General features: G+C 69.8%; 53 protein-coding genes and 1 pseudogene (2 of these 54 running past the window's edge). 23 read left to right on the top strand and 31 right to left on the bottom strand.

Going from position 1 to position 55293, the window contains the following annotated elements; translation table 11 throughout:
- The 3 genes from GC203_RS11355 to GC203_RS11345 all read right to left on the bottom strand — a co-directional run.
- Nucleotides 1-638, bottom strand: the 5' portion of a protein-coding gene (locus tag GC203_RS11355; RefSeq protein ID WP_293454333.1) for an N-acyl homoserine lactonase family protein. Its footprint begins 124 nt before the window's first position; the window shows 638 of its 762 coding nt (coding positions 1-638); its start codon is at nucleotides 636-638; its stop codon lies beyond the left edge, outside the window.
- A gap of 36 nt (nucleotides 639-674) precedes the next feature.
- Complete coding sequence (locus tag GC203_RS11350; RefSeq protein WP_366501715.1) at nucleotides 675-1841, bottom strand: MFS transporter; 1167 nt, start codon at nucleotides 1839-1841, stop codon at nucleotides 675-677.
- A 71-nt stretch (nucleotides 1842-1912) separates the two neighbouring features.
- Nucleotides 1913-2566 (bottom strand): class I SAM-dependent methyltransferase, encoded by a 654-nt coding sequence (locus GC203_RS11345; protein ID WP_293454332.1) that lies wholly within the window; start codon nucleotides 2564-2566, stop codon nucleotides 1913-1915.
- Between the two features lie 446 nt (nucleotides 2567-3012).
- On the opposite strand from GC203_RS11345, the gene GC203_RS11340 reads away from it, so the two are divergent.
- From GC203_RS11340 to GC203_RS11325, 4 genes are read left to right on the top strand one after another with little or no spacing between them, the layout of a single operon-like run.
- Nucleotides 3013-3189, top strand: a complete 177-nt coding sequence (locus tag GC203_RS11340; protein WP_293454834.1) for a hypothetical protein — start codon at nucleotides 3013-3015, stop codon at nucleotides 3187-3189.
- A gap of 39 nt (nucleotides 3190-3228) precedes the next feature.
- Nucleotides 3229-4506, top strand: coding sequence for an aminotransferase class III-fold pyridoxal phosphate-dependent enzyme (locus GC203_RS11335; protein ID WP_293454330.1), 1278 nt, complete (start codon nucleotides 3229-3231; stop codon nucleotides 4504-4506).
- Nucleotides 4506-5939, top strand: coding sequence for an amidase family protein (locus tag GC203_RS11330; protein WP_293454329.1), 1434 nt, complete (start codon nucleotides 4506-4508; stop codon nucleotides 5937-5939). The genes GC203_RS11335 and GC203_RS11330 overlap by 1 nt, the downstream gene beginning before the upstream one ends.
- Nucleotides 5939-6301 carry a DUF423 domain-containing protein gene (locus GC203_RS11325; protein WP_293454327.1) on the top strand — a complete coding sequence of 121 codons (363 nt, stop codon included), beginning with the start codon at nucleotides 5939-5941 and terminating at the stop codon, nucleotides 6299-6301. Before GC203_RS11330 ends, GC203_RS11325 begins: the two co-directional genes overlap by 1 nt.
- Here the strand turns inward: GC203_RS11325 and GC203_RS11320 are convergent.
- The gene (locus tag GC203_RS11320; RefSeq protein WP_293454325.1) at nucleotides 6298-7521 is read right to left on the bottom strand and encodes a multidrug effflux MFS transporter; all 1224 of its coding nucleotides are present in this window, start codon (nucleotides 7519-7521) and stop codon (nucleotides 6298-6300) included. The two genes, GC203_RS11325 and GC203_RS11320, sit on opposite strands and share 4 nt — an antisense overlap.
- A gap of 75 nt (nucleotides 7522-7596) precedes the next feature.
- Between GC203_RS11320 and GC203_RS11315 the strand changes: the two genes are divergently transcribed.
- On the top strand, nucleotides 7597-8610 hold the full coding sequence (locus GC203_RS11315; protein ID WP_293454324.1) for an alpha/beta hydrolase: 1014 nt from the start codon (nucleotides 7597-7599) through the stop codon (nucleotides 8608-8610).
- 8 nt (nucleotides 8611-8618) lie between these two features.
- Nucleotides 8619-9611 carry a prolyl aminopeptidase gene (pip, locus tag GC203_RS11310; RefSeq protein WP_293454322.1) on the top strand — a complete coding sequence of 331 codons (993 nt, stop codon included), beginning with the start codon at nucleotides 8619-8621 and terminating at the stop codon, nucleotides 9609-9611.
- On the opposite strand, the gene rodA is transcribed toward pip, so the two are convergent.
- The 8 genes from rodA to modA all read right to left on the bottom strand — a co-directional run bounded on the left by rodA (nucleotide 9608) and on the right by modA (nucleotide 17923).
- Nucleotides 9608-10762: a rod shape-determining protein RodA gene (rodA, locus tag GC203_RS11305; RefSeq protein ID WP_293454321.1), complete on the bottom strand. Its 1155-nt coding sequence runs from the start codon at nucleotides 10760-10762 to the stop codon at nucleotides 9608-9610. The genes pip and rodA overlap by 4 nt on opposite strands.
- A complete protein-coding gene (gene mrdA / locus GC203_RS11300) occupies nucleotides 10759-12720 on the bottom strand; it encodes a penicillin-binding protein 2 (RefSeq protein ID WP_293454319.1) in 1962 nt (653 codons plus the stop codon). The genes rodA and mrdA overlap by 4 nt, the downstream gene beginning before the upstream one ends.
- 7 nt (nucleotides 12721-12727) lie before the next feature.
- Nucleotides 12728-13243 (bottom strand): hypothetical protein, encoded by a 516-nt coding sequence (locus tag GC203_RS11295; RefSeq protein WP_293454318.1) that lies wholly within the window; start codon nucleotides 13241-13243, stop codon nucleotides 12728-12730.
- Entirely contained in the window at nucleotides 13240-14406 is a 1167-nt protein-coding gene (gene mreC, locus GC203_RS11290) for a rod shape-determining protein MreC (RefSeq protein WP_293454317.1), read from the bottom strand. Before mreC ends, GC203_RS11295 begins: the two co-directional genes overlap by 4 nt.
- 43 nt (nucleotides 14407-14449) lie before the next feature.
- A complete protein-coding gene (locus GC203_RS11285; RefSeq protein WP_012522835.1) occupies nucleotides 14450-15493 on the bottom strand; it encodes a rod shape-determining protein in 1044 nt (347 codons plus the stop codon).
- Nucleotides 15494-15720: 227 nt separating this feature from the next.
- Entirely contained in the window at nucleotides 15721-16509 is a 789-nt protein-coding gene (modC, locus tag GC203_RS11280) for a molybdenum ABC transporter ATP-binding protein (protein WP_293454316.1), read from the bottom strand.
- The gene (gene modB, locus GC203_RS11275; protein ID WP_293454314.1) at nucleotides 16506-17180 is read right to left on the bottom strand and encodes a molybdate ABC transporter permease subunit; all 675 of its coding nucleotides are present in this window, start codon (nucleotides 17178-17180) and stop codon (nucleotides 16506-16508) included. The genes modC and modB overlap by 4 nt, the downstream gene beginning before the upstream one ends.
- Nucleotides 17177-17923, bottom strand: a complete 747-nt coding sequence (gene modA / locus GC203_RS11270; RefSeq protein WP_293454312.1) for a molybdate ABC transporter substrate-binding protein — start codon at nucleotides 17921-17923, stop codon at nucleotides 17177-17179. The genes modB and modA overlap by 4 nt, the downstream gene beginning before the upstream one ends.
- A 39-nt stretch (nucleotides 17924-17962) precedes the next feature.
- On the opposite strand from modA, the gene GC203_RS11265 reads away from it, so the two are divergent.
- From GC203_RS11265 to GC203_RS11255, 3 genes are all read left to right on the top strand, one after another.
- On the top strand, nucleotides 17963-18739 hold the full coding sequence (locus GC203_RS11265; RefSeq protein ID WP_293454310.1) for a TOBE domain-containing protein: 777 nt from the start codon (nucleotides 17963-17965) through the stop codon (nucleotides 18737-18739).
- A gap of 10 nt (nucleotides 18740-18749) precedes the next feature.
- Complete coding sequence (locus GC203_RS11260) at nucleotides 18750-19229, top strand: molybdopterin-dependent oxidoreductase (RefSeq protein ID WP_293454309.1); 480 nt, start codon at nucleotides 18750-18752, stop codon at nucleotides 19227-19229.
- A 187-nt stretch (nucleotides 19230-19416) separates the two neighbouring features.
- Nucleotides 19417-19629 carry an alkylphosphonate utilization protein gene (locus GC203_RS11255; protein ID WP_293454831.1) on the top strand — a complete coding sequence of 71 codons (213 nt, stop codon included), beginning with the start codon at nucleotides 19417-19419 and terminating at the stop codon, nucleotides 19627-19629.
- A gap of 12 nt (nucleotides 19630-19641) precedes the next feature.
- Here the strand turns inward: GC203_RS11255 and GC203_RS11250 are convergent, their stop codons facing one another.
- The 4 genes from GC203_RS11250 to GC203_RS11235 form a co-directional block, all read right to left on the bottom strand.
- Nucleotides 19642-20505 (bottom strand): DMT family transporter, encoded by an 864-nt coding sequence (locus GC203_RS11250; protein ID WP_366501708.1) that lies wholly within the window; start codon nucleotides 20503-20505, stop codon nucleotides 19642-19644.
- A 61-nt stretch (nucleotides 20506-20566) separates the two neighbouring features.
- On the bottom strand, nucleotides 20567-22153 hold the full coding sequence (locus tag GC203_RS11245; RefSeq protein ID WP_293454306.1) for a 2-isopropylmalate synthase: 1587 nt from the start codon (nucleotides 22151-22153) through the stop codon (nucleotides 20567-20569).
- A gap of 207 nt (nucleotides 22154-22360) precedes the next feature.
- Nucleotides 22361-22978 (bottom strand): glutathione S-transferase family protein, encoded by a 618-nt coding sequence (locus GC203_RS11240; protein WP_293454305.1) that lies wholly within the window; start codon nucleotides 22976-22978, stop codon nucleotides 22361-22363.
- Nucleotides 22975-23682 (bottom strand): TVP38/TMEM64 family protein, encoded by a 708-nt coding sequence (locus GC203_RS11235; RefSeq protein WP_293454303.1) that lies wholly within the window; start codon nucleotides 23680-23682, stop codon nucleotides 22975-22977. Before GC203_RS11235 ends, GC203_RS11240 begins: the two co-directional genes overlap by 4 nt.
- A gap of 147 nt (nucleotides 23683-23829) precedes the next feature.
- Here GC203_RS11235 and GC203_RS11230 point away from each other — a divergent pair, with 147 nt between their 5' ends.
- Both GC203_RS11230 and GC203_RS11225 read left to right on the top strand, forming a co-directional pair.
- Entirely contained in the window at nucleotides 23830-24960 is a 1131-nt protein-coding gene (locus GC203_RS11230) for a calcium-binding protein (RefSeq protein WP_293454301.1), read from the top strand.
- A 110-nt stretch (nucleotides 24961-25070) separates the two neighbouring features.
- The gene (locus GC203_RS11225; protein WP_293454299.1) at nucleotides 25071-26273 is read left to right on the top strand and encodes a pyridoxal phosphate-dependent aminotransferase; all 1203 of its coding nucleotides are present in this window, start codon (nucleotides 25071-25073) and stop codon (nucleotides 26271-26273) included.
- A gap of 4 nt (nucleotides 26274-26277) precedes the next feature.
- On the opposite strand, the gene GC203_RS11220 is transcribed toward GC203_RS11225, so the two are convergent.
- Together GC203_RS11220 and GC203_RS11215 are read right to left on the bottom strand one after the other, a co-directional pair.
- Nucleotides 26278-27618, bottom strand: a complete 1341-nt coding sequence (locus GC203_RS11220) for a M28 family peptidase (RefSeq protein WP_293454298.1) — start codon at nucleotides 27616-27618, stop codon at nucleotides 26278-26280.
- Between the two features lie 80 nt (nucleotides 27619-27698).
- A complete protein-coding gene (locus tag GC203_RS11215) occupies nucleotides 27699-27935 on the bottom strand; it encodes a DUF2171 domain-containing protein (RefSeq protein ID WP_293454296.1) in 237 nt (78 codons plus the stop codon).
- Between the two features lie 58 nt (nucleotides 27936-27993).
- On the opposite strand from GC203_RS11215, the gene GC203_RS11210 reads away from it, so the two are divergent.
- On the top strand, nucleotides 27994-28170 hold the full coding sequence (locus GC203_RS11210; RefSeq protein WP_293454294.1) for a DUF4169 family protein: 177 nt from the start codon (nucleotides 27994-27996) through the stop codon (nucleotides 28168-28170).
- A 6-nt stretch (nucleotides 28171-28176) separates the two neighbouring features.
- Here GC203_RS11210 and GC203_RS11205 read toward each other — a convergent pair whose 3' ends face one another.
- Nucleotides 28177-28941 (bottom strand): Coq4 family protein, encoded by a 765-nt coding sequence (locus tag GC203_RS11205; RefSeq protein ID WP_293454293.1) that lies wholly within the window; start codon nucleotides 28939-28941, stop codon nucleotides 28177-28179.
- Nucleotides 28942-29046: 105 nt separating this feature from the next.
- Between GC203_RS11205 and GC203_RS11200 the strand changes: the two genes are divergently transcribed.
- The 5 genes from GC203_RS11200 to GC203_RS11180 all read left to right on the top strand — a co-directional run bounded on the left by GC203_RS11200 (nucleotide 29047) and on the right by GC203_RS11180 (nucleotide 34239).
- Nucleotides 29047-29274 (top strand): ribbon-helix-helix domain-containing protein, encoded by a 228-nt coding sequence (locus GC203_RS11200; protein ID WP_293454292.1) that lies wholly within the window; start codon nucleotides 29047-29049, stop codon nucleotides 29272-29274.
- A 31-nt stretch (nucleotides 29275-29305) separates the two neighbouring features.
- Nucleotides 29306-31633 (top strand): UvrD-helicase domain-containing protein, encoded by a 2328-nt coding sequence (locus GC203_RS11195; protein WP_293454290.1) that lies wholly within the window; start codon nucleotides 29306-29308, stop codon nucleotides 31631-31633.
- 223 nt (nucleotides 31634-31856) lie between these two features.
- Nucleotides 31857-32825 carry a magnesium and cobalt transport protein CorA gene (locus GC203_RS11190; protein WP_293454289.1) on the top strand — a complete coding sequence of 323 codons (969 nt, stop codon included), beginning with the start codon at nucleotides 31857-31859 and terminating at the stop codon, nucleotides 32823-32825.
- Between the two features lie 48 nt (nucleotides 32826-32873).
- On the top strand, nucleotides 32874-33329 hold the full coding sequence (locus tag GC203_RS11185; RefSeq protein WP_293454288.1) for a hypothetical protein: 456 nt from the start codon (nucleotides 32874-32876) through the stop codon (nucleotides 33327-33329).
- 43 nt (nucleotides 33330-33372) lie between these two features.
- Entirely contained in the window at nucleotides 33373-34239 is an 867-nt protein-coding gene (locus GC203_RS11180; protein WP_293454286.1) for a 50S ribosomal protein L11 methyltransferase, read from the top strand.
- Here the strand turns inward: GC203_RS11180 and GC203_RS11175 are convergent.
- Nucleotides 34236-34580, bottom strand: a complete 345-nt coding sequence (locus GC203_RS11175; RefSeq protein ID WP_293454283.1) for a GIY-YIG nuclease family protein — start codon at nucleotides 34578-34580, stop codon at nucleotides 34236-34238. The two genes, GC203_RS11180 and GC203_RS11175, sit on opposite strands and share 4 nt — an antisense overlap.
- A gap of 105 nt (nucleotides 34581-34685) precedes the next feature.
- Here GC203_RS11175 and GC203_RS11170 point away from each other — a divergent pair, with 105 nt between their 5' ends.
- Genes GC203_RS11170 through GC203_RS11160 form a run of 3 tightly spaced genes read left to right on the top strand, consistent with a single transcriptional unit; the run spans nucleotide 34686 to nucleotide 37842 of the window.
- Entirely contained in the window at nucleotides 34686-36503 is a 1818-nt protein-coding gene (locus GC203_RS11170; protein WP_293454281.1) for an aminopeptidase P family protein, read from the top strand.
- Nucleotides 36500-37345, top strand: coding sequence for a class I SAM-dependent methyltransferase (locus GC203_RS11165; RefSeq protein ID WP_293454280.1), 846 nt, complete (start codon nucleotides 36500-36502; stop codon nucleotides 37343-37345). Before GC203_RS11170 ends, GC203_RS11165 begins: the two co-directional genes overlap by 4 nt.
- 5 nt (nucleotides 37346-37350) lie before the next feature.
- A complete protein-coding gene (locus GC203_RS11160) occupies nucleotides 37351-37842 on the top strand; it encodes a DUF4440 domain-containing protein (protein WP_293454278.1) in 492 nt (163 codons plus the stop codon).
- On the opposite strand, the gene GC203_RS11155 is transcribed toward GC203_RS11160, so the two are convergent.
- Entirely contained in the window at nucleotides 37839-38918 is a 1080-nt protein-coding gene (locus GC203_RS11155; RefSeq protein WP_293454276.1) for a potassium channel protein, read from the bottom strand. The genes GC203_RS11160 and GC203_RS11155 overlap by 4 nt on opposite strands.
- Nucleotides 38919-39162: 244 nt before the next feature.
- Between GC203_RS11155 and GC203_RS11150 the strand changes: the two genes are divergently transcribed.
- Nucleotides 39163-40278, top strand: coding sequence for a hypothetical protein (locus tag GC203_RS11150; RefSeq protein WP_293454274.1), 1116 nt, complete (start codon nucleotides 39163-39165; stop codon nucleotides 40276-40278).
- 80 nt (nucleotides 40279-40358) lie between these two features.
- Nucleotides 40359-41924: a hypothetical protein gene (locus GC203_RS11145; protein WP_293454272.1), complete on the top strand. Its 1566-nt coding sequence runs from the start codon at nucleotides 40359-40361 to the stop codon at nucleotides 41922-41924.
- A 167-nt stretch (nucleotides 41925-42091) separates the two neighbouring features.
- On the opposite strand, the gene GC203_RS11140 is transcribed toward GC203_RS11145, so the two are convergent.
- The 3 genes from GC203_RS11140 to GC203_RS11130 all read right to left on the bottom strand — a co-directional run bounded on the left by GC203_RS11140 (nucleotide 42092) and on the right by GC203_RS11130 (nucleotide 46504).
- Nucleotides 42092-43462 (bottom strand): deoxyribodipyrimidine photo-lyase, encoded by a 1371-nt coding sequence (locus tag GC203_RS11140; protein ID WP_293454271.1) that lies wholly within the window; start codon nucleotides 43460-43462, stop codon nucleotides 42092-42094.
- Nucleotides 43459-45552 carry an NAD-dependent DNA ligase LigA gene (gene ligA / locus GC203_RS11135; RefSeq protein ID WP_293454269.1) on the bottom strand — a complete coding sequence of 698 codons (2094 nt, stop codon included), beginning with the start codon at nucleotides 45550-45552 and terminating at the stop codon, nucleotides 43459-43461. The genes GC203_RS11140 and ligA overlap by 4 nt, the downstream gene beginning before the upstream one ends.
- A gap of 64 nt (nucleotides 45553-45616) precedes the next feature.
- Nucleotides 45617-46504, bottom strand: coding sequence for a calcium-binding protein (locus GC203_RS11130; RefSeq protein ID WP_293454268.1), 888 nt, complete (start codon nucleotides 46502-46504; stop codon nucleotides 45617-45619).
- A gap of 181 nt (nucleotides 46505-46685) precedes the next feature.
- Between GC203_RS11130 and GC203_RS11125 the strand changes: the two genes are divergently transcribed.
- Nucleotides 46686-48575 (top strand): winged helix-turn-helix domain-containing protein, encoded by a 1890-nt coding sequence (locus GC203_RS11125; protein WP_293454266.1) that lies wholly within the window; start codon nucleotides 46686-46688, stop codon nucleotides 48573-48575.
- On the opposite strand, the gene GC203_RS11120 is transcribed toward GC203_RS11125, so the two are convergent.
- The 7 genes and pseudogenes from GC203_RS11120 to ftsZ all read right to left on the bottom strand — a co-directional run.
- On the bottom strand, nucleotides 48553-48948 hold the full coding sequence (locus tag GC203_RS11120; RefSeq protein ID WP_293454264.1) for a VOC family protein: 396 nt from the start codon (nucleotides 48946-48948) through the stop codon (nucleotides 48553-48555). The two genes, GC203_RS11125 and GC203_RS11120, sit on opposite strands and share 23 nt — an antisense overlap.
- A gap of 74 nt (nucleotides 48949-49022) precedes the next feature.
- Complete coding sequence (gene recN, locus GC203_RS11115) at nucleotides 49023-50720, bottom strand: DNA repair protein RecN (protein WP_293454262.1); 1698 nt, start codon at nucleotides 50718-50720, stop codon at nucleotides 49023-49025.
- 228 nt (nucleotides 50721-50948) lie between these two features.
- Nucleotides 50949-51752 (bottom strand): annotated as a pseudogene (locus GC203_RS11110) (outer membrane protein assembly factor BamD); the annotation flags it as partial.
- 87 nt (nucleotides 51753-51839) lie between these two features.
- Nucleotides 51840-52451, bottom strand: coding sequence for an MSMEG_1061 family FMN-dependent PPOX-type flavoprotein (locus GC203_RS11105; protein ID WP_293454260.1), 612 nt, complete (start codon nucleotides 52449-52451; stop codon nucleotides 51840-51842).
- A gap of 51 nt (nucleotides 52452-52502) precedes the next feature.
- Entirely contained in the window at nucleotides 52503-53366 is an 864-nt protein-coding gene (gene lpxC / locus GC203_RS11100; protein ID WP_293454259.1) for a UDP-3-O-acyl-N-acetylglucosamine deacetylase, read from the bottom strand.
- A 235-nt stretch (nucleotides 53367-53601) separates the two neighbouring features.
- Nucleotides 53602-53820: a hypothetical protein gene (locus GC203_RS11095; protein ID WP_293454257.1), complete on the bottom strand. Its 219-nt coding sequence runs from the start codon at nucleotides 53818-53820 to the stop codon at nucleotides 53602-53604.
- A gap of 81 nt (nucleotides 53821-53901) precedes the next feature.
- On the bottom strand, nucleotides 53902-55293 hold the 3' portion of the coding sequence (gene ftsZ / locus GC203_RS11090; RefSeq protein WP_293454256.1) for a cell division protein FtsZ. The gene runs 114 nt beyond the window's last position; 1392 of the gene's 1506 nt are visible here — the last part of the coding sequence; its start codon lies off the right edge, out of view — the gene reads right to left on this strand; it ends in the stop codon at nucleotides 53902-53904.

Genomic DNA, 55293 nt, shown 5'->3' with positions numbered 1-55293 from the left:
TGGTCGGAATAGGCTGGAAAGTCGCGCGTCTCGACGACCTGGCAGTTGTAGCAGGCGTCCCCAACCAGGATGTGGTCGCCCTGGTCGCTCCGCACGCGCAGCGACTGGTGACCGGGCGTGTGGCCGAAGCTGGGGATGCAGGTGACCGAGCCGTCGCCGAAGAGGTCGTGTTCGCCATCGACCAGTGTGACGGCGTGGCCGAGGTCATAGTAGCGCCGGGGCAGGAAGTAGCGCGACGCCACCTCGTCGTCGAAACCCGCCTCCCACTCGCGCTTCTGGACCACCAGCCTGGCGTTCGGGATCTGATGCAGGCCCCCGGAATGGTCGAAATGGAGGTGCGAGAGCACGACGTAGCGGACCCGCGCCGGATCGATGTCCAGGCGCTGCAACTGCGCCTCGACGGTCTCCTCCTCGCCGAAGGTGATGTCGAGGTCCTGGCTGCGCAGCGCCTGAAGGTAGGGGTCGCCAGGCGTGTGCAGGCTGGTGGAGAAGCCGCAGTCGAACAGCGCCACGCCATCGGGATGCTCGATCACGTAGAACGGCACGGGCACCGAGACGCGCCCGCCGCCGGCCATGCCCAGGCCTTCAGCCGGGCTGTGGAACTGGCCGCAGACGCAGCCGAACAAGCGCAAGCCCATGGTCGCCTCCCGTTTTCACGGATCGTAGGCGTCCGTTCAGGCCGGGTCGAGCCTGCGCACTCCATAAAGCCGCAGGGCTCCGATCAGTCCCGCCACGCACATGGCGCTCATCAGGAAATAGCCCTGGGCGCCGAACCGATCGAACAGGGGGCCTGACGCCATGGTGGCCAGGCCGCTCAGCACGCCGCCGGAGAGCGCCGAATTGATCGCCTGGGCCGCCGAGGCGTTGCGCGGCGTGGACAGCCGCTCGACGAGCTGGAGCGAGGCCAGGAAGGTCGCCGCATAGCTCAGCACGTGCAGGGTCTGCAGCGGGAAGACCAGCCAGAGCGGCGGCGCAAAGGCCAGCGCCGTCCACCGGATCACCGCGGCCACGCCGCCCAGCACGAGCAGGTTCCGCGGACCGACCCGCCGTCGCCACGGCTCGAAGAACCACATGAACGCCACCTCGGCGCCGACGCCCACGCCCCAGAGCACGCCGGTCAGGCTTTCGGGGATCCCCTGCTGCTTCCAGGCCAGGGTCGAGAAGCCATAGTAGAACGCGTGCGCCGACTGGATGAGGCCGGCGGCCAGGGTGGCGGTCATGAAGCCCGGATCCCGGAGCAGTTCGCCCAGCCCGGCGAAGCGATCCTGCGCCCTCACCGCCGCGCCGTCCTCGTGGACCGGATCGGCCGGCAGCAACCAGCGCGCCGCGAGTCCGGCGAGCGCGGCGGCCGCGGTGATCCAGACGAGCACCAGCTCGGGCGATCCCCAGGTCAGGACCGCGCCCATCACGATGTTGGCCACGATGAAGGCCGCCGAGCCGATGCCGCGCGGCCAGCCGTAGTTGAACCCGTCACGCCGGGCGCGGCTCAGCACGATGACGTCGGTCAGCGGCGAAAGCGTCGAGAACGCCGACGAGGCGGCGAACCAAACCACGGCCCACCCTGCGAAGCCCAACGGCAGCGCCATCAGGGCGTAGGCGACCGCGACGCCCAGGCCCATGACGATCAGCGGCGTGCGCCGCAAACGGAAGCTGTCGGCCCAGATCGCCAGCATGGGCGCGCTCAGCGCCCGCGCCAGCATGGGCAGCGAAAGGATCAGCCCGATCTGGGCGCCGGACAGGCCGTGGTGATGGAACCACACGGGCATATAGGGCGAGCTCGCGCCCGTCCCGATGAAGATCGCCGAATAGTAGAGGCCGAGCCGGACCGGGAGCGACAACACGCCCGGCCTATACTGCGCGCCGCTCGCCTTGTCGTGGTCGAGCTTCCATCAGGCCGCCGCTGACAGGCGGCCTATTTCGTCGCCACCAACACCACCCATTCGCCGCGCTTGAGACCGAGCAGGTCCAGCGCTCGTTCCTGCAGCGCGATCTGGCCGGCGGAGACGCGGGGCGCCGCCCGGCCGTTCGCCTGGGCCACCTTGGTCGATTGGTCCAGGACGTACTCGGCGGCCGAGCGGCTGCCCGGCGAACTGAAGACGTCGACCTTCTTGAACCCGGCCTTCCGGCCCATCTTTTCGAGCACGTCGCCCGGGAAGAGGAAGAGGTGGCGGGGCGGCTCGAGGCCACGCCAATCGGGGCCGAAGAGCTTGTGCCCCAGGGCGTCGACGTTCGGCGTGATCATCACCAGCCGTCCGCCCGGCGCCAGAATGCGCCGGCATTCGTCGAACACCCCCTGGGGATCCAGCAGATGCTCGATCACGTTGCTGAGCACGACGGCGTCGAAGTGGTCGTCGGGGTATTTCTGCGACGCGAGGTCGCCGACGCGAGCGTCGACGCCCGGATAGCGGCGCGCCGTCGCCACGGCGTCGGCGTCGAAGTCGATGCCGTGGGCGTCCCATCCCTCGCGCGCCATCCACGCCACGTACGCGCCGGTTCCACAGCCGACGTCGAGCAGCCGGCCGGGCGGCATGTCGCTCAGATAGCGGTTGTCCGTGAGGAACGACATGCGCCGCCAGAAGAGAACGGCGCCGAGCAGGCGTTTCGCGAGCTTCTGCTTGGCCCCGGAGGCCTGGGGGACGATCGGCGGAAGCTCTTCGTCCTCCGCGACGTGCGTCCAGTATCCGTCGTAGAGCTTGCCGATCTCGTCGGGTCAAGGCCTGGGGTCGAGCCAGGCCAGCCCGCACTTGGCGCATCGGCGGGTCGACCATACCCCCGGCGCGCCGAACTCGTGGTCACGGAGACCGGTGTGGACGACCTCTCCGGTCGCGCCGCAATTGTCGCAACGCAGATGAGGGTCGCAAACGACGCCTTCGTTGACGATCGCCCGGGGTTCTTGAGCCAGCATGAGCCATCCGCCCAACCGTAAATGACGGTCAACCATCCTACAGGCGTATGACAGAACACAAGGCGTCGTGCGCTCAGGACGACGATTCCCCTGTCTTGCGGGCCACGATGGGGCAGAAAAGCGCGAAAGCAGCGCTTTCCCATTGCGGTCGGCCGCCGCGGCCGCCTCGCCAGACCATCGCCGCCATCGACGCGGGTAAATACTCCCCTTCGCTCAAGGCGGCGTTCCGCATCGCGCGCGTCTTCGGCGCCAGCGTCGAGGACGTCTTCCAGTGGCGGGATTGAACGGCCTATGGTGCGCCGACGCCGCAGGAGGACCCCGAGATGAGCCGTCCCAACAGTCGCGACCGCGAACTGCGCGAGCGCGCCGCCGCCGTGATCCCCGGCGGCATGTACGGCCACCAGTCGGTCGGCCTGCTGCCCGACGACTATCCGCAGTTCTTCTCGCGCGGTGAAGGCGCGCATATCTGGGACGCCGACGGCAACCGCTACCTCGACCTGATGTGCGCCTACGGGCCGAACCTGTTCGGCTACGCCCATCCCGAGATCGACGCCGCCTTCGTCCGCCAGCTCGGCCAGGGCGATACGATGACCGGCCCCACCGGGCTGATGGTGGAGCTGGCCGAGGCGCTGGTGGGCATGGTGAGCCATGCAGACTGGGCGATCTTCTGCAAGAACGGCACCGACGCCACGACCATGGCGCTCACCACCGCCCGAGCCCACACCAGGCGGCGCAAGGTCATCCGGGCCAAGGGCGCCTACCACGGCGCGGCCCCATGGTGCGTGACCCGGCCCACCGGCGTGATCGACAGCGACCGCGCCAACCAGATCTTCTGCGACTACAACGATGTCGCCAGCCTCGAGGCGGCGGTGGCCGAAGCCGGCGACGACCTGGCGGCCATCTTCGCCGCGCCGTTCAAGCACGACGCCTTCGTCGACCAGGCCGAGCCCGACGCCGCCTACGCCCGCCGCGCGCGCGAACTGTGCGACGCCACAGGCGCGCTCCTGGTGGTGGACGAGGTGCGGGCCGGCTTCCGTCTCTCGCGCGACTGCTCGTGGAGCCGCATCGGCGTCGAGCCCGACCTGTCGAGCTGGGGCAAGTGCCTGGCCAACGGCCATCCGCTGTCAGTGATGCTGGGCTCGGACAAGGCCCGCAAGGCCGCGTCCTCGATCTTCGTGACCGGCTCGTTCTGGTTCCAGGCCGCGACCATGGCGGCGGCGCTGGAGACGTTGAGGCTGATCCGCGAGACCGACTACCTGGAGCGCATCACCGCCCTGGGCGAGCGCCTGCGCGCGGGCTTGGCCGAGCGCGCCGCGGCGGCCGGCTTCGGCCTGCGCCAGACGGGCCCCGCGGTCATGCCGCTGTTCCTGTTCGACGACGACCCCGACCTGCGCAAGGGCTTCTGCTTCGCCTCGGAGATGCTGTCGCGCGGCGTCTACGCCCACCCCTGGCACAACATGTTCTTCTGCGCGGCCATGACCGAGGCCGACGTGGACGGCGCGCTCGATGCCGCCGAGGGCGCCTTCTCCGCCCTGAAGCGCCAGGTGCGCGACCTCGAGCCCGTCGAGAAGCTGGCCTTCCTCACCGCCGGAGCCCGTTGATGCCCAAGATGACGACCTTTTCCGAGTACGACGGGCTGGGCCTGGCCGAGCTGGTCCGCAAGCGCGCCGTGACGCCGGGCGAGCTGGTCGAGGCCGCCATCGACCGGATCGAGGACCACAATCCCACCCTGAACGCGGTGGTCTACAAAGGCTACGAAGACGCCCGCCGCTGGGCCACCGAAGCGCTGCCGGACGGACCCTTCAAGGGGGTGCCGTTCCTGATCAAGGACCTGGGCATGCCGGTGGCCGGCTGGCCTCGAAGCCACGGCAGCAAGTTCGCCCGAGGCGTGGTCGACACCGAGGACGGCGGTCTGACCGCCCGCTTCCGCGCCGCCGGCGTGATCCCGCTCGGCAAGACCAACACGCCGGAGTACGGCATCACCGGGACGACCGAGAGCGCGGCCTTAGGTCCTTGCCGCAACCCCTGGAACCCCAATCACATCTCGGGCGGATCGTCGGGCGGCGCGGCCTCGGCCGTGGCGGCCGGCATCGTGCCGCTGGCGCACGCCTCGGACGGCTTGGGCTCGATCCGCATCCCGGCGGCCTGCTGCGGGCTGGTGGGCCTGAAGGTCACGCGCGACCGCAACCCGAACATGCCGGACGGCTTCGACTATGCGCTGGGCAACGTGGTCGACCACGTGGTCAGCCGCACGGTGCGCGACTCCGCCGCCATGCTGGACGCCACGGGCTATCCCGAGCCCGGCTCGCCCTACCCGGCCCCGCCGAAGGAGCGGCCCTATCTCGAAGAGGTGCAGCGCAGTCCCGGCAAGCTGCGGATCGCCTGGTCGTCCGAGACCCCTTCGGGTCGGCCGATCGACCCCGAGATCCAGGACGCGCTGGAGCGCACCGCCGCCTTGCTGAAGGGACTGGGCCACGAGGTGATCGAGAAAGGGCTGGGCATCGACTACCGCGCGCTGTTCGCCTCGCGCGGTCCGGCGGCGGCGGCCAACTTCGCCGCGGGCATGGCCCGGCTGATCGAGCAGGTGGGCCACGAGCCGGAACCCGACGAACTGGAGCCCCTCACCTGGGCGTCGCTCAAGGCCGGCCGGCGGCAGACCGGAGCCGACGTCATGCGCTCGCTCCAGGAGACGCGCATGCTGAACCGGCAGACGCTGGCCTTCTTCGAGGATGTCGACGTCTATCTGACGCCCGTGCTCGGCACGCCCGTCCCCGAGATCGGCTTCATCGATCCGGTCAATCTGGAGCCCAAGGAGGTGAACCGGCGCCAGGCCCGCGTCTTCCCGTTCACCCCGCCGTTCAACTTCTCGGGCCAGCCGTCCATGTCGCTGCCTCTGGAAATGGACTCCAACGGCCTGCCGATCGGGATGATGTTCACCGGCCGCTACGCCGACGAGGCCACCCTGTTCCGGCTGGCCGCCCAGCTCGAAAAGGAAGCGCCGTGGAAGGATCGCCGCCCGAGGGTGTGGGGCTGATGCGTCTCTGGATGATTCTCGCCGCCCTCGGCGGCCTCGCCTCGGTGGGCTTCGGCGCGTTCGGCGCCCACGGCGTCTCCGACCCGAAGCTGCAGGGCTGGCTGCGCACCGGCGCCGAGTACGGGCTCGCCCATTGCCTGGCGGTGTTCGCCTGCGCGCTCGTCTGGCAGATGGGCGGCGCGCGGGCGGCGATCGCCGCCCCGCTGTTCCTCGCAGGCGTGGCGGTCTTCTCGAGCTCGCTCTACGCCATGGGATTGGGCGGGCCGCGCTGGCTGGGCGCCGTCACCCCGATCGGCGGCCTCGCCTTCATGGCCGGGTGGCTGGTCCTGGCCTGGGCCGCGACGGCGGTGCGGCAGTCCTAGGCCTTCTTCGGCAAGGCCAGGCCGTGCAGGCAGGCGGCTGAGCCGGCGAGCGCGATGAACATCACCGCCGCCATGGGCCTGGGCGTGCCGTCGTGCAGCACGCCCGCCAGCATCGACGCCAGGGCGCCGGCCCCGAACGACATCATGCCCATCAGCGCCGAGATGGCGCCCGCCCGCAACGGGTCGACGCTCAGGGCGCCGGCCATGGTGTTGCCCTGGATGAACCCGTAGCTGGAGAGCAGCAGGAAGAGCAGCGGCAGCACGATCCACGGCCCATCGAGCCCGACGAACACGGCCAGCGCCATGACGGCGCCGATCGCCAGCGCCACCAGGCTGGATCGGGCCAGCACCTGGTCGGGCGTGCGGCGGCGCAGGACGAAGCGGTTGACCTGGTTGCCGCCGATGATGCCCACGGCGTTGAGGCCGAAGAGCCAGGGGAACAGCGCCACCGAGACGCCGTAGGTGCCCATCAGCAGTCCAGGCGACGAGGAGAGATAGGTGAACAGCGTGGCCCCGTTCAGCGCCCCGGCAAGCGCGTAGCCCACCAGGCGCCGCGCCCGGAGCACCGCGACATAGGACTGGAACGCGTTCTCCTGGCGGGCCTGGGTCGCCGTGGCCTCGGAGCGGGATTCGCGGAGCCGCAGGATCGCCGCCACGCCGATCGCCACGCCGAAAGCCGTCATGAACCAGAAGTTCAGCCGCCAGCCGCCGAAGGCCAGGAGCGCGGCGCCCAGCAGCGGAGCCAGGATCGGCGCCAGGCCCATGATCAGCATCATCAGGCTCAGCACCCGCGCCGTCTCGGTATGGTCGAACCGGTCCCGGACAACCGCGCGCGAGACCACCCCGCCGGCGCAGGCGCCGAGGGCCTGGATGAACCGCCCGGCCAACAGCTGTCCCGCCGAAGCCGCCAGGGCGCAGCCCGCCGAGGCGACGATGAAGATGGCGACGCCGGCCAGGATCGGCAGGCGCCGTCCGATGCGATCGGACCAGGGGCCGTAGATCACCTGCCCCACGGCCATGCCGGCCAGGAACGCCGAGACCGTGGCCTGGGTCTCGCCGGGGTCGGCGTGCAGCGAGCGCCCGATCGCCGGCAGGCTGGACAGGTACATGTCGATGGCCAGCGGGCCCATCGCCGTCAGCGACCCCAGAAGGACCACCAGGCCCCATGGCGTCTGCGACGGTTGGGCGGAAGACTCGTTGGCGGACGTCACGACAGCCATGCCCATATGGCGAAGCCGGGTTCAGGGAAACCCGGTTTGCGGCGATGATCGCCGCCAGGCAACGGGAGGACTGGAATGTCGGCGCTTGAGACCATGATGCCGCCGGTGAAGCGCGCGGCGGTGAACGGCGTCGAGATCGCCTACTACGAGGCCGGCCCGCGCGAGGGCGTCCCGATCGTGCTGTGCCACGGCTTTCCCGAACTGGCCTTTTCGTGGCGCCACCAGATCAAGGCCCTGGGCGAGGCGGGCCGCTGGGTGATCGCGCCCGACCAGCGTGGCTATGGCCTCTCGTCCAAGCCGTCGAATGTCTCCGACTACGGCATCGACCAGTTGACCGGCGACCTGGTCGGGCTGCTGGACCATCTGGGTGTCGAGAAGGCGATCTTCTGCGGCCACGACTGGGGCGGCATCGTCGTTTGGCAGATGCCCCTGATGCACCCAGACCGCGTCGCGGGCGTCATCGGGCTCAACACGCCCTTCCTGCCGCGCGCCCCCGCCGACCCGATCGCGATCATGCGCAACCGGTTCGGGCCCGACATGTACATCGTCTGGTTCCAGAACCCCGACGAGCCCGAAGCGGTGCTCGGCGCCGACGTGGACAAGACCATGCGCTTCTTCATGCGCGAGCCCGCCACGCCGGCCGGGGCCAGCGGCGGCCTGAGGGCGCTGACCGGCCAGGACGACGCCCCGGCCGAGGGCGGCTCCACCTTCGCCTTCAAGGACATGCTGCGCGCCTGGGACGGCGTCACGGGCCCGGCGCAGATCCTGACGCCGGAGGAGCTGGCGGTCTTCGTCGAGGCGTTCCGGTCGGGCGGCTTCTTCGGGCCGGTGAGCTGGTATCGCAACTTCACGCCGAACTGGGCGCGCTCCGAGAGCCTGCCCACCCGCGTCGACGGCGTTCCCTGCCTGATGATCACCGCCGAACGCGACGCGGTTCTGACGCCGGAGATGGCCGAGCCCATGCCGCACTTCGTCGGCGACCTCGAGACGCACATGGTGAAGGGTTCCGGCCACTGGACGCAGCAGGAGAAGCCGGCCGACGTCGACGGCCTCATCCTGGACTGGCTGGACAAGCGTTTCCCGCAGTAGAAGGAAACATGGAAAGAAACACCCCCGCGCCCACGATCTCGTCGGCCCAGCACCGGCGGGGGCTGTTCCCCGACAACGAGCCGTTCGCCTCGGGCTGGCTGGCCACCGGCGGCCCGCACGAGATCTTCTACGAGGAGTGCGGCAATCCCCGCGGCAAGCCGTGCGTCATCCTGCACGGCGGCCCGGGCGGGGCGATCAATCCGACCATGCGGCGCTTTTTCGATCCGCAGAAGTGGCGCATGGCGCTGTTCGACCAGCGCGGCTGCGGGCGCAGCCGGCCGAACGCCAGCCTGGACGACAACACCACCTGGTCGCTGATCGACGACATCGAACGGCTGCGCGAGCACCTGGGCGTCGAGAAGTGGTGCGTGTTCGGCGGCTCCTGGGGTTCGACGCTGGCGCTGGCCTACGCCATCAAGCATCCGGAGCGGGTCGAGAGCCTGGTCCTGCGCGGCGTCTTCCTGCTGACCGAGCGGGAGCTGCGGTGGTTCTACCAGGACGGGGCCTGCATGCTGTTCCCCGACGCCTGGGCCCGGTTCTGCGCGCCGATCCCCGAGGCCGAGCGCGGCGACATGATCAGCGCCTACCACAAGCGGCTGACCCACCCCGATCGGCGCATCCAGGCCGAAGCGGCGGCGGCCTGGAGCCAGTGGGAGGGCGACACCATCTCGATCCGCGGCCCCGAGGCGCGGCCGTCGAAGTTCAACGAGATCGACTTCGCGATCGCCTTCGCCCGCATCGAGTGCCACTTCTTCGCCAACGGCGGCTTCTTCCCCTCGCCCAACTGGCTGCTGGAGAGCGCCGCGGCGCTGAAGGACATCCCCGGCTGGATCGTCCAGGGCCGCTTCGACGTGGTCACGCCCATGGAAAGCGCGTGGAAGCTGCGGACCGCCTGGCCGGCCGCGCGTTTCGAAGTAGTGTGGGACGCTGGCCACGCCTCGACCGAACCCGGCATCGTCGACGCCCTGGTGCGGGCGACGGATCAGGCGCTCCGCCTCTAGACGAAGCTGCCCTTGCCGCTGGTGACTTCCGCGTAGCGGTGCACGCGCACCGACTGGACGAGGCCGAAGCCGATCATCACGGTCAGGATGACGGTGCCGCCGTAGCTGAGCAGCGGCATCGGCACGCCCACCACCGGCGCCAGCCCCATCACCATCGCCCCGTTGATCAGGACGTAGAGCGTGAAGGTGGCCGTGGCGCCCGCCGCGGCCAGGCGGCCGAAGTGGCTGTGGCTGACATAGGCGGTGCGCAGCGCCATGAAGATCACCGCCGCATAGAGGACGAGGATCGAGACGCAGCCCACGAACCCGAATTCCTCGGCCAGAGTGGCGAAGATGAAATCGGTCTGCTTCTCGGGCAGGAAGTTGAGCTGGCTCTGCGAGCCCAGGCCATAGCCCTTGCCCAGCAGGCCGCCTGAGCCCAGGGCGATCATCGACTGCAGGATATGGTAGCCGGCGCCGGACGGATCGGTCTCGGGGTGCAGGAAGGTGAAGATCCGTTCCCGCTGGTAGTCATGCAGGACGAAGGTCACCACCGGCACCACCGCGGCGAGCGCGCCGGCGATCCCGATGCCGATGAGCCGCCACGACAACCCGGCCATCACGACGATCGCCGTGCCCGTGAGCGCGATCAGCATGGCGGTGCCGAGGTCGGGCTCCAGGGCCACGAGCCCCACCGGCACCGCGATCATGGCCGCCGGGATCAGCAGCCACCAGGAAAGCCGGGCCCGATCGGCCGGGACGCCGTGGTAGAGGCGCGCGAGCGCCAGGACGATGCCCAGCTTCATCATCTCGGACGGCTGGAAACTCACCGGTCCCAGCGACAGCCAGCGCTGGGCCCCCAGGCGCACGTCGCCCACCAGCTCCACCGCGATCAGCAGCACGACGCCCAGGCCGTAGATCGGATAGGCCAGCGCGAACCAGACGCGGATGTCGATCATCGCGAGCGCAACCATCAGCAGGACGCACAACGCGAAACGGATCACGTGCGCCGCGGCCCATGGCTGCCACGACGAGCCCGCGATCGAGAACTGCATCAGCGCGCCGGCGCCGGCGATCAGGCACAGCACCAGGACGAAGACCCAGTCGACCTCGGACAGCTTGACGATCAGCCGCTCACGCTCGCCGGGACGGGTCAGGGCTGAGACGGTCATGTGGCGGTCTCCGGCGGCGGCGGCTGGATCTCGATGGGCACCGGCGGCGAGGCGCCCTCGTCCGGAAGGTCGGCGGGAAGCTCGGGAAGCGGCGTCGGATTCTGCACCCGCTTCAGCACGTCGGGATCCTTCAGCAGGATCGTGCGCATGATCTCGCGCGCGCGGGGCGCGGCGGCGCTGGCGCCGAACCCGCCATGCTCGACGAGGACGGCGATGGCGTAGCGTGGATCGTCATACGGCGCGAAAGCCACGAACCAGGCGTGGTCGCGCAACTCCCAGGCGCCGGCGGTGCCATGGACGCCGCGGCCGCTGCCGTAGGAATAGTGCTGCGCGGTGCCGGTCTTGCCGGCCATCTTGATGGGTCCGAGGCCCAGGTCGGCGACCCGCGCGGCCGTGCCGCTGGTGGTCACCGCCGCCATCGCCTCGCGGACGAACTCGAGATGTCCTTTATCGACCGGCAGGTCGCCCCAGTCGGAACCCGGCTTCTGCTCCACCCCGCCGATCGAGCGGATCAGGCGCGGGTGCAGCGACTTCTGGCCGTTGGCGATCCGCGAGACCATCACGCAGAGCTGTAGAGGATTGAGGTGGGTATAGCCCTGGCCGATGCCCATGCTGGGCGTCTCGCCGGGATGCCAGACGGGGTCCTTCGGGAACCGCCGCTTCTTGTAGGCGCGGTCGGGCACGAGGCCCGCCTTCTGGCCGGGGATGCCGATGTCGAAGATTTCGCCCAGGCCGAACTTGCGGGCCGTCTCGGCGATCTTGTCGGGTCCGACCGCAAGCGCGCACTGGTAGAAATAGATGTCGCACGAGGTGGCGATGGCGCGCTTCAGGTCGAGCGCGCCGTGCACCTGGTCGCATTTCCACACGCGTCCGAAGGTCCAGTGGCCGGTGCAGACGTGCACCGTCGCCGGATCGTAACCGTTCTCCAGCGCCGACAGCGCCACCATGGTCTTGAAGGTGGAGCCCGGCGGATAGGTCGCCGTCAGCGCCTTGTTGAACAGCGGCTTGTGATCGTATTGCGCCAGCGCCCGGTACTCGGCGCCCGTCAGACCGCGGACGAACTTGTTGGCGTCGAAGCTGGGCCCCGAGAACATGCACAGGATGTCGCCGGTGCGGCAGTCCATGGCCACGGCGGCGCCGCTCTCCGTGCCGAACACCTCCTCGGCGCGCAGCTGCACATCGAGATCGAGGGTGAGCTGGATCTCCTTGCCCGGGGTGGCGGGAATATCGCCGTCGGCGTCCTTGCGCACTTCGCGCCCATGGGCGTCGACCTCCACCTTCTCCGCGCCAGGCTTGCCGCGCAGGTCGAGATCGAAGGCCTTCTCCACGCCCTGGCGGCCGATCCGGAAGCCGGGATGCAGCAGGATGGGATCGGAATTCGGGCCGGTGGACGAGATGTCCTCGCGGTTGACCTTGGCCACGTAGCCGATCACGTGGGCGAACGCGCCGCCGTACGGATAGACCCGCACCTCGCCCATGTCGGCGGTGACGCCCGGCAGCTCCGGCGCGCGGACGTTGATCGCGCTGAACTGCTCCCAGCTCATGTCCTCGGTCACCTGGACCGGGGAACGCCGCGGCGCGGCGTTGATGTCACGCAGCAGGCGGCGCTGGCGGCTCGGATCGAGCGGCACGAAGTCCGCCAGCGTCTTCAGCGTCGCTTCCGGGTCCATGCCCTTGTCGCGCGCCACCATCAGCCGGAAGTTCGGGCGGTTGGCCGCCAGCACGGCGCCGTTGCGATCGACGATCACGCCCCGCGGCGCGGGCAGGAGCTTGAAGTTGAACTGGTTCGAGACCGCCAGCTTCTCGTAGCGCTGGGTCTCGAAAAGCTGGAGGTAGGCCAGGCGCGAGCCGAGCGCCGTCAGGCCCAGACCCGCGAACGCCCCCATCAGGATCGCGCGCCGGTGGAACACCCCCTGGCGCTCGTTCACCTCCTCGAAGAAGAAGAAAGGCTGGGTCATGGCGCGCTCAGCGGAACCTCACGTCCGCGTCCTCGAACCGCTCGATCAGCCGGTTGGCGAACGAATAGAGGACCAAGGTGGCGAGGAACTGCCATCCCACCGAAACCGGATCGGGCATGTTCTGGGTGTTGAGCATGGTGAAGAGATAGCCCGCGCCGAGGGCCAGCGCGGTGGCGGCGCCGTACCAGACCCACATCATGAGCTGGCTCTGTCCGGCCAGCATGGCGCGCCCGCCGAGCACCAGGCCATAGGGCAGCAGCAGGCACACCGACCAGAACCCGATCCGCGAACCCCACAGGAGATCCAGGAACAGGCCCATCAGCATCACGCCGAGCGGCGCGAGCATCGAGGGGCGGATCACGGCCCAGGCGAAGGTCACCGGCATGGCGAAGACCGGCTCGGGCAGCCCCAGGCCCCAAAAGCGGAACGGCAGGGCGAACACCAGGCTCGCGGCCATCACCTGGAGGATCGGAACGCCCAGCCAGCGCCAGGGCGCCAGGGGCTGCGCGCCGCTGTTGCTCATATCGGCGGGTCCCCGGCGGGCGGTTTGGCGGCGGCGGGCTTGGGCGGCGCGGTGGCGGGCTTCGCCGTCTGCGGGCTCGCCTGGGCGGGCTTGGCGGCCGGCGGCTTCGCGGCCGCCGCGGCCGGAGCCTGCGGCTTGGGCGCCTCGGCCGCCGGGGCGGCGGCCTTCGCCGGCGGCGGCGCGGCGGGCGTCGGCGCCGCCGGCTTCGACGCCGGGCCGGGCGCATTGGCCCGCGCCAGCAGTTCGGCGGCCGACGGCTCCGAGCCGTTCGGCATGGGCGGCGGCACCTCCAACTTGTCGAGGGCGGCCTTGTTGGTCACCTGGGCGAAGTCGTCGAAGAGCAGGATGCGCACAAAGTCGACGGGCGCCTTGTCGGAGGCGAGGACCACCCGCCAGCGACCGTCCAGGCCCTTGACGGCCACCCCGACCGGAAGGCCGCGCGGGAAGAGGCCGCCGTCGCCGGAGGTCAGCACGAGGTCGCCGTCCTTCACCGGGTTCTGTCCGCGCAGGTATTCGAGCTTCGGGTTCGGCCCGCCGTCGCCCGTCAGGATCGCGCGCGCGTTGGAGCGGTCGATCATCACCGGCGTTCGCGAGGCGACGTCGGTCAGCAGCAGCACCCGGCTCACCCCGCTCGTCACGCCGATCACGCGGCCGACCAGGCCGTTCTCGCTCATCACCGGGTTGCCGACCTTGATCCCCTTCTCGCTGCCGGCGTCGGCGAGGCGCGAGTTCGCGAACGGCCCGCGGCTGTCGGTGACGATGCGGGCGGTGGCCGCCTCGACGGGGGGGTCGGTCTTGAGGCCGAGGATGGCCCGGTAGCGGTCGTTGGCGTCGCGCAGCTGGATGGCCTGGTCGCGCCACTGCTGCATCGTCTTCAGTTCGGCGCGCAGGCGGCGGTTTTCCGAGACCGCGAAGAAATAGCCCCGGACGCCCTGGACGCCTTCGCCCGTCAGTCGGCCCGGCGTGGACAGCGCCTCCCCGACCGGCGCCATGACCTTGTCCGACAGCGTGCGCGGGCGGCCGTAGGCGTCGGTGTCGAACGCCTCGCGCCGGTCGCTGAGCAGCAGCGTGACCGAGACGATCATGACCACGATGAAGACGATGCCCGCTGTCCAGGTCAGCGGCACCCTCAGTTCGCCGAGCGGGTTGTCCCTCAAGGACATCTAGGCTTCGCCCCTAAAGCGCGCGCCCCCCGACGCAAGCATCTTACGCCAAAGTGGATTCCAGGACGCCCTTCATCCACTTGGGATGTTCGAGCACTTTGCCGCAGCCCAGCGCCACGCAGGACAGCGGATCGTCGGCCACCGTCACCGGCAGGCCGGTGTGGTCGCGGATCTCGGCGTCCAGCCCGCGCAGCAGCGCGCCGCCGCCGGTCAGCATGATGCCCTTGTCGGCGATGTCCGAGGCCAGCTCGGGCGGCGTGGCCTCCAGAGCCATCTTCACCGCGTCGACGATCTGGCCCACCGGCTCGGAGAGCGCGTCCGAGGCCTGCTTCTCCGAAATCCGCACCTCGCGGGGCACGCCCTGCATCAGGTCGCGGCCCTTGACCTCGATGGAGAGGCCTTCGCCGTCGGCCGGCGCGCGGGCCGTGCCGATCTCCTTCTTGATCCGCTCCGCCGTGGTCTCGCCGATCAGGAGGTTATGGTTGCGGCGCATGTAGCTGATGATCGCCTCGTCCATCTTGTCGCCGCCGACGCGGACCGAGCGCGAATAGACGATGCCCGAGAGCGAGAGCACGGCCACCTCGGTGGTGCCGCCGCCGATGTCGACCACCATCGAGCCCGTCGGCTCGTGGATCGGCAGCCCCGCGCCGATCGCGGCGGCCATCGGTTCGTCGATCAGGCCCACGCGGCGCCCGCCGGCGTTCAGGCAGGAATCGTTGATCGCGCGCCGCTCCACGGCGGTGGCGCCGGACGGCACGCACACGATCACCTTCGGGTTCACGAAGCCCTTGCGGTTGTGAACCTTGCGGATGAAGTACTTGATCATCTCCTCGGCGACTTCGAAGTCGGCGATCACGCCGTCGCGCATGGGACGGATGGCCTCCATGTGGCCCGGCGTGCGGCCCAGCATCTGCTTGGCCTCGATGCCGACGGCATGGACCACCTTGCGGCCGCCCACGTTCCGGAGGGCCACAACCGATGGTTCATTCAGCACGATGCCTTTGCCCTTCATGTAGATGAGGGTGTTGGCGGTGCCGAGGTCGATGGCGATGTCGTTGGAGATGGCGCCGAAGAGCGAAGAGATCATGCAGGGCCCTGAGGGGATGGGGGCTGAGTTCCGAGCCGACAGAGGAGTCCCAAGGCGGCCCGACCAACGCTCCAAGAATGCGTCGAGTCGCTACGCTTTGTCTGGCGGGCTTTGTCGTCCTCTGCCCTGTGGATTTGGGCATTTCAAGGCTTAAAGATGCGTATGCGCTTTCACGTCGCGCGCGAAAATTCACCATGTCGTGCGAAGACGGGCTTTCCCGAGCCCGATCAGCCGCGTGCGGCCAGCGCCTCAACCGCAAGGCGCGCCACCTCCGACGGCGCGCCGGAGAGGATGAGTTCGGCCGCCAGCGCCTCGGGTCCCACCGCGCGCAGCCGGGCGGCCAGCCGGTCGATCCCCCCGGCTTCGTCCGGGGCCTGGGCCGCGGCCGTCTCGACGAGCCGCCCGTCGCGGATCAGCAGCATGCGATCGCCCAGGCGCGCCGCCTCGGTGACGTCGTGGGTCACGTAGAAGACCGGCGCGGCGGCCTCGCGCCGGAGCGCATCGAAATAGGGCAGAAGCTCGGCCTTGCGGGCGGCGTCCAGGCTGGCCAGGGGTTCGTCCAGCAGCAGCAGGCGCGGTTCGGCCAGCAGGGCGCGCCCGATGGCCACCCGCTGGCGCTCGCCGCCCGACAGCCGCGCGGGGCTGCGGTGCAGCAGCTCCTCCAGGCCGAGCAGCGCCACCAGCCGGTCGAACGCCGCGTCGGCGCCGCGGCCCGCACGCCGGCGGCCATAGAGCAGGTTGCCGCGCACGTTCAGGTGATCGAACAGCGCGGCGTCCTGGAACACGTAGCCGACGCGCCGCCGGTGTGCGGGCAGGAAGGTCCGTTCGTCCTGCCAGACGTCGCCGTCCACCTCGAAGCGTCCGGCCAGGCGCGTGAGGCCCGCGATGCACCGGAGCACGGTGGTCTTGCCCGAGCCCGAGGGTCCGAACAGCACGGTCACCCCCGAGGCCGGCGCCTGGAACTCAACGTCCAGGGCGAAGCCGCCCAACCGTCCCTGGAAGCGGGCCGAGATCACGAGGCGGCCTTCCGGACCCGCCGGTCCAGCAGCAGCAGGCTCAGCATCACGGCGAAGGCGAAGGCCAGGAGGGCGCCGGCGATCAGGTGGGCCCGCCCCCACTCCAGGGCCTCGACCAGGCGATAGATCTCGATCGACAGCACTTCGGTCTCGCCGGGCACGCCGCCGCCGATCATCAGCACCACGCCGAACTCGCCGACCGTGTGGGCGAAGGCGAGCACGGCAGCCACCACGAAGCCCGGCCGCGCCAGGGGCGCCGCCACGGTGAAGAACGCGTCGAGCGGCGAGGCGCCGAGCGTGGCGGCCGCCTCCAAGGGCCGGTCCCCGGCGGCCTGGAAGGCGTTGCGGAGCGGCTGGACCGCGAACGGCAGGGAATAGATCACCGAGCCCAGGACCAGCCCCCAGAAGGTGAAGGCCAGGGTGCGGACGCCGAAGGCGTGCAAGGGCGCCATCAACGGACTCTCGGGACCCAGCGCCAACAGCAGGTAGAAGCCCAGCACCGTCGGCGGCAGGACGATCGGCAGGGCCACCAGGGCGGCCGCCACCTCGCTCCACCAGCGGCGGCTGCGCGCCAGCCACCACGCCAGCGGCGTCGCGACCACAAGCAGGATCGCGGTGGTGACGCCGGCCAGCTTCAGCGTCAGCCAGGCGATGCCCAGGAGACCGCTCAAGGCGCCTCGTAGCCGTAGCGGCGGATGATGGCGCGCGCCTCCGAACCCTTCAGGAAATCCAGGAACGCCCGCGCCGCGCGGTCCTTGGCGCCCGGCTTGAGCAGCACCGCCTGCTGGTCGATGGGCGCATGGCGGGTCTCGGGCACGATCCAGCGCGACCCGCTCCTGTCGTCGACGATCTGGGAGAGCGCGACGAAGCCCAACTCGGCCGCGCCCGACTGCACGAACTGGTAGGCCTGGGTCACGGAGGTTCCCGTCACCAGCTTCGGCTTCAACCGGTCGTAGACGCCCAGGCCGCGCAGGGTCTCGACGGCGGCCGCGCCATACGGGGCGAGCTTGGGGTCGGCGATGGCCAGCTTGTCGAAGCGGCCCGAGGCCAGCACCCGCCCCCCGGCGTCGACCCGCCGTGGCGTGGGGCTCCAGAGCGCGAGCCGGCCGCGGGCGTAGGTGAACCGGCTGCCGGCCACGGCCAGCCCTTCGGCTTCCGCCTTCTGCGGCCGTTCGGCGTCGGCCGACAGGAACACCTCGAAGGGCGCCCCGTTGGCGATCTGGGCGTAGAACTGGCCCGAGGAGCCGAAGCTCAGCACCGCCTCGTCCCCCGTGCGCGCCTTGAACCGCGCGGCGATCTCCTTCGCGGGCTCGGTGAAGTTGGCCGCGACGGCGACCTTCACCTCGGCGGCCCGCGCCAGGGCCGGGGCGAGGATGGCGAGGACCAACAGAAACGCGAGTGAACTTCGGCGCATGATCCGTTATGTACCTTCACTACATAACGGAGGGAAGAGATGGCCGAAGCGCTGAGCGCGGTCGTGACCCTGGAGCGCGGGGGCCTGCCCCGCGTGGCCCTGGCGCGCATCGCGCTCGTCGAGGCGATCGCCGACCTCGGATCGATCAGCGCCGCCGCGCGCAAGGTCGGGCTGTCATACAAGGCCGCCTGGGACGCCGTGCAGGCCCTCAACAACCTGTTCGACGCCCCGCTGATCGCCGCGGCGCCCGGCGGCCGGGCCGGCGGCGCCGCCACCGTGACGCCCCGCGGCCGGGCCGTCGTGCAGGCGTTTCGCCGGGTGCAGACCGAAATGGACGCGGCTCTCGCCAAGCTGGACCACGCGGCTGGCGACGACCTGTTCTGGAGCCTCGGAATGAAGACCAGCGCCCGAAACGCCCTGCGCGGCCGCGTGGTCCGGGTGACGCCCGGCGCGGTGAACACCGAGGTCACGCTGTCGCTTGGCGAAGGGCTGGAGATCGTGGCCATCGTCACCGCCCAGAGCGTCGAGGACCTCGGCCTCGCCGTCGGCGCGCCGGCCGTCGCCCTGATCAAGTCCAGCTTCGTCGTCCTGGCGAAGGGCGAGAACCTCCGCACCTCGGCCCGCAACCAGATCCGCGGGCGGGTCACGAGCCGGGAGGACGGCGCGGTGATGTGCGAGGTCCGCCTCGACATCGGCGCCGGCAAGACCCTGTGCGCGGCCATCACCCTGGAAAGCGCCGCGACGCTGGAGATCGCGCCGGGCGACGAGGTCGTCGCGCTGATCAAGGCGCCCCACGTGATCCTGGCCGTCGAATAGGGAGACGCCTTTGAAATCCCTCGCCCTCGCCCTCGCGCTGGCCGCCTGCGCCCCGGCCGCCGTCGCCCAGACGCTCGCCCTCAAGGGCCCCACGGGCCAGACGCTCGCCTTGTCCGCCGCCGAACTCGCGGCCATGCCGCACGTCGGCTTCACCTTCGACGCCCACGGGCGGAAGCACGCCTACGAAGGCGTGCCGCTGATCGACCTGCTGGCGCGGGTGGGGACGCCCACGGGCAAGGCGCTGGGCGGCAAGGCTCTGGCCGACGCCGTGCGCGTGACGGCCTCGGATGGCTATCAGGTGGTGTTCGGTCTGGGCGAGATCGATCCCGGCACGCGGCCCAACCGGATCATCGTGGCCGACCGGGCGGACGGCGCTCCGCTTGGCCCTAAGAGCGGACCCTTCCAACTGGTGGTGGAGGGCGACCTGCGGCCCGCCCGGAGCGCCCGCATGGTCACCCGGATCGAAGTCCTCGCCCTCGCCTCGCCTTGAGCCCGGATCGCGGTCCACGCCGCCGCGGCCACGAATAGCGTTGGCCCGCGCGCCCCGGAGCCCTATGGCGGGAAGACCCCAGTTCGGAGAGCGCGACATGAGCGGCGACGAGTTTGTCTACGACGAGGCCAGCGGCGAGTGGATCTCGGCCGCCGAAGCCGCCGAGCGCGCCGCCGCGGCCGGTCAGGTGGAGGTCCGGGACTCGGTCGGCAATCTCCTGGCCGACGGCGACGCCGTGGTCCTGGTGAAGGACCTCAAGGTCAAGGGCGCGGGCCAGACGCTGAAGCGCGGCACGATGATCCGCTCGATCCGCCTGACCGGCGACCCACAGGAGATCGACTGCCGCCACGACACCATCAAGGGGCTCGTGCTCCGCGCGGAGTTCGTGAAGAAGGCCTGAGCCCGACGCGCCTCAGCCGAGCACGGTCAGGGCGACGCCGATCGTGGTCATGGCGCCGGCGATCCACTGGCGGGCGCTGAGCCGCTCCCGGAACAGGCGGCGGCCGACGGCGGCGGCGATCGGGGCCTCGATCACGCCCACCGCCCGCACGGGCCCGGCCGGCGCCAGCGCCAGCGCGCCGAACCAGCAGGCCGATGCGGCCGAGCCGAAGAAGCCCGCCCCCAGCGAACTCTTCCACGAGGTGAGCACCGCCCTGAGCGCGCGGGGCCGCGCCACGGCGAGGATCCCACCCAGCAGCAGCGACTGGAAGGTCTGAGCCACCACGACGCCCGCGAGCGCGGAGTAGATCGGGTGGCTCGGATCCAGCGCCAGACCCGCCTGGCGGTAGCCGTTCAGCGCCACGGCGAAGGCCGCGCCCGAGGCCAGGCCCAGCAGGGCGCCCCGGAGGCCGCCGTGCACGTCCTCGCGGCGCGGCCAGGACAGGGCGACGAGGCCCACCGTCGCCAGCCCCATACCGGCCCAGGCGTGCGGCGGCAGCACGTCGCCCAGCGCCACGCCCAGCACGGCGCCGAGGATCAGCGACGACTGCTGCATGACCGTCGCGACCGCGAACCCGGCGCGGCCCATGGCGAGCAGGAGGAAGGCGGTCGCCGTCATCTGCGCCACCGCGCCCACGCCCACGGCCAGGGCGAAACGCGTCGAAAGGTGCGGGTCGGCGCCCGGCGTGAGCGCCGCCACCACCGCGAACATGGCGATCGAGAACGGCAAGCCGAACAGGAAGCGCACCAGCGTGGCCCCCCACGGCCCGGCGTCGCCCACCAGCCCGCGCTGCAGCGCATTGCGCGCCACCTGCAGCGGCGCAGCCGCCGCTGTCATCAATATCCACAACATGGAAAGACCTCGGCGTCCCGCGCCCGAGGCGCGGGACGCGGGTTGATCAGAACCCGCTGGCCACTCGGCCTTCGGGCGCGCTCTTCTCTTTCCTCGCGAAGAGGTTGTTGAGCGCGTTGACATAGGCCTTCGCCGAGGCGGTGAGCGTGTCGGTGTCGGCCGCCGTGCCGGTGGCGATCCGGCCATCGTCCTCGAGCCGGACCGAAACCTGCGCCTGGGCGTCGGTGCCTTCGGTCACGGCATGCACCTGGAACAGGCGCAGGAGCGCGTCATGCGGCACCACGGCGTGGATGGCGTTGAACACCGCGTCGACCGGACCGTCGCCGGTGGCGTTGGCCGCCTTCTCCTCGCCGTCGATGGTGACGGTCAGGAAGGCCTCCTGCGGGCCCTCGGTGCCGGCGATCACGCGCAGGTGCTTGACCTGCACCTTGTCGGCGCCGCTCGCCAGGGCGTCGTCCACCAGGGCCACGATGTCGTCGTCGAAGACGTGCTTCTTCTTGTCGGCCAGATCCTTGAAGCGCTGGAAGGCCTCGTTCAGCGCGTTCTGGCCCAGCTCGTAGCCCAGGTCCTTCAGCTTCTCGCGGAAGGCGTGGCGGCCCGAGTGCTTGCCCATGACCAGGTTCGACTCGATCTGGCCCACGTCCTCGGGCTTCATGATCTCGTAGGTCTCGGCGTTCTTCAGCATCCCGTCCTGGTGGATGCCGCTCTCGTGGGCGAAGGCGTTCTTGCCCACGATCGCCTTGTTGAACTGCACCGGGAAGCCGGTGATCGCCGAGACGTAGCGGCTGGCGCGGGTGATGTGCTGGGTCTCGACCGCCGTGCCGTAGGGCAGCTTGTCGCCGCGGACCTTCAGCGCCATCACGATCTCTTCGAGCGCCGCGTTGCCGGCCCGCTCGCCGATGCCGTTGATGGCGCATTCGATCTGGCGCGCCCCGCCCTGCACGCCGGCGATGGAGTTGGCGACGGCCAGCCCCAGGTCGTTGTGGCAGTGGGTGGAGAAGATCACCTTGTCGGCGCCGGGCACGTTCTCGATCACGTCGCGGAACATGTCGGCGTATTCGCTGGGATAGCTGTAGCCCACCGTGTCGGGCAGGTTGATCGTGCCGGCGCCCGCCTTGATGGCCGCCTCGATGCAGCGCAGCAGGAAGTCGCGCTCGGTGCGGGTGGCGTCCTCGGCCGACCACTCGACGTCGCCGCACAGGTTGCGGGCGAGCGTGACCGACTTGGTCACCATCTCCAGCACCTGCTCGGGCTCCATCTGCAGCTTCCACTTCATGTGGACCGGGCTGGTGGAGATGAAGGTGTGGATGCGGCCGCGCTTGGCCTTCTTCACCGCCTCGGCGCAGCGCTCGATATCGGCCGCGCCCGCGCGGGCCAGGCCGCAGACGGTGCTTTCGGTGACGATCTCGGAGATGGCGCGGACGGCCTCGAAGTCGCCGTTCGAGGCGATCGGGAAGCCGGCCTCGATGACGTCGACCTTCATCTCCTCGAGGATCTTCGCCAGCTCCAGCTTCTCGTCGTGCGACATGGAGGCGCCGGGCGACTGTTCGCCGTCGCGCATGGTGGTGTCGAAGATGATCACCCGGTCGCGCTCGGCGGCCTGAGCGTTGGAATCGGTTACGGAAGCGGTCATTTCTTTAGTCTCTTCGCGGTGTTGCGTTCATCAGGCGGAGGTGATGGCCCCTGGTCGCCCGGCCGCGAAGATGCGCGTGCCTAGAGAGGCGCCCAGGGGCGGCTAAGCCCCAGCGAGAGAAGAAGCAGGCTGTCGAGCCGCGTGCGCATGGTCGCGTCTCTACCGAAAGGGGCGGTTGCGCGCAACCATCTTGCGCGCGGCGCGGCTTTAGGCCGCCGCCCGGGCAAGAACCTTGCCGACAGCCGGTCGCGCCGCCGTGCGCTCGAAATGCGCCTGCACCTTGGGAAACCGGGCCAGGTCGACATCGTCGCTTTCGAGCCAGCCCGACAGCGTGAAGAGATAGGCGTCGCAGGTCGTGAACTGCTCGCCCATCACCCAGGGCCCGGCCAGCATCCCGTCCTCGATCAGCTGGAAGCAGGCGGCCATGGTCTCGGGCACCTTGCGGCGCATGTCCTCGAACGAACTCTCCTGGTCGGCCCAGCGAGAGCCGCGGCGGCCGTGGGCGTGGGCGACGTGCACCGTGGAGGCCAGGTAGCTGTTGAAGGCCTGGGCCTGGGCGAACGCCCACGGGTCGTCGGGCATCAGCTTCGCCGCCGGGAACGCCTGGGCGATCCAGGCGAGGATCGCCACGTTCTCGGTCAGCACGCCCCGATCGGTGACCAACGCCGGCACCCGGCCCTTCGGATTGAGCGCCAGATAGTCGGGCTTCCGCTGCTCGCCGTCCTTGGTGCTTATCACCGCGATCTCGTAGCCGGCGCCGGCCTCCTCCAGCGCGATGAACGGCGCGAGCGAGCACGAGCCCCAGGCGTGGAACAGCTTGATCATGACGAACTCCCCTCGCGGCGGCGCAGCCAGCGCCGCGCGAACCAGCCGATTCCGATCCAGATGGCGGCGATCGCCGCCAGCTCAAGCCAGTGGCCTTCGATTTCGCCGCGCATCAACTGGACGATCGAGGCGCCGGCGAAGGCGGTGAGCGCGATCTTCGGCACGATGCCGATGCCCGTGCCGGCGACGAAGTCGCGCGCCCGCATGGGCGTCACCCCGGCCGCCATGTTGACGACGATGAACGGCGCCGAGGGCACCAGGCGGACGATCAGGCTGGCCAGGAAGCCGTTCTCGCCCACCAGCCGCATGAAGCGCTGCACGCTCTCGCCCGAGAACCGCCGGAGCACCCGCGCCCCGGCCGCGCGGCCGATGTAGAAGCCCACCATCGACGACACCAGCGTGCCGATCCAGCTGTAGGCCGCCCCGAGGTAGGGGCCGAACGCCACCACCGCCGCGGCGATCAGCACGATCTGCGGCGTGCCGATGAAGGCGAGCGCGGCGAACGCCGCCACGGCCACCGGCAGCGACCACGGCCCCCGCGCGGCGGTCAGCCAGCTTTCCAGCGTCCGCTCGCTGTCGATCCCCAGCGCCTGGGCGCCGAAGACGAACACCACGCCCACCCCGCCGAACAGCACGAACGACACCAGCAGCGTGCGCCACGCCTGGGCGTCCATGTTCGACAGGAAGCTGAGCAGCCGGCGCATCGGTGCGCCGAGGGGTCGCCGATCCGGACCTCGGGGTCAACGCCTGTCGGGGCCGGCGCCTCGTCGCATACTTGCGTTCTTTGGTGTTGCGTTTTTACGCAACATTCGCCATTTACCGCGGCCCAGCTTGATGCGGAGGTTGGACCCTTGCTCGAATATGCGTTCGAATCGATCACGCCCGAACAGGCCCTGGCGATCCAGGCCGGCGACACGCTGACCTTCAACACCGGATCGGCCAACGCCGTCAGGGTCATCTACGACCCCGAAGGCCCCTCCTTCGCGCCCGGGCAGATTCTCGTGACCCTCGACGAACGTACGGTCGCGTTCGGAACCGGGCTGAGCGCGGTGTCCAAGGCCGGCGGCCTCGTCTTCGGAGATGGTTCACAGCTCCATGTCGGCGACGGCGGGAACGACCGCTTCGTCGGTGGGGCGGCGGATGACGGCGCGTTCGGCGGCCTCGGCGACGACAGCCTGATCGGCGGCGCGGGCCGCGATTTCCTGCAGGGGAATACCGGCGACGACGTGATCGTGGGCGGCGACGGCGCCGACACCCTGTTCGGCGGGCAAGGCGACGACGTCCTCTACGCCAGCAGCGACGCCGGCGGACGGGCGGGCGAGACCGGAGACTTCGTCCAGGGCAACAAGGGCGACGACACCATCGAGGGATCCGACGGCGACGACTGGCTTTCCGGCGACCTCGGCGACGACGAGCTTCACGGCGGCATGGGTTCGGACACCCTCATCGGCGGCGCCGGCAACGACACTCTGGACGGCGGCTTCGGCCTGGACTTCATGAGCGGCGGCGACGGAAACGACCGCCTCGTGGCGCAGGGTCCGGAGATCGTCGTGCTCTCGGGCGACGCGGGGAACGACACCCTGACCGCGGCCAGCGCCGACAAGGACATCCTGCTCGGCGGATCGGGTCAGGATCGCTTCGAGATCGTCGCCAAGGTCGACCCGGCCATTCGGGTCGACGCCGAGATCCAGGACTTCGAGGCGCACGACACCCTGCACTTCTCTGAGGTCAGCATCTTCGGCGACGCGCAGGCGTCGATCCTGCCGCGCAGCTACTCCGAGTTCGTGGCCGACAGCTACGAACAGGCGCTGGCGATCGCCAACGAGCACATCTCGGCCACGGGCGCGAAATATGTGGCGGCCCAGGTTGGGGCGAACGTCTTCGTGTTCGCGGACCTCGATGATCCTGAAGACGGGGCGGACTCGGCCATCCTCCTCGTGGGGCGCACCCTGGACGACATCAGTCTCGCCAACTTCGTCTAGGGCCACGCCCGCAAATTTGGCTCCCGGCCGGGGCTCGCCGCGGGTTTGAATGCGCCGCAGCATGGAGTACACCCGGCGCCGTCCAACCTCAGTCGGGAGCCCTTGTCGCCATGTCCCTGGAATCCGCCGCGCTCGCCCGCGTGAAGCCGTCCGCCACCCTGGCGGCCGACGCGAAGGCCCGTGAGCTCCGGGCCCAGGGGAAAAACGTCATCGGCCTGGCCGCGGGCGAACCCGACTTCGACACGCCGGACAACATCAAGGAAGCCGCCATCAAGGCGATCCGCGACGGCAAGACCAAGTACACCAACGTCGACGGCATCCCCGAACTGAAGGCGGCCATCTGCGCCAAGTTCGAGCGCGAGAACGGGCTCGCCTACAAGCCCAGCCAGGTCAACGTCTCGCCGGGCGGCAAGCCGGTGATCTGGAACGCCATGATCGCCACCCTCAACCCGGGCGACGAGGTGATCGTGCCGACGCCCTACTGGGTGAGCTACTGGGACATCGTGCTGCTGGCCGGCGGCACGCCGGTGGCCGCGCCGACCTCGGCGGCCACGGGTTTCAAGCTCCAGGCGGCCGACCTCGAGGCGAGGATCACGCCCAAGACCAGGTGGGTGCTGCTGAACTCGCCGTCCAACCCCTCGGGCGCGGCCTACACGCGCGCCGAGCTGAAGGCCCTGGCCGACGTGCTGCTCAGGCACCCGCACGTCTGGATCCTGACCGACGACATGTACGAGCACCTGGTGTTCGGCGACTTCGAGTTCAGCACCATCGCCCAGGTGGAGCCGGGGCTCTACGACCGCACCCTGACCATGAACGGGGTCAGCAAGGCCTATGCGATGACCGGCTGGCGGATCGGCTACGCCGCCGGGCCCGAACCCCTGATCAAGGCCATGGCCAAGGTGATGAGCCAGACCACCTCCAACCCCTCGTCGATCTCCCAGTGGGCGGCGGTCGAGGCGCTGAACGGCACGCAGGAGTTCATCAAGCCGAACGCCAAGCTGTTCGAGCAGCGGCGCGACCTCGTGGTCTCGATGCTGAACCAGGCCCGCGGCATCCACTGCCCGACGCCCGAGGGCGCGTTCTACGTCTATCCGTCGTGCGAGGGGCTGCTGGGCAAGACCGCGCCGTCGGGCAAGGTGATCCAATCCGACGAGGACTTCGCCGTCGAGCTGCTGGAGACCGAGGGCGTGGCCGTGGTGTTCGGCGCGGCGTTCGGCCTCTCGCCGCACTTCCGGATCAGCTACGCGACCTCGAACGCCAACCTGGAAGAGGCCTGCCAGCGCATCCAGCGGTTCTGCGCGGCAGTGAAATAGCCGCTCAGGGCTGCATCCCGGGGTTCCAGGTCGGCTGGAAGTCGCCGTTGGCGAGCCACGAGATCGGTCCCGCCAGCGACTGGATCACCTCGACCATGAACGGCAGGTCGATGTGCGCGAGGTCGTCGGTCGGCTGGTGATAGGTAGGCGGCACCGGCCAGGCGCTGATCGTCTGGGCGACGACGCCCTTGCGCGCGAGCTGATAGTTGTCGGACCGCTGGAAGAAGTTCTCCTGCGGATAGGGATCGGGGCCGATACTGGCGCCCTGCTCGCGCAGGATGGGGCCCATGTTCGATCGTTCCCAGCCCGTCAGCATCAGCCGCTTGCGATCGGCCGGGTCGGGCACGCCGATCATTTCGAACTCGAGGTTGGCCTTCAGGTTCGCGAGCGGCGTCGGCGGGTGGGCCAGGTAGTACTTCGCGCCGTGCCCGCCTTCCTCCTCGCAGCCGAAGAGGGCGAATTGGACGGTGCGCCGGGGCGTCTCGCCCGCGCCGAGCAGCCGGGCGAACTCCAGCACCGCCGCCGTGCCCGAGGCGTCGTCATTGGCGCCGCGGTAGAGCTTTCCACCCCGCAGCCCGAGGTGGTCGTAGTGGGCGCTAAGCAGTATCGCGTTCTCGTCGGCGTCGGGGTCCTTGCCGTGTATGACGCCCAGGGCGTTGTAGGTCGTGCGGACGGCGGGAGCGCCGTGGGTCGCCGTCAGCACGGCCTGCGCGCCTGCCGCCGCCCGCAGCGCCTCAAGCGCCTCCGGCCGCACGAAGATCATCGCCTTCTCGACGGGCGGCGAAGTGGCCTCGACGCCCACGATCACCGTGCCGCGGGGCGGCGAGGCGGCGAACTGTTCCCAGTGGGCCAGGAGGTTTGGCGGCGCCTCGGCGATCACGCCGACCGCGCCGCTCGCCAGCACCGCGACGGCGGCCTCGGAGTCGTAGGGCCCGGCGATCAGGGCGATCTTGCCGGACGCCGCTTCGCCCTTGGCCACAAGGACGAGCGGGGCGTCGAGCGTCTCAGGCGCCTGTCGGACCAGCATCCCCGCGCCGTGGACGAGGCGCACGTCGCCGACCTGCAGGACGGGTGCGGCCGCGTAGGTGGGGCTGTGAACCTCCACACGCTGGAGATATTGCCCGTCGCCGGCGGCGCCCTCGACGCCATAGGCCTTGAGACGCTCGGCGATGAACCGGGCGGCGGCGTTCTCGTCGGCCGTGCCACAGGCCCGCCCGCGCAATTCGTCGCCCGCGAGATGCTCCATGTTGGCCTTCACGCAGTCGGCGCAGACCTTCGGGGGCGCGGACAGCGCAGGCGCCGCGACCGCGATCAGCGCGGCGACGGCCGACAGTACGAACTTCACCGGGCCTCCTGGAACACTTCGCCGGAGCCCCGGCGCGTCGCGGTCAGGGTGTCATGGCCCCGCCCGCGACGCCAGCCGGCTCAGTGGACCTCGCGCCAGGCGGACTTGGCCGCGTCCTTGGTCAGGTTGAGGCAGACCTTTTCGTCCTGGACGCGATCGACCCAGGACAGCGGGATCAGGTGATGCTTGAGGCCCGCGCCCAGGTCGAGCTTGGCGAGTTCGATGTCGCCGCCCTTCACGTGGTCCACCTTGCCGACGTGGCCGCCGTCCGAGCCCACGACTTCCATGTGCTCGCGGATTTGGGAAGCCTGGATCATATTCGTCTCCTTCTCGTGTGTGAGACGAGACAACGGTCGCGGGCGAGCGAAGGTTTCTATGGTCGAGCCGATCAATCTCAACAAGGCGCGGAAGGCCAGGGCGCGTGCGGCGGCCAAGTCCCAGGCGGCCGAGAACCGCGTCCGGTTCGGCCGCGCCAAGGGCGAGACGATGGTCCAGAAGCTCGACGCCGAGCGGGCCCGGCGCGACCACGACGGCAAGAAGCGCGAGGACTAGGCCGCGTCAGGCGGCGACCGGGACGGCTTCGTCGCGGACTTCGGCCGGGATGCTGTCGTAGATGGTGGCCGGGGTGATGCCGAGGCGTTTGCGCGCCACCTCCAGGGGCTCGGCCAGCAGGCGATCGTAGTCCTCGCCCAGCAGCCACTTGGCGGCTTTGCCGCGCTGGTAGCCCTGCCAGATCGCCTTCACGTACGGCTGGGACTTGTCCTTCCGCGCCCGCGACGCGGCGCCCAGGGCGATCAGCGCCCAGCCCAGGCCGCCCGTCTGCGCGAAGGAGAAGGCCACGAGGCAGGCCTCGCCCAGGCCGTCGCGATGGTAGCCCGAGAGGATGTGCCAGATGTCGTGCACGTCGCGCGTGCGGCGGCCGAACCAGGCGTAGGGGTGCTGCTCATCGACGTTCTCGATCCCGTCGCGGCTGACCATGGCCAGGCCCTCGGCCGAGAGGTTCTCGGAGCGGATGAATTGGCGATAGGCCGCCCCGACGCTGCCCTCGGGCAGGCTGTCGAGCCAGGCGTCATCCATGAGCTTGCGGGCGAACTCCTCGCGCTCGTAGGCGATACGGCCGCCCTCCGCGGTCGTCAGCAGGCGCTGGTAGCCCTTGGCCGTCGACGACCCGTTGAGCGCCCGCATGATCTCGAACACCTGCCGGGTGTCTTCCTTGTCGTTCAGCAGGCGCTGCAGCGAACGCAGCGCATGGCCCCAATCCATCTTGGTCGACATCGGCCGCGGCTCAGGGCGGAAGTCGGCTGTGTCGGCGGCCATGGTCATCGGCGGGAGTCCTCGAAAGCTCGGCGACTATGAAAATGACGCATGCGTCATCTTTTCGCAAGGGGTCTGGCGCGGGCGCCTGCAAGCGCCCTACAACCAAGCGCCATGACGTTGAGAAAGCGTTCCGTCCTGCTGTCGGGCCACGCGACCTCGATCGCGCTGGAGCCCGAGTTCTGGGCGGTGATGGAGACCATGGCCCAGGCGCGCGGCCTCAGCCTGGCCGCCCTGATCGTCTCCATCGACCGCGCGCGCGGCGAACGCCCCCTCGCCTCGGCCTGCCGGGTGGCGGCGCTGAAGTTCGCGCAGGACCAGGCGGGTCCCGGCGGGCCTTAAGCCCGCAAGTCTTTGTGCTACATATGTTCCGATGTCGTTCGAATCCCCCGAAGTCCCGGCCCCGCGCATCAGCGATCTGGCCCGCGCCGACGCCCCGGCCCCCGACTACCTCCTCGGCCTGAACCCCGAGCAGCGCGAGGCGGTCGAGGCGGTGGACGGCCCCGTCCTGGTGCTGGCCGGCGCCGGCACCGGCAAGACGCGCGTGCTGACCACCCGGCTGGCCCACATCCTGGCGACGGGCCGGGCGCGGCCGTGGGAGCTACTGGCCGTCACCTTCACCAACAAGGCCGCGCGCGAGATGCGCGAGCGGATCACCCAGATCATCGGGCCGTCGGCCGAGGGCCTGCGCTGGCTGGGCACCTTCCACTCGATCGCCGCCCAGATCCTGCGCCGCCACGCCGAGCTGGTGGGGCTGAAGTCGAACTACACCATCCTCGACACCGACGATCAGGAGCGCCTCATCAAGCAGGTGCTGGAGGCCGAGAACGTCGATTCCAAGCGGTGGCCGGCCAAGGTGCTGGGCGGCCTGATCGACCACTGGAAGAACCGCGGCTGGCGGCCCGACCAGCTGCCGCCGGCCGAGAACGCCCAGTTCGCCAACGGAAAGGGCCAGGCGCTCTACCGCGTCTACCAGGACCGGCTGCGCATCCTGAACGCCTGCGACTTCGGCGATCTCCTGCTGCACAACCTGACCATCTTCATGGGCCACCCCGACGTGCTGGCCGAGTACCACAACCGCTTCCGCTACCTGCTGGTCGACGAGTACCAGGACACCAACGTCGCCCAGTACCTGTGGCTGCGGCTGCTGGCCCAGAAGAGCCAGAACCTCTGCTGCGTAGGCGACGACGACCAGTCGATCTACGGCTGGCGCGGCGCCGAGGTGGACAACATCCTGCGCTTCGAGCGCGACTTCCCCGGCGCCAAGGTCGTGCGCCTGGAGCGCAACTACCGCTCGACCAGCCACATCCTGGCCGCCGCCTCGGGCCTGATCGCCGCCAACAAGAGCCGGCTGGGCAAAACCCTGTGGACCGAGGCCGATGGCGGCGAGAAGGTCGTCGTCCGCGGGGTCTGGGACGGCGAGGCCGAGAGCCGGATGATCGCCGACGACGTCGAGCGCGCCAAACGCGGCGGCCGGCGCTATCGCGACATCGCCATCCTGGTGCGGGCCTCATTCCAGATGCGGGCGTTCGAGGAGCGGTTCGTCCTGCTCCAGATCCCCTATGTGGTCATCGGCGGCCCGCGGTTCTTCGAACGCGCCGAGATCCGCGACGCCATCGCCTACCTACGGCTGATCCAGTCCGAGGACGACGACCTGGCTTTCGAGCGGATCGTCAACACGCCCAAGCGCGGCATTGGCGACACCTCGGTGCAGAAGCTGCTGCAGGTGGCGCGCCTCAACGAGGTCTCGGCCACGCGGGCGGCGCGCCAGCTGGTGCTCACCGACGAACTGCCCGCGCGCACGCGGACGGCCCTCTCCAACTTCCTGCGCGACATGGATCGCTGGCGCGCCGAGGCCGCGCGCGTCGACCACGCGCGGCTGATGGAGACCGTGCTGGAGGAGAGCGGCTACACCGACGCGCTGCGTCTCGACAAATCGCCCCAGGCCCAGGGCCGCCTGGAGAACCTGAAGGAGCTGGTCCAGTCGATGGCCGGCTACGAGACGCTGGAGGCCTATCTCGAGCACGTCTCGCTGGTGATGGACCTGGAGCGCGGGCCCCAGGCCGACTCCGTCCAGATCATGACCCTGCACCAGGCCAAGGGCCTGGAGTTCCCGCTGGTGTTCCTGCCCGGCTGGGAGGAAGGCGTCTTCCCCTCGCAGCGCTCGATGGACGACAAGGGCGAGAAGGGCCTGGAGGAGGAACGCCGCCTCGCCTACGTGGGCATCACCCGGGCGCGCGAAGAGGCCCGCATCTCCTTCGCCGCCAACCGCCAGGTCTACGGCCGCTGGACCAGCCAGCTTCCCAGCCGCTTCGTCGACGAACTGCCGGTGGCCAATGTCGAGGCCAGCTCCGAGACCGGCTACTACGGCGGCGGGCCGGGAATGCAGCAGCACGGCAGCCGCTGGGACGCCGACCCCAGCTTCGGCGCGGGTTATGAGAGCCCTGGCTGGCGCAGGGCCCAGGCCAACCAGTACCGGGGCAGCCATCCCGGCCGCCAGCCGGTGATCGAGGGCGATGGCCGGCTGATCGCCACGTCGGATTCGTCGGCGGCCAGCGCCTTCAAGCGCGGCGACCGTGTCTTCCACATCAAGTTCGGCTACGGCCAGGTGCGCGGCGTCGACGGCAACAAGCTGACGGTCGCCTTCGACAAGGCCGGCGAGAAGAAAGTCATCGACAGCTTCGTGGAGAAGCAGGACTAGGCACCTCTCCCCCCGCGCAGCGAGAGGGGAGAGGCTGGGAGAGGGGCGGCCCGGCGCTTCCGCTCCTCTGAATCCAATCAAGGAGCCGGGCGACTCCTGGCTGCGCCGCCCCTCTCCCGACCTCTCCCCTCTCTCACTTCGCTCGGGGGGAGAGGAGGCCACGGTTGCCTAACCTGCGCCCTTGGCGTCACATCCCCCGGTTCGCGAGGGGGCGCCGCGTCGCATGGCCATCGCCGCAGCCAGGGTCTATTCCGACGGCCATCGCCTGCGGGCGCTGCGGCTGGACGATCCTGGCGACCGCCCCGTCCAGGACCACCAGTTCGCCTGGATCGGCCTGACCGATCCCGACGCCGCGGAGTTGGCGATGCTGCAGGCGCGCTTCGGCCTGCATCCGCTCGCCGTCGAGGACGCGCTCTGCGAGCACCCTATGCCCAAGGTCAGCGTCTACGGCGAACAGATCTTCGTGGCGGCGCGCACGGCGCGGCTGGAGGGCGAGGCGATCGTCTACGGCGAGACCTGCGCGTTCCTCTGCCGGAACTACATCATCACGGTGCGCAAGGGCTCCGACCGCTCGTACACCCTGGTGCGCCGCAATCTGGAGGACGCGCCGATCCAGCTGCGACACGGCATCGCTTACGTCCTCTATTCGATCCTCGACTTCATCGTCGACAGCTACCAGCCGATCGTCGACTCCATCGAGGACGAGGTGCTGGAGGTGGAACGCCGGGCGCTCGACGCCTTCCTGGGCCGCGAGGACGTCACGCACCTGTTCAACCTGCGCCAGGAGCTGATGCGGTTCCGCCGGATGCTGGGGCCGATGGAGGAGGTATGCGCACGGCTGGAGCACCTGAACCTGCCGCTCATCGACGACCAGGTGCGCCCCTATTTCCGCGACGTGGGCGACCACGTGCGCCGCGTCGCGGGTTCGGCCGAGGCGCTGCGCGACGTGTTGTCGTCGGTGTTCGAGGTCTCCAACCTGTTCGAGCAGCAGCGTCAGGGCGAGATCACCCGGCGGCTCGCCGCCTGGGCCGGGATCCTGGCGGTGCCCACCGCCATCGCGGGCCTCTACGGCATGAACTTCGAGGACATGCCCGAGCTGCACTGGCGCTACGGCTACTTCGCGATCCTGGTGTTCATCGCGATCGTCTGCTTCGTCCTCTACCTGGCCTTCAGGCGTGCGCGCTGGCTCTAGGGGCGAAGCGACGGAAACCAATTGGCGGCTCGCGCGCTTCATGCCGCGATGCTTTCCAACGATGGTCGGACCCTCCTGATCGGCATGGCGGTCGCGTGCGTTTCGGGGTTGCTGATGGGCGCCGGGCTGAAGCCCGAACTGGACGTCCGGCACGAGGCGCGCGCGCCGCAGATCCTCATTCCCCACGCCGGGGCCCGGACGATCCCCGTCAGCTTCGATCGCGGCGTCGCCGCCTATGGCGCGCATGTTCCGGCCTATGTCTACGGAACCGACGCCCTGGCGCCGCCGGAGCCGCAGATCGTGGACGCCTCGGCGACGGAGCCCGAGCCGCGGGATGATCCCCTCATGGTCTACGAGGCGCCGGAAACGCGCACTGTCCAGGCCCGCTGGGAAGAACCGCCCCGCCGGCGCCCCATCTTTCCGTCGATCGACGGAAACACGCCCTATCCGTCCGACCATGGCGTCGCCCCCGCGGGCGCCGCGCCCATCCAACCCGCCGCCTGATCGCCCTCGCCTTTCGCGCCCGCCCCGGCTAGAGCCTCGGCCCATGACCGACGAGGCCGTCCAGATCATCGCCCGCGGGCCCCGCGCCATCGCCGAGGCCGCCGCCGCCGCCCTCGAAGCCCAACCCGCGACCGAGGCCCTGACCTTCTCCATCCTGGAGGAGGACGAGGATCGCGACGTCTGGCGGATCGACGCCTTCCCGACCGAGGACGACGAGCGGGCCGAGGCCGAGGCGGTGCTGCGGCGCTTCCCGGAGCTGCGGGTCGCCACCGAGGTGCTGGCCGACGCCGACTGGCTGGCGATGGCGCTCTCGGGCCTGCCGCCGGTGCGGGCGGGCCGCTTCTTCGTCTACGGCGCCCACGACCGGGGCCTGGCGCCCGCCAGCACCGTGAACCTGCGCATCGAGGCCGGCGCGGCCTTCGGCACTGGCCACCACGGCACGACGGTGGGATGCCTGTTCGCCTACGACCAGCTGCTCAAGCGCCGCCGGTACCTGCGCGTGCTCGACGTGGGCTGCGGAACCGGCGTCCTGGCCATCGCCGCCGCGCGGACCGGCTCGCCCGTGGCCGTCGGCACCGATATCGACGCCGCCTCGGTGCGGATCGCCAACGAGAACGCCAAGCTCAACGCCGCCCGCGCCCGTTTCGTCCACGCCTCGGGCCTGGGCCATTCGCTGGTCCGTGGCCATGGCCCCTACGACCTGGTGTTCGCCAACATCCTCGCCCCGCCTTTGGTGGCGCTGTCGGGCGACATCGGCCGCGCGCTGAAGCCCGGCGGCGTCGCCATCCTGTCGGGACTGCTGCGCACCCAGGAGCGCCGCGTGCTGGCAGCCTATCTGTCCAAGGGCTTCCGGCTGGTGCGCCGCATCCATCGCGACGCCTGGGCGACCTTGGTCCTGCGCCGGAGCTAGCCGGCCGCGCGGCGCGCGCCCAGCGTCTCGCGCCAATGCTGCTCGCGTGACTTGATGTGGTCGGAGAGGCCAAGCGGCGTCATCTCCTCGGTCTCGATCCGCTCCAGCACCTCGAACGCAAAGCTCGCCTCGCCGTGCGCGGTCCAGGCCGCCTGCATCTGGCGGTTCGCATGCCCGCCGGTGCGCAGGCCGAACCAGACGCCGTTCTGCTGCTTGTCGATATTGCGCGAGCCGCCGACCCACACCTCGCCCGTGGCCGCGCAGCGCACGGCGAAGACGCCGGCGTCGATCTTCTGTTCCCGGTAGTCCCGGACCATCTGGCGGCGGGTCGGCTTGTCCATGCGCGGCCCATAGACGATCCGGCGCCGGCCGTCAATTTTACCCGGGCAAAATAGAGACGTCTTCGCCTCTTTGCCGACGCCGCGCGAACGGCTTACATGCCGCCCATGCGTCAGACCTTCGATGAGACCACCGATCCCTCGTTCGGCCCGCGGCACGTGCCGCTGATCCGCCAGGCCATGGCCGACCAGGGCCTCGACGGCTTCCTCGTGCCGCACGAGGACGAGCACCAGAACGAATACCTGCCCGCCGCGAACGACCGGCTCGCCTGGGCCACCGGCTTCACCGGCTCGGCCGGCGCCGCCGTGATCCTGCAGGACAAGGCCGCCGTGTTCGTGGACGGCCGCTACACCCTGCAGGTCCGCGACCAGGTGGACGGCCAGCTGTTCGAGATCCGCGACCTCGTGGAGGGCGGCGTCCCGGCCTATCTGGAAGCCGCCGCAGCTCGCGGCCAGAAGATCGGCTACGACCCGCGCCTGCACAGCCCCGACGCCCTGGCCCGGCTCAAGGAAGCCGCCGCCAAGGCCGGCGCCGAACTGATGCCGGTGAACGACAATCCGCTGGACCGAGCCTGGGGCAAGGCGCGCCCGGCCCAGCCGGCGGCCCCGGTCGTGCCGCATGCCCTGGCGTATTCCGGCGAGGACTCGGCCGACAAGCGCGCCCGCGTGGGCGCCGCGCTGGCCGGCAAGGGCGCCGATGCGGCCGTGCTCACCGCGCCCTCGTCCATTGCCTGGCTGTTCAACGTGCGCGGCGGCGACGTCATCCGCTCGCCGCTTCCCATCGGCCAGGCCATCCTCGCCAAGGATGGCACGGCGCGGCTGTTCCTCGATCCCGCCAAGGTGACGCCCGAGCTGCCCGCCTGGCTCGGCAACCAGGTGCGGCTGGAAACGCCTGACGATCTGCCGGCCGCGCTCGCCGAGCTGAAGGGCCAGAGCGTGCTGGTCGATCCGGCCCAGTCGTCGGCCTGGTACTTCGACACCCTGGCCGCGGCCGGCGCGAGCGTGGTGCGCGGCGAAGACCCCTGCGCCCTGCCCCGCGCCTGCAAGAACGCCGTGGAGATCCAGGGCAGCCGCGACGCCCACGCCCGCGACGGCGCGGCCCTGACCCGCTTCCTCCACTGGCTGGCCACCGAGGGCCAGACGAACCCGCCCGACGAGATCGAGGCCGTCTCCAAGCTGGAGGCTTTCCGCGAGGCCACCGGCGCGCTGAAGGACCTCTCCTTCGACACCATCGCGGGCGCGGCCTCGAACGGCGCCATCGTGCACTACCGGCCCACCGAACGGCTCAACAAGCGCGCCGAGAAGGGCTCGCTGATGCTAGTCGATTCCGGCGCCCAGTACCTGGACGGCACCACCGACGTCACTCGCACGGTGGCCATCGGCGAGCCCAGCGACGAGATGCGCGAGCGCTTCACCCTGGTGCTCAAGGGCCACCTGGCGCTGGCGGCCATCCGGTTCCCCGCCGGCACCACCGGCTCGGCCATCGACGTGCTGGCGCGCCAGGCGCTGTGGATGCACGGCCTCGACTACGACCACGGCACCGGCCACGGCGTCGGCAGCTACCTGGGCGTGCACGAAGGCCCGCAGCGCATCTCCAAGGCGCCCAACACCGTAGCGCTGAAGCCGGGGATGATCCTCTCGAACGAGCCCGGCTACTACAAGGAAGGCGGCTACGGCATCCGCATCGAGAACCTGCAGGTGGTCACCGAGCCGGCCCCGATCCTGGGCGGCGAGCGGCCGATGCTGGGCTTCGAGGCCCTGACCCTGGCGCCCATCGACCGGCGGCTGATCGTGGCCGACCTGCTCTCGCCGGACGAGCGCGCGCAGCTCGATGCCTACCACGCCCGCGTGCTGGCCGTGGTGGGGCCGCAGCTCGAACCAGAGGTCCGGGCCTGGCTGACCGACGTCACGGCGCCGCTGTCGTGAGCGAACCCGCCCCCAACGCCGGACAGATCGCCTACTGGAACGAACAGGCCGGCCCTACCTGGGCCCAGCTGCAGGAGCCGCTCGACCGCCAGCTCGCCCCGCTGGGCGGCCGCGCGATCGAGGCGCTGGCGCCGAAGCCCGGCGAGCGGATCCTCGACATCGGCTGCGGCGCCGGCGCGGCCAGCCTGGAGCTCGCCCGCGCCGTGGCGCCCGGCGGGAGCGTGCTGGGCGTCGACATCTCCCATCCGCTGCTGGAGGTGGCCCGCCACCGCGCCGAGGCCGTCGAGGGCGCGACGTTCCTCGAAGCCGACGCCCAGACCTATCCGTTCGAACCGGCCAGCTTCGACGGCGCCTTCTCGCGGTTCGGCGTGATGTTCTTCGCCGATCCGCCGGCCGCCTTCGCCAATATCCGCCGCGCGCTGAAGCCGGGCGGGCGCCTGGCGTTCGTCTGCTGGCGCGAGCCGCGGCTGAACCCCGCGATGACCCTGGCCATGGCCGCGGCCCAGCAGATCGTCGAGCCGCCGCCCCCGCCCGAGAAGGGCGCGCCCGGCCCCTTCGCCTTCGCCGATCCCGACCGCGTCCGCGCCGTCCTGGCCGGCGGCGGGTTCGAGGACGTGGCCGTCACGCCCTTCGAGGCCAGGATCGGTCCCGGAAACCTGGACGTCACCATGGGCCTGCTCATGCGGGTCGGCCCCCTGGGCGCCCTGCTGCGCGAGCATCCCGACAAGCGCGACCTCGTGCTGGAGACCGTGCGCGCCGCCATCGCCCCCCACGACGGTCCCGACGGCGTGAAGCTCGACAGCGCCACCTGGATCGTCACCGCCCGCGCGCCGAAGGCCTAGCCGCCATGACGCATCGCCCGGCCCTCCGCGCCGCGGCCGCCCTGGCCGCCATCGCCTTCGCGACTTCTGCCGCCGGCGCGCCCGCGCCGGACGAGGCGGCCGCCCTGGCCACCGTCCAGCGCTTCTTCGACGCCATGGCCGCCGTCGACCGCGCGACGCTGGCCGAGGTGACCTTTCCCGACGGCGTCTTCACGGCCGTGGGTTTCCGCCCGAACGGCGAGCGGCGGCTGGACCGCATCCCGGTCGGCGGCTTCATCGCCGGCCTGAAGCCCGGCTTCCACGAGGCGATGTGGGACCCGCAGATCCGCCTGCGCGGCGACCTCCTGGCGACGGTCAGCGGCCCCTACGAGTTCCAGGCGGACGGAAAGACCACCCACTGCGGCGTCGACGTCTTCGACCTGGTCAAGGCCGACGGCCAATGGCGCATCGCGGCCCTCACCTGGACCGCCGAGCCCGACGCCTGCCCGGCTTTGAAGGCGGCGCGCGCAGCCCCCTAGATCACGCTGCGTCCGGCCCGCACGCGCTCGGCCGGCGCCTGGAACATGGCCCGCACGACGGCTGCGTCGGTGCGGGTGACCAGCAGCACGCCGTCGCCGGCTTCGAACAGCACCTCCGGCCCCGGCCGGGTCACCACCTCGCCGTTGCGGCGATCGAGCTGGACCACGAAGCAGCCGCCCTTCGCGCGCCGCTCCATCTCACCCACGGAATGGCCGATCGCCCCGGAGTTCTCGGTGACGGTCACCACCTCCATCAGCAGGCCCAGGTCGCGCAGGGTCTTGTCGAAGTCGCGCATCCGCTCCGAGCCGCGGATGAACCGCGCCGTCTCGGGATAGAGGATCATCTCGGCCATCCGCTCGGCGCCGATGTGGGTGGGCAGCACCACCTTGTCGGCCCCGGCGTAGAGCAGCTTGCTCTCGGTCGACGGCATCTCGCCGCGGGCGATGATGTGCAGGTCGGGGTTCAGGCTGCGGGCCGTCAGCGTGATGAAGACGTTGGCCGCGTCGTCCGGCACCACCGTCGCCAGCACCCGCGCGCGTCCGATGCCGGCGGCCTTCAGCGACGCCTCGTCGGCCGCGTCGAGCTGCACCACCAGATAGCCTTCCGCGCGGGCCGCGGCGGCGCGCTCCTCGTCGCGTTCGAGGATCAGGATGGGGACGCCGCCGTCCCGCAGGTCCTTGGCCAGCATCACCCCGATCCGGCCGAAGCCGCACACGATGACGTGGTCCTTCAGGCGCTCGATATCCGAGGCCGCGTTGTCCATGCCCAGGACCTCCCTGATCTGGCCGATGGTGAAGACCTGAACCAGCACGCCGGTCAGCAGGATCATGCCCGTACAGCCGAAGGCGATGACCATGATCGTGAGCAGGTGCAGGTACGGCGTGTTGACCGGATGCACTTCCTCGTAGCCGACCGAATAGACGGTCAGCACGACCATGTAGAGCGCGTCCGGGAAGCTCCAGCCGGCCGCCATGTAGCCGCCGACCGCCGCCGCCACGAGCGCCAGCATGAGGACCACCACCGCGACCAGGTTCCTGAGCGGCGAGCCCATCAGCCGGGAGACGGCGCGATTCATGGGCCCGATTTGCGCCTCGCCCGCGCCGCCGCGCCAAGGCGAAGCTGCCGCGCAGGCCGCCGCGGAACGCCGGCGCCTGAAGTTTGGTCAGCCCGCCTCGGCCGCCGAGAGCGCCCTCACCTGGGCCACATAGGCCTCGGCGTCGAATGCGCCAGCGATCGACCTCGCCTCAAATCTTCTTCCTAAAGTTGCGTATGCAATGTTAAGTGGCATATTGACCGAATGCGTAGGAGGAGGCGAGCCGGTGTCGATAGGATTCATCAGTTACCTGGACGAAGCAACGGGCGCGGTGATCGCCGTAAGCTCGTCCCATCCGCTTCCCGTGACCGGCGGAGGTAGTGGAAGCGGCGCATCTCAAGGCGCCGTCACCACTAGCGCGCCGGCCTACACAGATGGGACGAACGACGATCTGAGCCTCGATACACACGGCGGTCTTCGCACTGTCGTTCAGGCCTCTGACGGAACGCCCGTGGATTGGAGCGCCCCTGTCGAGATCACCGGACGTGGAAGCGCCGGAACGGCAGACACCGGGGTTGTCACGGTCCAGGGCATCACCGGCGGAACTGCCGTTCCCGTCTCCAACCCCAGCGCCGGGAGTTTCCAGGCCCAAGTGCAGGGACCGGTAGCCGACGATGCTGCAGCGTCCGGAAATCCTGTTCCAGTCGGGGGCAAACACAACGCCACTCTCCCGACCTATGCGGATGGTGATCGCACGCAGTGGCAGGCCACTTCCAGGGGCAGTTTGATTGTCGAAGGGCCAACCGCCAGTGCGGCCGCAGCGGTCGCGCGGCCGATTCCCATCGCCGGCGTCTACTATTCGTCACCCGCCACGCTTACGGATGGTTGGGGTTCCTACGCGACCCTCGACAGCAAAGGTAACCTCAACGCCAAGATGAACGTCAATGCAGCGGCGGGGTCAGACACACAGTCCAACACCATGGGCTTCGTGGTGCGCTCCGACACGCCCACCTCGACGCTTTTACTTGGTGTTGGCCCATCGCTTTACAACGGTTCTACTTGGTCGCGCCAAGCGCAGATCGGCGCCACGTTTGGTTCAAATGTCGGGGTGGCTGCCGTTGCACAGGCTGGAGCGTCCTTCAGACACGTCACCACCAATACCTCCACCGACGTGAAGACATCGGCGGGAATTCTCCACAAGGTGGTGATCAACACCGCCGGCGCTTCATCCAACACCCTCACGCTCTACAATGACACCACGGGGGGCACCTCCAACGCGATTGCCGTTATCGACACCACGTCGGGTATCGACACGCTTGCCTACGACCTCCACTTCGGCAACGGCCTCCAGGCTGTGACGGCCACAGGAACGGCTGCCGACATCACCATCGTGTATCGCTGATGGCCGGGCCCGGAAGAATGAGGATGGGGGTGTATGGGGCCCCCCCTGTTCTCCAGGACGTCACCTACACAATTGGCGCGTTGACGCTGGCTGGATCCGCGTCTGTCGGCGGAGGCGCGGTTCGCCTCTCCAGCGCCACACTCGGGCTCCTCGTCGACGGCTACGTGGATTCTTGGACAGTGGGGACCGCCACGACCGGCACCAATGGAGACTGGGTGCGGGCCGGCGGCGGGTCAACTGCCGAGGGAAACACGGCTAGGACTCCAACGCCTGCCGTCAGCCGCACCTTCAACGACACCACCTACGTCTTCCCGGTAACGGCGACGAACGCCTACGGCACCAGCAACACCGCCACCATCACGATCAACATCATGGCAGGCGCTGCAAGCTGGGGCGACAAGCCGACTGGCGGCTTCAATGACAACTTCGCCGCGGCGGTCATCGGCTCAGTTGCGATCTTCGAGGCAAATTTCGGAACCGCCATCATCATGTCCACGGGCGTAAACCGCGGCAACACGGGGATCTCGATCCAAGACCTTGCTTTCGCGGGGCCGTCATACGTGACCTTGAGAGATGCTGATCCTGCGAGGCCGGGCCTCTACAATCAGTGCGCCCTCGCGCGCTGCAACTACATCGACGTCAACGCGATCAATTGCGGCCAGGGGGCTCCCAAGACGATCCAAACAGGCCGCTTCTTGTTGGCGGGAAGTCAGCATTGGTCGCTGACCAACTGCACAGCAATCGACGCGAAGGACGATCCTCCCCTCCAGACGGGAGGCGGTGTCTACGCCATTCTTTTGGTGGGTTCCGGTTCGACGCATTGCTCAAACTGGATCATCGAAAACTTCATTTCCGAAGGCCAGTTCGGGGGGATCAAGGAAGCCTCCACCACGGGTCTTGTCCACGACGGCGTAGTGAATGGCATCAAGATCAGGTGGTCGCGAGACAACGCGATGTTCTGGACCACGTGGACCGATATCCAACTCAACGATGTGTGGATCGTCTCGAACCTGATCTATGGCGGGCTCCACCCGGATCAGATTCAACGCGCCGACCAGCATTCGGCGACTCGCGTGACGATCAATCGTCTCTTCACGGCCGTTGCGGGAGGCGACTATCCGCAAGGCTTGTGGCATGGGGCAGCGGGTGCATCGACGGAAGTTGATTTCACCATCAACAACGGTTTGATCGTGGAGAGCCAACAGGCCGGTGTGGCGTTCAGCTGCAACGATGGCGGCCTCGTGAAGAACGTCACGCTTTATGCGGCAACGACGCCCCCGGAACCTCCCATCACCAACGGCGGCTCATTCTACGCAGACGGTGCTGCCGGAGTGTGGCCAAACCCAGTGAACATTCGACGTGTATATGCTTTCGGAAAAAAGCTTGAGGAAAACTCAGGTGGATTTTCAGAAGGAATTGGGGTCATATTCAGGAATAATGGAGGAACTCAGGCGAATGATTTTTCCACCCCCAACCCAACTAATATTTTAGATTCCATTACAACTGAAGAGTGGGACGCAATGACATTTCAGGAAATCTTCGAACTTCACAATTCGATCTTCACGCCTGGATCCAACTTGGCCGTCGGGGATGGTACCTACATTGGCGCGTTTGATGCCGATGGCAACTGGAACGAAGCTGGATGATCGTTACGCGCGAACTCTCTTCAGACTTTTGGCGGGCTTGCGCCTCAACATTCTAGTCTGACGAAGGGACGACCTAGCCAAGCCATAGATATGAAGCGCCGTCGCCGGAACGGGGTATCGAGGTTCTGACGCGACTGCATGAGCTATCGCTTGGCATTCATCCAAATTCACGACGCCTCGGCCGCCGAGAGCGCCGCCACCTGGGCCACATAGGCCTCGGCGTCGAATTTCCGGAAGGTGTTCTGGCCCATGGAGCGCACCGTGCCGAACACCGGCTGCGGGCCCCACGGGCGGTCGTGCAGGCCGAACAGCCAGCCGACGTTGGTGAACGAGTTCGGGTCGCGCCCGTCGAGGAACCAGCGGTTGTTCAGCGCCAGCGTCGTCTCGAAGGCCTCTTCCGGCGTCCGCGACCAGTGGAGGATCTTCTTCCCCCAGTACATGCGCATGTGATTGTGCATGTAGCCCGTGTCGCGCATCTCGCGCATGGCGGCGTTCCAGTAGGGGTCGTGCGTCTCGCCGGCCTCGAACTGCGCGCGGTCGTAGAAGTGGGGCCGCTCGTCGCCCGCGTGGTCGGCCAGGGTCCTGCGGGCCCAGTCCGGCAGGGCGCCGTATTCGTCGTAGCGCGGCTCGAAGAGGGCGTGGTTCATCGCCAGCTCGCGCCGGACGATCAGCTCCTCCAGATAGGTCGCCACGCCCGTCCGCTGGCCCGAGCGGCGCACCGCCAGGGCGATCTCCACCGGCGAGATCTGGCCGAAATGCAGATAGGGGCTCATGTGCGAGGCGACGCCGGCTTCCGGCCTCCCGCGCTCGGCTTCGTAGCGGCCCAGCGCATCCTCGACGAACCGGGCCAGCCGGCGCCGGGCCGCCGCCTCGCCGGGCTCGAACCGGCGCACTTCGCCGACCTCCTGGTCGATCTTCAGGTCGCGCAGGACGGCGCCGACGTCGCCGAGGTCGATCGCGCCGTCCACGGGCGGGGCCGTCCAGGCGTGACGCACCGGGGTTTCCGGCAGGTCGTGCAGGGAGTCGTCCCACAGGCGTTGCACCTTGGGCCGCAGCGTCCGGGCCGCGTACTCGTGCTTGCCCGACGCCGCCTCCACCGGGACCACGACGTCGCCCTCCACCTGGACGAGACGCCGGCCGAGATCCTCCGCCAGCCGGGCGCGCCAGGCCCGCTGGATGCGCAGGTAGCCACGGTCGCAGACGACCAGCGCCGCCTCCGCCGCCAGCTCGCGGACCAGCGCATGGGGCGGCTGCTTGCGGATCGCAAATCCGATCCCCCGCTCGGCCAGGGCCCGCTCCACTTCGGCCAGGCCCCGCAGCATGAAACCGTAGTGCCGCGCATTGGCCTCGGGGAACGCCGCCAGCCCGAAGGCGACCAGCACCGGCAGCCCGAGCGCGTTCGCCTGCTCCACTGCGTATTCCAGCGCCGGGTTGAAGCCCCCGCGCTGCGACTGCTGCATCCAGTAGAGGACGTAGCGCGCGCCTTCGGGGCGGACGGGCGCCTCGACGAGGGTCTGAAGGCGCGTGGCGGGGATCATCCTCCCACCATCGCGATCCACTCGTCCTCGGTCATCACCTGGATCCCGAGTTCGGTGGCGGTCTTCAGCTTCGAGCCGGCGCCCGGGCCGGCGACGACGATGTCGGTCTTCTTCGACACCGAGCCCGAGACCTTGGCGCCCAGCCGCTCGGCCTGGGCCTTGGCCTCGTCGCGGGTCATCCGCTCCAGCGTGCCGGTGAACACCACCGTCTTGCCGGCCACGGCGGTGTCGGTCTTGGGCTTCTCGGCCTCCTGGACCTGCAGCTCGTCCTTCAGCGCCTGGACGATCCGTCGGTTGTGGTCCTCGGCGAAATAGGCGGCGGCCGCGTCGATCACGGCGCCGCCGATCTGGTCCATGGCGTCAAGCTCCTCGACGGCCTCGGGATCGCGCGCGGCGACCTTGTCCATGGCCTCCAGGAACGCCTCGATCGTCCCGTATCCGCGGGCCATGACCACGGCGGTCGTCTCGCCGATGTGCCGAATGCCCAGGCCATAGATGAAGCGGTCGAGCGCGATCGTCCGCCGCGCCTCGATACCCTCGAACAGGTTCTTCACGCTGGTCTCGCCGTAGCCCTCGGTCTCCAGCAGTTCGTCGCGGTGCGCGTGCAGGCGGAAGATGTCGGCGGGCTCTGCGATCCAGCCGCGTTCGACGAAGGCGGTGAGCTGCTTTTCGCCCAGCCCCTCGATGTCGAAGGCCCGCCGGGAGACGAAGTGGCGCAGGTGCGCCAGCCGCTGGAAGGGGCAGGCGAACTCCCCGGAACAGCGGCGCACCACCGTCTCCGCCCCCGAGGCCGTGGTCTCGCGCACCACCTCGGTCTTCAGGTCGCAGGGGCACACGTGCGGGAACTCGAACGGCGCAGGCTCGGGCTTCGGCCGCTCCTCGGGAACCACGCGCACGATCTGCGGGATCACGTCGCCGGCGCGCTGCAGGATCACGGTGTCGCCCACCCGCACGTCCAGGCGCTCGATCTCGTCGGCGTTGTGCAGGGTTGCGTTGGTGACGACCACCCCACCCACGGTGACGGGCGTCAGCCGCGCCACCGGCGTCAGGGCCCCCGTGCGGCCCACCTGGATGTCGATGGCCTCCAGGACGGTGCGCGCCTGCTGGGCCGGGAACTTCCGCGCGATGCCCCAGCGCGGGGCGCGGGAGACGAAGCCCAGCCGCTGCTGCCAGTCCAGCCGGTCGACCTTGTAAACCACCCCGTCGATGTCGAAGCCCAGCTTCGGCCGCTCAGCCTCCATGCGGGCGTAAGCGTCCAGCAGGCCCTTGGCGCCTTGGACGCGCTCGGACTGCGGCGTGACCTGGAACCCCCACGACTTGAGTTTCGCCAGCGCCTCCCACTGGGTCTCGGCGAACGGTTCGCTCAGGAGACCCCAGGCATAGGCGAAGAAGCGCAGCGGCCTCTGGGCCGTGACCTTCGAATCGATCTGACGCAGCGAGCCGGCGGCGGCGTTGCGGGGATTGGCGTAGGTCTTCTGGCCCGCCGCCTCGGCGGCCTCGTTCAGAGCCGCGAACTCCGCATGGCCCAGATAGACCTCGCCGCGCACCTCGATGGTCTCGGGCCAGCCCGAGCCCTTCAGCCGCCTGGGGATCTCGCCGATGGTCGAGACATTGGCGGTCACATCCTCGCCGACCCGGCCATCGCCGCGGGTCGCCGCCTGGACCAGCACGCCGTTCTCATAGCGGATCGAGCACGACAGGCCGTCGATCTTGGGTTCGGCGGTGTAGGCGACCTCCTCCTCCAGCTTCAGGAACCGCCGCACGCGGGCGTCGAACTCGACCGCGTCCTCGTCGGAGAAGGCGTTGTCCAGGCTGAGCATCGGCACGCCGTGCTCGACCGGGGCGAACTGCTCCGCCCGCGTCGCGCCCACCCGGAAGCTGGGCGAATTCTCGCGGATCAGGTGCGGGAATCGGGCCTCGATCTCCGTGTTGCGGCGCTTGAGCGCGTCGTAGTCCGCGTCCGAGATCGCGGGCGCATCCTCCTGGAAGTAACGGATGTCGTGCGCCGCGATCTCGTCGGCGAGGCGGGTCAGCTCGGCGACGGCTTCGGCCTCGGTGAGCTGTTCGACGGACTTCGGCGCGGCGACCATGGCGGCAAGCTGTAACCCGCACCGCGGCGTCGACGAAAGCCGAATGCGGCCGGCATGGCGGCCGTCAGCTCCCGAAGATCCAGTCCCCGGTGAGGGTGCTCATCTGCACGCCCACCAGGATCATCTGGCCGCCGCCCGTCATGTCGATGACCGTGTCGGCCCCGACCTGGGAGACTGTGTAGACGGTGCCCGGATCGAGTTGCACCCGGTCGCCCTCGGCGATGTGGAAGTCCAGCACCCGGTCGATCCCGGCCGCCCCGAAGGTGTGGAAGCGGTCGGCGCCCGCCCCGCCGGTGATGGTGTCGTCGCCCTTGTCGCCCGAGACGAAGTCGTCCCCGGCCCCGCCGTTGACGATGTCGTCGTTCTGGCCGCCGCGGACGATGTCGTCCCCGTCGCCGCCCTCGCAGGTGTCGTTGCCGAGGTTGCCGTAGACCAGGTTCTGGCCGGCCGAGCCCACCAGGCTGTCGTTGTCCTTGCCGCCGACCACCCAGTCGTCCCCGCCGCCGGAGACGCAGGTGTCGTCGCCCTGGTTGCCGTTGATGTCGTCGAAGCCCGTCCCGCCCACGATGGAGTCATTGCCCTCCTCGCCGCGGAGATAGTTGGTCCCGCCGGGGTCGGTAATGAGGTCATCGCCGGCGCCGCCATAGATCGCGTTGGCGCCGGTCGAGCCGTTGAAGGTGTCGGCCTGGGCGCTGCCCCGGATGTCCTCGATGCTGGTCAGCACGTCGCTGCTGTCGCCGCTCGTGTTCTGCGGGCCGCTGATCGAGAGGTCGGCGTGGATGCCGCGCGGCGCGAACTGGTAGTCGACCATGTCCTCGCCGTCGCCGCCGTCGATGACGTCGCTGCCGGCGTCGCCGTTCAGCGTGTCGTTCCCTCCGAACCCCTCCAGCACGTCTTCCTCGATGCTGCCGGTGATGTTGTCGTCGCCGGCCGTGCCCCTGTAGAGCGGCATGCGTGTCTCCCTCTCGCCACTGCGCCTGCGCCGAGAGGTCGGCGCCGGCCGTTCGAGGTTCGGGACCCTCGCGCGGGTTCACCACACCGCCGAGGTGATGAAGGGCTTATGGCTTCATCATGCGGCGGGCCTTGCGCCTCGGACGCCTCTTGTCGTTCAGTGGTCGGGGGGAGGCGTGTGCGTGTCTGACCATCCGGCAATACGACTCGCCGAGGAGCCCGCGTTCCGCCTCGGAATCCTCGAGGTCACCCCCGCGAAGCGTCAGGTCGCCTGGAACGGCAAGAGCCGGACGCTCGAGCCGCGGGTCATGCAGGTGCTCGTGGTCCTGGCCGGCTCCAGGGGCGATGTCGTGGGTCGCGACGAGCTCATTCGCCGCTGCTGGGACGGCCGCGTCGTCGGCGACAACGCCATCAACCGGGTCATCTCGCTGCTCCGGGACCTGGCCGCCGAGACGGGCGCCTTCGAGCTGGAGACCGTCATCAAGGTCGGCTACCGCCTGACCGGGGCCGGCGCTCCGGCCGACCGGCCCGAGGCCTCCCGGCGCGGCGTCCGGTTCGGCAGGCCCGGCGTGATCGCCTTGGTCGCCGTGGCGGCGCTTGCGGTGCTGGCGGGCTGGCTGTTCATCCGGTTCGGCCCGGCGTCTCGCGAACAGGGCCGGGTGGAGGTCGCCGTCTTCGATGCGAGACGCGACGATCCCGACCTGCGCAGGCTCGCGGCCGGCGTACAGGATTCCATGCTCGCCGCCCTCACGCGCACGGGGATCGACACTGCCCCGGCGGGCGCGGCCGGCGCGCGCCGGGCGGAGCTGCGGGTGTCGGGCTCCGTCGACCGCCAGGGCGATCAGGTCGTGATCACGGCGCAGGTCGAGGACGGCCGCAGCGGCCTCGTCCTTTCCTCGCTAAAGCTCGATCGGCCGGCGGGCGCCACGGCCGGGTTCGCCGACCAGGTGGCGCTCGGCGTCACGGCGGGCCTGGACTGCGCCCTGTCGGACCGGCGCCAGTCGAGGCAACCGTTTCCGCCCAACATCCTGGCGCTCTACCTCAACGCCTGCGACGCCGTCGCCCGCGAGGCCAACACCCAACGGATGCTCGAGACCGGCCGCAAGCTGGTGGCCGCCGCGCCGAAGCTGGCCGCCGCCCATGCGCTCTATGGCATCGCCCAGGCGAACGCCGCGACGGAAGCGGATGACCCGGCCGCCGCCGAGGCGCTGCGCGTCGGGGCCAGGAGTTCCGCCGCGAAGGCCCTGAGCCTCGATCCGCGCACGCCCAAGGCCTACCTCGCCATCGCCAACAGCTATCCCGCGGGCGGGCACTGGGCCGTGCGCGAGGCGAACTACCTGAAGGCCCATGCGATCGACCCGAACCTCAATCCAGGGCGCATCAGCTATATCGCGCTGCTGCGTGAGGTGGGCCGCCTCGACGCGGCCCGCGCCATCGCCGAGCAGGTGATGGCCTCCGGCGATCCCCGCACCGCCACCTATGCGCGAATTCCGATGATCTCCATCGCCGGCTCCCAGGGCGATCTCGACACGGCCAGACGTGTCCTGAAGGAACTGGAGCGGTCCGACCCGCAACTCGCCCGGCAGATCGGCTGGCTCGTGGCCATCACCTACGAGGAACCCGAGCAGGCGCTCGCCCGCCTGCGCGCGCTGGGGCCGCAGGTGGCGCCGAACACCGGGGCCTACGTCTGCAATGTGAAGTTCCTGGAGGAGCTGCCCGGCCGTATCGCCCGGCGCGCCCATGGCCTGCCGGCCGCCTGCGATATCGCGCCGCCGTCGCGGCGCGCCCAGATGCTGGCCCGCGAGGGTGACGTCGACGGGGCCTTCGCCGAGGCCGACCGAGCGCTGTCGTCGCCCGACGTGTTCGCGGCCTTCCTGTTCTTCGCCGCCACCAAGTCGCTGCGCAGCGATCCGCGGTTCATGGCCCTGGCCGCGAAGGCGGGCCTGACCGACTACTGGCGCAAGAGCGGCCACTGGCCCGACTTCTGCGCCCAGCCGGGCCTGCCCTACGACTGCAAGGCCGTGGCCGCCGCGCCCCCGCCCGTGCGGCTCAGCGCTGGACGATCTGGGTAAGGACGCCGCCCGTCTCGGAGGGATGGACGAACACCTGCCCCTTCACCGGATTGCCAGGTCCCGGATCACCCACCAGCCGCACGCCCTTGGCCCGCAGGTCGGCGAGGGTCGCCTCGATGTCGTCCACCTGCATGGCGATCAGGTGCACCCCCTCGCCGCGCTCGGCCAGCCGCTTCGCGATCGGGCCCTGGTCGTCGATATTGGAGACCAGTTCGACGTACGACTCCGGGAAGCGGAAGAACGCCATCTTCATGCCCGCCGCGGCCGCCTCGCGCCGTTCGCTGACCGGCGCGCCATAGATCGCCTCGTAGCGGCCGACCGCCGCGTCGAGGTCCTTCACGGCGATCACCACGTGATCCACACCCTTGAACATCCGGCGCTCCTCTTCCTTATTGGCCGAAGAGCTATCAGTCGCGGCCCGGGACGCCAACGCTCCCGGCGGGTCGCTCAGGCGTCCATCAGCGCCCGGGCGGCCGCGCGCGCCGCGTCGGTGATCTGGGCGCCGGCGAGCATCCGGGCGATCTCCTCCTCGCGATCGGCCGGGCTCAGCACCTCGACGGCCGTGCGCAAGCGCTCCCCGTCGCCGGCCTTGGCGATGCGCCAGTGCGCCTCGGCGCGGGCCGCCACCTGCGGGCTGTGCGTGACCACGAGCACCTGGGCCGCGCCCGCCAGGCGCTTGAGCCGCAGCCCGACCGCGTCGGCCACCGCGCCGCCGACACCCTGGTCCACCTCGTCGAAGATCATCAGCGGCTGCGGCCCGCCGCCGCGCCCGGCCAGGGCGGCCTTCAGCGCCAGGGCGAACCGCGCCAGCTCGCCGCCCGAGGCGATGGCGCCCAGATCGCCGAACGGGGCGCCCGGATTGGTCGAAATCTCGAACGCCACGCGGTCGAGGCCTGCCGGCCCGGCCCGCTCCTCGGCCAGCGGCTCGACGGCCACCCGAAAGCGAGCCTTCTCCAGCTTCAGCGGCGCGAGTTCGTCCATCACCGTGGCGGCGAGCCGTTCGCCGGCCTCGCGGCGCGCGGCGGTGAGCGCGGCTGCGGCATCGAGATAGGCTTTCCGCGCGGCCCCCGCCGCGGCCTCGGCCGCCTTCAGCGTCGCTTCCGACGACTCGATCGCCCGCAGGCGCTCGGCGAACGCCACGCGCAGGCCGGGCAGGTCGTCGACCTGGACGCCCAGCTTGCGGGCCAGGCCGCGCAGGTCGAACAGCCGTTCCTCGGCCTTCTCCAGCCGGTCGGGCTCGAAGTCGAAGGCGGCGGCGGCCAGGTCGATCGCCGCCTCGGCCTCGCCGGCTTCCACCAGCACCCGGTCCAGCGCCTCGGCCGCGGCGGCCAGACGCGTCACCGCCGCGCCGTCGGCGGCCGCGCCGGCCGTCATCGCCCGCTCCCGCGCCCGTTCCAGCGCTCGGATCGCGGAGGCTGTCTTGGGGCCGAGACCGTCGAAGGTCTCCCTGGCCTGGTCGATGTCGGCGAGCGCCTTCTCGGCGGCGCCCAGCACGGCCCGCTCCTCGGCCAGTCCGGCTTCCTCCCCCTCGCGCGGGTCCAGGCGATCCAGTTCCGACAGGCGGAAGGTCAGTTCCTCGGTCTCGGCCGCCGCGCGCGCCACGTCGCCCTTCAGGGCGTCGACCCGTTCGCGCGCCTCGCGCCAGGCCGCCCAGGCGCTGGCCACCGCTCCGCCCTCGCCGCCCAGCGCGCCATAGGCGTCGAGCAGCGGCCGATGGGTCCGCGCATCGAGCAGGCCGACGGTCTCATGCTGGCCGTGCACCTCCAGCAGCGCCTCGCCCAGCTCCTTCAGCACGCCGACGCCGGTGGCCTGGTCGTTGACGAAGGCCCTGCTGCGGCCGTCGGCGGAGAGCGTGCGGCGCAGCACGAGGTCCTCGTCGCGGGCGTAGGCCAGGCCCTTCTCTTCCAGCAGACCCCAGACCGGGTGATCCGGCGCCGGCGCGAAGACCGCCGCGGCCACGGCCTGGGCCGAGCCGCGGCGCACGAGGCCCGCGTCGCCCCGCGCGCCGGTCGCCAGGCCCAGCGCGTCCAGGATGATCGACTTGCCGGCGCCGGTCTCGCCGGTGAGCGCCGTCAGGCCCGGCCCGATGGACAGGTCCAGGGTCTCGATCAGAACGACGTCGCGGATCTGCAGGCCGATCAGCATGGCGGCAAGATCGTATGGAATCAGACGCCCCGAAAGGGCTCAGTTCGCCTTCGGTTCCGCCTCGGCGGTGTCCTTCTTGTCGCCGCCGCCGAACGGCAGGCTGAACAGCTTGCGCTTCTTGGTGGCCTTGCTCGACGACACGACCGTGTTGGGCTCCTGCGCCTGCGGCGGCTTGACGGTCTTGTCCTTGTCCTTGCGGAACGGCAGCCGAAGGATGCCGCGCGCGCCGCCCGACTTGGGCTCCACCGCCGGCCTCAGGCCCTTGGACGTGAGGAGCTTGTAGGCGTCGGCGTACCACTGGTCGCCCGGATAGTTGTAGCCCAGCACCGCGCCGTTCCGCTTGGCTTCCTGCAGGAGGCCCAGGGTCAGGTAGCCCTCCACCAGGCGATAGAGCGCTTCGGGCGTGTGGCTGGTGGTCTGGTAGCGGTCGACGACGGTCTTGAAGCGGCCGATCGCGGCCAGGGTGTCGCCGTTGCGCAGGTACCAGCGGCCGATGGTCATCTCCTTGCCGGCGAGCTGGTCGTTGACCATGTCGATCTTCAGGCGCGCGTCGGCCGCATATTCCGTCGTCGGATAGCGCTGCACCACGTCGCGCAGGGACTCCAACGCCTGGCCTGTCGCGGCCTGGTCGCGGTTCACGTCCACGATCTGCTCGAAGTAGCAGATGGCCTTCACGTAGTGGGCGTAGGCGGCGGCCGGATTGCCCGGGTAGAGCTGGATGAAGCGGTCCGCGTCGCCGATCGCCTCGGCGTAGTTGTTGCCCTCGTAGTGGGCGTAGGCCTGCATCAGGATCGAGCGGCGCGACCACTCCGAATAGGGATGCTGACGCTCTACTTCCTGGAAGTAGCCGACGGCCTGGTTCCACAGGTGGCGATCCAGGCGGTTGGCGCCAGTGGCGTACAGCAGTTCGACGGGCCGCTCCTCGTAGGCGAGCCGCACCTTGCTCTTCTTGTTGCTGGCGCAGGCCGAAAGGGCGAGGGCGCAGGCGGTGGCGACCAGGACCACCCGAGACGAATTCCGAAGCTGCGACACCTTCACCTCAAGACCTGCGCGCCCCCACGCGGAGACGACGCTTCTACACTACGCAATGTGGCGCGCAAACGGCGTCGGGATCAGGAGCTAGAGGGTCTCGCGGAGGCTCTCGACCTGTTCGGCGTGCGTCGCCTTGGGCTTCTCCAGGCCGAGCTGTTCGCTGACCATCTCGGACAGCGAGGGCAGCGTGGCCCGGTCCACGCGGTGGCTGTCGCCCCAGAGGTCGGCGCGCATCAGCGCCTTGGGGCAATGCAGATAGGCCTCGCGCACCGCGATTCGCAGCAGCGTCTTCGGAACCTTGCCGAATTCGGCGAACCCCTCGGCAAGCGCCTCGTCCACCACGAGGCTGGCGCGGCCGTTGACCCGGTAGATGTCGTCGACGCCCGGGATCATGAACATCAGGCCCACCTCGCCCGAGCCCTGAGCGATGTTCTTGAGCGAGTCGAGCCGGTTGTTGCCGGGGCGGTCCGGCATCAGGAGGCTCTTGCCGTCCTCGGAGACCCGCACGAAGCCCGGCCCTCCGCCCCGCGGCGAAACGTCGACGCCGCCCTCGGGCCCGACGCTGGCCAGCGCCACGAAGGGCGAAAGCTCGATGAAGCGGCGTCCGTGCCTGTCGACGTGGCCGATGTCCTTGGCCACGGTCAGGGCGTGCGGCGGCTTGTAGAGCGCTTCCAGCTGAGCAGCGGCGTCGTCGGGCATGAGCGGACCTCCTGCCCTATACGATCATTCTTGCGAACGACTCGCAAGAACTTAGACGGCTTCGCGAAGGTCCTCGACCAGGGCGCGGAAGCGCCATGCGTGCGGCTTGGCCAGCAGGGCGCGGACGAGCGCGTTGTTCAGGCCGTGGCCGGCCAGCACGCCCTCGAAGCGCCCAAGCACGGGGCCGCCGAGCAGATAGAGATCGCCGATCGCGTCCAGCGCCTTGTGTCGGACGAATTCGTCCGGGCGGCGCAGGCCTTCCGGATTGAGGATCCGGTCGCCGTCGATCACCACCACATTGTCCATCGAGCCGCCGCGGGCGAGACCCATGGCGCGCAGCGCCTCGACCTCGTGCAGGAAACCGAAGGTGCGGCAGTCGGCGAGTTCGTCACGGAACGCCCGCTCATCCATCGCCATGTCGATGGCCTGACGGCCGATCGCGCCGCTGGCGAAGGCGATCTCGAACGCCACTTCGAAGCCGGTCGCCGGCTTGAGCGTCCCGCGCTTGTCGCCGTCGACCACCTCGACCGGCTCCAGGATCTCGATGAAGCGCCGCGCCTTCTCCTGCGGCCTCAGGCCGGCGCGGTCGAGGATGCGCACGAACGGGGCGGACGACCCGTCCATGATCGGCATCTCGGGCCCGTCCACCTCGACCACGGCGTTGTCGACGCCCAGCATGGCGAAGGCCGCCATCAGGTGCTCGATGGTCGAGACGGTCACGCCCTCGGCGTTTCCGATCACCGTCCCGAGCTGGGTCTTGCAAACCGCCTCGCCCCGGGCCGGGATGGCGTTGTCGCGATCCTTCACGTCGGTGCGCACGAAGACGATCCCGGCGTCCGCCGGGGCGGGGCGCACCGACACGCGGGTGTAGGCGCCCGTGTGCACGCCGACGCCAGCGAAGAGCGCGGGCGACATGACGGTGTGCTGAAACGCTGATGCGGCCAAGGCGGACCTTCCTGCAACGATACGCGGTGCTGCGACCGACACTTGCCCCCAACGCGCTGCTAAGGCGATTGATGCAGCGCAGCAAAGCACTTCGTGTTTCGCAATGTTTCGCTTCACGAGAGGTTAACGCACCCGAACCTCAACATCTTGATTCTAGGCGCGTTTCGCCGATCCCTAGACCGTCGGGCGGTGTGGCTTTCGGGTCTCAGGCGGCCGGATAGAGTTGGGCGCCCACGAGGTTGCTGGCGCGGTCCAGGATGCGGACCTGGACCGCCCGGCCAAGCTGGGCCAGGCAGGTCGCCAGCCGTCGCGCCTGGGCCTCGGCGCGGCCGCCGGACCGGAACACCAATGGCTCGATCCCAGCGCACACCACGGCCCAGCCGCTGGCCACCGGCGAAACCCAGATGATGCGTTGAGCGCTCATGGGCATCCTCCCGTCTTCGGACCCCGGGAAGATATTACCAGACCGGGGCGAGCTCCGGTCGTGGCGATTTCGTGAAGTTTTCTAGTTCGCGAGGCGTCGAAGGAACGAGGGGATCTCCAGATCCTCGCCCGCCTCGGCGGCCTCCTCGGGCGCGGCCTGTTCCACCGGCTGGGCGCCGCCTCGCGTCGCCGCGGGCCGCGGCGACGGAGCCGAAACCTGCGGGCCGCTGTCATAGCGCGGACGGCCGCCGAAGATCGACAGGAACCCGCCGCGGGGCTTGCGCGGCTCGAACGCCGGTTCGGCGAACAGCGGCTCGTCGGCCTCGTCGCCTTCCTCGGCCGCGGCCGGATCGACGATCCTGGCCACCGGCGCGCTGATGACGGGGGCGCTGGCCGCCGGCTCGGGCGACGCCTCGACCGCGGCCCCGGCGCTGAAGATATCCGGCTGCTCCTCCTCGCGCGCCTCCGCGGCGCCCGGCAGATCCACGACGCTCGCGGCGACCGGTTCGACCGTCGCCGGCTCGAGCTTCGGCTCGGCCGCAGCCACCGGCTCGGGCGCCGGCGCCGAGCGCGCGGCGATGGCCGAGCGGCGCTCGTGCTGGGGTTCGATGGCGGCGATCGCCGCGCCGTCCATGCCGGTCGCCACGACCGACACGCGGATCATGCCTTCCAGCGCCGGATCGAAGGCGGCGCCGAAGATGATGTTGGCCTCCGGATCGACTTGTTCGGAGATGGCGTTCGCCGCTTCGTCGACTTCCAGCAGCGTCATGTCGAGGCCGCCGGTGACATTGACCAGCACGGCCTTGGCGCCCTTCAGCGACACCTCATCGAGCAGCGGGTTCTGGATGGCGTTCTGGGCGGCCATCAGCGCGCGATCCTCGCCGGTCGCCTCGCCCGTGCCCATCATCGCCTTGCCCATCTCGGTCATCACCGTACGCACGTCGGCGAAGTCGAGGTTGATGAGGCCGGGCAGCACCATCAGGTCGGTGATCGAGCGCACGCCCGAGTGCAGCACCTGGTCGGCCATGCCGAAGGCTTCGGCGAAGGTCGTCCGCTCGTTGGCCACACGGAACAGGTTCTGGTTCGGGATGACGATCAGGGTGTCGACGTAGCGCTGCAGCTCGCTGATCCCGGCGTCGGCCAGGCGCATCCGGTGGCGGCCCTCGAAGTGGAAGGGCTTGGTCACCACGCCCACCGTCAGTATGCCGCGCTCACGGGCGCACTTGGCGATGATCGGCGCCGCGCCGGTGCCGGTGCCGCCCCCCATGCCCGCGGTGATGAACACCATGTGGGCGCCGTCGAGGTGCTCGCCGATCTCCGGAATGCTCTCCTCGGCCGCGCTCATCCCGACCTCGGGATGGGCGCCCGCGCCGAGGCCCTGGGTCACGGTGGCGCCGAGCTGGATGCGACGATCGGTCTTGGCGAACTGGAGCTGCTGGGCGTCGGTGTTGCCGACCACGAACTCCACGCCCTC

It is taken from the genome of Phenylobacterium sp. (assembly GCF_016124325.1).
GTDB lineage: Bacteria > Pseudomonadota > Alphaproteobacteria > Caulobacterales > Caulobacteraceae > Phenylobacterium.
This window is presented reverse-complemented; position numbering and strand designations above follow the sequence as displayed.

Excerpts from the sequence above, each read along its gene's own strand:
- GC203_RS11340 (WP_293454834.1), top strand. The coding sequence starts at position 3,013 with ATGGGGCAGAAAAGCGCGAAAGCAGCGCTTTCCCATTGCGGTCGGCCG.
- GC203_RS11245 (WP_293454306.1), bottom strand. The coding sequence starts at position 22,153 with ATGACCGCTTCCGTAACCGATTCCAACGCTCAGGCCGCCGAGCGCGAC.
- GC203_RS11095 (WP_293454257.1), bottom strand. The coding sequence starts at position 53,820 with ATGAGCGCTCAACGCATCATCTGGGTTTCGCCGGTGGCCAGCGGCTGG.
- GC203_RS11175 (WP_293454283.1), bottom strand. The coding sequence starts at position 34,580 with ATGGACAAGCCGACCCGCCGCCAGATGGTCCGGGACTACCGGGAACAG.
- GC203_RS11285 (WP_012522835.1), bottom strand. The coding sequence starts at position 15,493 with ATGATCTCTTCGCTCTTCGGCGCCATCTCCAACGACATCGCCATCGAC.
- GC203_RS11205 (WP_293454293.1), bottom strand. The coding sequence starts at position 28,941 with ATGACCATGGCCGCCGACACAGCCGACTTCCGCCCTGAGCCGCGGCCG.
- recN (WP_293454262.1), bottom strand. The coding sequence starts at position 50,720 with ATGCTGATCGGCCTGCAGATCCGCGACGTCGTTCTGATCGAGACCCTG.
- GC203_RS11240 (WP_293454305.1), bottom strand. The coding sequence starts at position 22,978 with ATGATCAAGCTGTTCCACGCCTGGGGCTCGTGCTCGCTCGCGCCGTTC.
- GC203_RS11195 (WP_293454290.1), top strand. The coding sequence starts at position 29,306 with ATGTCGTTCGAATCCCCCGAAGTCCCGGCCCCGCGCATCAGCGATCTG.
- lpxC (WP_293454259.1), bottom strand. The coding sequence starts at position 53,366 with ATGTCGCCCGCGCTCTTCGCTGGCGTCGGCGTGCACACGGGCGCCTAC.
- GC203_RS11210 (WP_293454294.1), top strand. The coding sequence starts at position 27,994 with ATGGTCGAGCCGATCAATCTCAACAAGGCGCGGAAGGCCAGGGCGCGT.
- GC203_RS11345 (WP_293454332.1), bottom strand. The coding sequence starts at position 2,566 with ATGTCGTTCCTCACGGACAACCGCTATCTGAGCGACATGCCGCCCGGC.
- rodA (WP_293454321.1), bottom strand. The coding sequence starts at position 10,762 with ATGACCGTCTCAGCCCTGACCCGTCCCGGCGAGCGTGAGCGGCTGATC.
- GC203_RS11190 (WP_293454289.1), top strand. The coding sequence starts at position 31,857 with ATGGCCATCGCCGCAGCCAGGGTCTATTCCGACGGCCATCGCCTGCGG.
- pip (WP_293454322.1), top strand. The coding sequence starts at position 8,619 with ATGGAAAGAAACACCCCCGCGCCCACGATCTCGTCGGCCCAGCACCGG.
- GC203_RS11335 (WP_293454330.1), top strand. The coding sequence starts at position 3,229 with ATGAGCCGTCCCAACAGTCGCGACCGCGAACTGCGCGAGCGCGCCGCC.
- GC203_RS11325 (WP_293454327.1), top strand. The coding sequence starts at position 5,939 with ATGCGTCTCTGGATGATTCTCGCCGCCCTCGGCGGCCTCGCCTCGGTG.
- ligA (WP_293454269.1), bottom strand. The coding sequence starts at position 45,552 with ATGGTCGCCGCGCCGAAGTCCGTCGAACAGCTCACCGAGGCCGAAGCC.
- GC203_RS11320 (WP_293454325.1), bottom strand. The coding sequence starts at position 7,521 with ATGGCTGTCGTGACGTCCGCCAACGAGTCTTCCGCCCAACCGTCGCAG.
- mrdA (WP_293454319.1), bottom strand. The coding sequence starts at position 12,720 with ATGACCCAGCCTTTCTTCTTCTTCGAGGAGGTGAACGAGCGCCAGGGG.
- GC203_RS11130 (WP_293454268.1), bottom strand. The coding sequence starts at position 46,504 with ATGCCGCTCTACAGGGGCACGGCCGGCGACGACAACATCACCGGCAGC.
- GC203_RS11140 (WP_293454271.1), bottom strand. The coding sequence starts at position 43,462 with ATGATCCCCGCCACGCGCCTTCAGACCCTCGTCGAGGCGCCCGTCCGC.
- GC203_RS11170 (WP_293454281.1), top strand. The coding sequence starts at position 34,686 with ATGCGTCAGACCTTCGATGAGACCACCGATCCCTCGTTCGGCCCGCGG.
- GC203_RS11295 (WP_293454318.1), bottom strand. The coding sequence starts at position 13,243 with ATGAGCAACAGCGGCGCGCAGCCCCTGGCGCCCTGGCGCTGGCTGGGC.
- GC203_RS11235 (WP_293454303.1), bottom strand. The coding sequence starts at position 23,682 with ATGCGCCGGCTGCTCAGCTTCCTGTCGAACATGGACGCCCAGGCGTGG.
- GC203_RS11265 (WP_293454310.1), top strand. The coding sequence starts at position 17,963 with ATGGCCGAAGCGCTGAGCGCGGTCGTGACCCTGGAGCGCGGGGGCCTG.
- GC203_RS11160 (WP_293454278.1), top strand. The coding sequence starts at position 37,351 with ATGACGCATCGCCCGGCCCTCCGCGCCGCGGCCGCCCTGGCCGCCATC.
- GC203_RS11315 (WP_293454324.1), top strand. The coding sequence starts at position 7,597 with ATGTCGGCGCTTGAGACCATGATGCCGCCGGTGAAGCGCGCGGCGGTG.
- mreC (WP_293454317.1), bottom strand. The coding sequence starts at position 14,406 with ATGTCCTTGAGGGACAACCCGCTCGGCGAACTGAGGGTGCCGCTGACC.
- GC203_RS11105 (WP_293454260.1), bottom strand. The coding sequence starts at position 52,451 with ATGCCCGACGACGCCGCTGCTCAGCTGGAAGCGCTCTACAAGCCGCCG.
- GC203_RS11120 (WP_293454264.1), bottom strand. The coding sequence starts at position 48,948 with ATGTTCAAGGGTGTGGATCACGTGGTGATCGCCGTGAAGGACCTCGAC.
- GC203_RS11185 (WP_293454288.1), top strand. The coding sequence starts at position 32,874 with ATGCTTTCCAACGATGGTCGGACCCTCCTGATCGGCATGGCGGTCGCG.
- GC203_RS11155 (WP_293454276.1), bottom strand. The coding sequence starts at position 38,918 with ATGAATCGCGCCGTCTCCCGGCTGATGGGCTCGCCGCTCAGGAACCTG.
- GC203_RS11250 (WP_366501708.1), bottom strand. The coding sequence starts at position 20,505 with ATGACAGCGGCGGCTGCGCCGCTGCAGGTGGCGCGCAATGCGCTGCAG.
- GC203_RS11330 (WP_293454329.1), top strand. The coding sequence starts at position 4,506 with ATGCCCAAGATGACGACCTTTTCCGAGTACGACGGGCTGGGCCTGGCC.
- GC203_RS11225 (WP_293454299.1), top strand. The coding sequence starts at position 25,071 with ATGTCCCTGGAATCCGCCGCGCTCGCCCGCGTGAAGCCGTCCGCCACC.
- modA (WP_293454312.1), bottom strand. The coding sequence starts at position 17,923 with ATGCGCCGAAGTTCACTCGCGTTTCTGTTGGTCCTCGCCATCCTCGCC.
- GC203_RS11200 (WP_293454292.1), top strand. The coding sequence starts at position 29,047 with ATGACGTTGAGAAAGCGTTCCGTCCTGCTGTCGGGCCACGCGACCTCG.
- GC203_RS11180 (WP_293454286.1), top strand. The coding sequence starts at position 33,373 with ATGACCGACGAGGCCGTCCAGATCATCGCCCGCGGGCCCCGCGCCATC.
- GC203_RS11215 (WP_293454296.1), bottom strand. The coding sequence starts at position 27,935 with ATGATCCAGGCTTCCCAAATCCGCGAGCACATGGAAGTCGTGGGCTCG.